Origin of the sequence: Curtobacterium sp. VKM Ac-2887, from assembly GCF_015350935.1 — a bacterium.
Lineage (GTDB): Bacteria > Actinomycetota > Actinomycetes > Actinomycetales > Microbacteriaceae > Curtobacterium.
Genome location: NZ_JADKSB010000001.1, coordinates 283627 through 338135, shown reverse-complemented (window position 1 = coordinate 338135; position 54509 = coordinate 283627). Strand labels below are relative to the sequence as shown.

At 71.3% G+C, this 54509-nt stretch carries 59 protein-coding genes (2 of these 59 only partly in view); 40 read left to right on the top strand and 19 right to left on the bottom strand.

Going from position 1 to position 54509, the window contains the following annotated elements:
* Both ITJ69_RS01675 and ITJ69_RS01670 read right to left on the bottom strand, forming a co-directional pair.
* Positions 1-356: the 5' portion of an aldehyde dehydrogenase gene (locus ITJ69_RS01675; RefSeq protein ID WP_123293560.1), read on the bottom strand. The gene continues 52 nt to the left of window position 1, outside the view; 356 of the gene's 408 nt are visible here — the first part of the coding sequence; it begins with the start codon at positions 354-356; its stop codon lies beyond the left edge, outside the window.
* Positions 357-578: 222 nt separating this feature from the next.
* The gene (locus tag ITJ69_RS01670) at positions 579-1502 is read right to left on the bottom strand and encodes an AEC family transporter (RefSeq protein WP_123937442.1); all 924 of its coding nucleotides are present in this window, start codon (positions 1500-1502) and stop codon (positions 579-581) included.
* Between the two features lie 73 nt (positions 1503-1575).
* Between ITJ69_RS01670 and ITJ69_RS01665 the strand changes: the two genes are divergently transcribed.
* The 3 genes from ITJ69_RS01665 to ITJ69_RS01655 all read left to right on the top strand — a co-directional run bounded on the left by ITJ69_RS01665 (position 1576) and on the right by ITJ69_RS01655 (position 3524).
* A complete protein-coding gene (locus tag ITJ69_RS01665) occupies positions 1576-2172 on the top strand; it encodes a nitroreductase family protein (RefSeq protein ID WP_111086179.1) in 597 nt (198 codons plus the stop codon).
* Positions 2173-2251: 79 nt separating this feature from the next.
* A complete protein-coding gene (locus ITJ69_RS01660; RefSeq protein WP_111086180.1) occupies positions 2252-2665 on the top strand; it encodes an acyl-CoA thioesterase in 414 nt (137 codons plus the stop codon).
* 100 nt (positions 2666-2765) lie between these two features.
* Entirely contained in the window at positions 2766-3524 is a 759-nt protein-coding gene (locus tag ITJ69_RS01655; RefSeq protein WP_111086181.1) for an HAD-IIB family hydrolase, read from the top strand.
* 7 nt (positions 3525-3531) lie between these two features.
* Here ITJ69_RS01655 and ITJ69_RS01650 read toward each other — a convergent pair whose 3' ends face one another.
* The gene (locus ITJ69_RS01650; protein ID WP_123293557.1) at positions 3532-4155 is read right to left on the bottom strand and encodes a phosphoribosylanthranilate isomerase; all 624 of its coding nucleotides are present in this window, start codon (positions 4153-4155) and stop codon (positions 3532-3534) included.
* Positions 4156-4204: 49 nt separating this feature from the next.
* The gene (locus ITJ69_RS01645) at positions 4205-5257 is read right to left on the bottom strand and encodes a serine/threonine-protein kinase (RefSeq protein WP_159573550.1); all 1053 of its coding nucleotides are present in this window, start codon (positions 5255-5257) and stop codon (positions 4205-4207) included.
* A gap of 201 nt (positions 5258-5458) precedes the next feature.
* Here ITJ69_RS01645 and ITJ69_RS01640 point away from each other — a divergent pair, with 201 nt between their 5' ends.
* Positions 5459-5662 (top strand): DUF2945 domain-containing protein, encoded by a 204-nt coding sequence (locus tag ITJ69_RS01640; RefSeq protein WP_123293555.1) that lies wholly within the window; start codon positions 5459-5461, stop codon positions 5660-5662.
* An 11-nt stretch (positions 5663-5673) separates the two neighbouring features.
* Here ITJ69_RS01640 and ITJ69_RS01635 read toward each other — a convergent pair whose 3' ends face one another.
* Together ITJ69_RS01635 and ITJ69_RS01630 are read right to left on the bottom strand one after the other, a co-directional pair.
* Positions 5674-6432, bottom strand: coding sequence for a DedA family protein (locus ITJ69_RS01635; RefSeq protein ID WP_228504475.1), 759 nt, complete (start codon positions 6430-6432; stop codon positions 5674-5676).
* Between the two features lie 51 nt (positions 6433-6483).
* Positions 6484-7659: an ROK family transcriptional regulator gene (locus ITJ69_RS01630; protein WP_194671788.1), complete on the bottom strand. Its 1176-nt coding sequence runs from the start codon at positions 7657-7659 to the stop codon at positions 6484-6486.
* Positions 7660-7695: 36 nt separating this feature from the next.
* Here ITJ69_RS01630 and ITJ69_RS01625 point away from each other — a divergent pair, with 36 nt between their 5' ends.
* Complete coding sequence (locus ITJ69_RS01625; RefSeq protein ID WP_194671787.1) at positions 7696-9441, top strand: beta-N-acetylhexosaminidase; 1746 nt, start codon at positions 7696-7698, stop codon at positions 9439-9441.
* Positions 9442-9696: 255 nt separating this feature from the next.
* On the opposite strand, the gene ITJ69_RS01620 is transcribed toward ITJ69_RS01625, so the two are convergent.
* Positions 9697-10149 carry a DUF3817 domain-containing protein gene (locus ITJ69_RS01620; protein WP_131877800.1) on the bottom strand — a complete coding sequence of 151 codons (453 nt, stop codon included), beginning with the start codon at positions 10147-10149 and terminating at the stop codon, positions 9697-9699.
* Between the two features lie 89 nt (positions 10150-10238).
* Here ITJ69_RS01620 and ITJ69_RS01615 point away from each other — a divergent pair, with 89 nt between their 5' ends.
* Complete coding sequence (locus tag ITJ69_RS01615; protein ID WP_228504473.1) at positions 10239-10994, top strand: ThuA domain-containing protein; 756 nt, start codon at positions 10239-10241, stop codon at positions 10992-10994.
* Positions 10995-11011: 17 nt separating this feature from the next.
* Positions 11012-12169, top strand: a complete 1158-nt coding sequence (locus tag ITJ69_RS01610; RefSeq protein ID WP_194671786.1) for a PP2C family protein-serine/threonine phosphatase — start codon at positions 11012-11014, stop codon at positions 12167-12169.
* Between the two features lie 46 nt (positions 12170-12215).
* Here the strand turns inward: ITJ69_RS01610 and ITJ69_RS01605 are convergent, their stop codons facing one another.
* Complete coding sequence (locus ITJ69_RS01605) at positions 12216-12659, bottom strand: hypothetical protein (protein WP_131920918.1); 444 nt, start codon at positions 12657-12659, stop codon at positions 12216-12218.
* Between the two features lie 74 nt (positions 12660-12733).
* Here ITJ69_RS01605 and ITJ69_RS01600 point away from each other — a divergent pair, with 74 nt between their 5' ends.
* The 8 genes from ITJ69_RS01600 to ITJ69_RS01565 all read left to right on the top strand — a co-directional run bounded on the left by ITJ69_RS01600 (position 12734) and on the right by ITJ69_RS01565 (position 19636).
* The gene (locus ITJ69_RS01600) at positions 12734-13384 is read left to right on the top strand and encodes a ScbR family autoregulator-binding transcription factor (protein WP_131920920.1); all 651 of its coding nucleotides are present in this window, start codon (positions 12734-12736) and stop codon (positions 13382-13384) included.
* A 117-nt stretch (positions 13385-13501) separates the two neighbouring features.
* The gene (locus ITJ69_RS01595) at positions 13502-14380 is read left to right on the top strand and encodes an aminoglycoside phosphotransferase family protein (RefSeq protein WP_194671785.1); all 879 of its coding nucleotides are present in this window, start codon (positions 13502-13504) and stop codon (positions 14378-14380) included.
* Positions 14381-14438: 58 nt separating this feature from the next.
* On the top strand, positions 14439-15050 hold the full coding sequence (locus ITJ69_RS01590) for a hypothetical protein (RefSeq protein WP_123339389.1): 612 nt from the start codon (positions 14439-14441) through the stop codon (positions 15048-15050).
* Positions 15047-15751 (top strand): DinB family protein, encoded by a 705-nt coding sequence (locus tag ITJ69_RS01585; RefSeq protein ID WP_123293015.1) that lies wholly within the window; start codon positions 15047-15049, stop codon positions 15749-15751. The genes ITJ69_RS01590 and ITJ69_RS01585 overlap by 4 nt, the downstream gene beginning before the upstream one ends.
* A 208-nt stretch (positions 15752-15959) precedes the next feature.
* On the top strand, positions 15960-16607 hold the full coding sequence (locus ITJ69_RS01580) for an ABC transporter permease (protein ID WP_111083581.1): 648 nt from the start codon (positions 15960-15962) through the stop codon (positions 16605-16607).
* Entirely contained in the window at positions 16594-17871 is a 1278-nt protein-coding gene (locus tag ITJ69_RS01575) for an ABC transporter ATP-binding protein (protein ID WP_194671784.1), read from the top strand. The genes ITJ69_RS01580 and ITJ69_RS01575 overlap by 14 nt, the downstream gene beginning before the upstream one ends.
* The gene (locus tag ITJ69_RS01570) at positions 17868-18629 is read left to right on the top strand and encodes an ABC transporter permease (protein WP_123937044.1); all 762 of its coding nucleotides are present in this window, start codon (positions 17868-17870) and stop codon (positions 18627-18629) included. The genes ITJ69_RS01575 and ITJ69_RS01570 overlap by 4 nt, the downstream gene beginning before the upstream one ends.
* Positions 18626-19636 (top strand): glycine betaine ABC transporter substrate-binding protein, encoded by a 1011-nt coding sequence (locus ITJ69_RS01565; RefSeq protein WP_194671783.1) that lies wholly within the window; start codon positions 18626-18628, stop codon positions 19634-19636. The genes ITJ69_RS01570 and ITJ69_RS01565 overlap by 4 nt, the downstream gene beginning before the upstream one ends.
* Positions 19637-19717: 81 nt before the next feature.
* Here ITJ69_RS01565 and ITJ69_RS01560 read toward each other — a convergent pair whose 3' ends face one another.
* Positions 19718-20347: a TetR/AcrR family transcriptional regulator gene (locus tag ITJ69_RS01560; RefSeq protein ID WP_123293018.1), complete on the bottom strand. Its 630-nt coding sequence runs from the start codon at positions 20345-20347 to the stop codon at positions 19718-19720.
* Between the two features lie 80 nt (positions 20348-20427).
* On the opposite strand from ITJ69_RS01560, the gene ITJ69_RS01555 reads away from it, so the two are divergent.
* The 3 genes from ITJ69_RS01555 to ITJ69_RS01545 are packed head-to-tail and all read left to right on the top strand — an operon-like array spanning position 20428 to position 23002.
* The gene (locus ITJ69_RS01555) at positions 20428-21174 is read left to right on the top strand and encodes an ABC transporter ATP-binding protein (protein WP_194671782.1); all 747 of its coding nucleotides are present in this window, start codon (positions 20428-20430) and stop codon (positions 21172-21174) included.
* Positions 21171-22448: an ABC transporter permease gene (locus ITJ69_RS01550; protein WP_194671781.1), complete on the top strand. Its 1278-nt coding sequence runs from the start codon at positions 21171-21173 to the stop codon at positions 22446-22448. Before ITJ69_RS01555 ends, ITJ69_RS01550 begins: the two co-directional genes overlap by 4 nt.
* 26 nt (positions 22449-22474) lie before the next feature.
* Positions 22475-23002, top strand: coding sequence for a GNAT family N-acetyltransferase (locus ITJ69_RS01545; protein WP_123293021.1), 528 nt, complete (start codon positions 22475-22477; stop codon positions 23000-23002).
* Between the two features lie 38 nt (positions 23003-23040).
* Here ITJ69_RS01545 and ITJ69_RS01540 read toward each other — a convergent pair whose 3' ends face one another.
* A complete protein-coding gene (locus ITJ69_RS01540) occupies positions 23041-23316 on the bottom strand; it encodes a hypothetical protein (protein ID WP_123339397.1) in 276 nt (91 codons plus the stop codon).
* A 102-nt stretch (positions 23317-23418) separates the two neighbouring features.
* On the opposite strand from ITJ69_RS01540, the gene ITJ69_RS01535 reads away from it, so the two are divergent.
* The 3 genes from ITJ69_RS01535 to ITJ69_RS01525 all read left to right on the top strand — a co-directional run bounded on the left by ITJ69_RS01535 (position 23419) and on the right by ITJ69_RS01525 (position 26289).
* Positions 23419-24087, top strand: a complete 669-nt coding sequence (locus tag ITJ69_RS01535) for a hypothetical protein (protein WP_111083572.1) — start codon at positions 23419-23421, stop codon at positions 24085-24087.
* Between the two features lie 307 nt (positions 24088-24394).
* Entirely contained in the window at positions 24395-25840 is a 1446-nt protein-coding gene (locus tag ITJ69_RS01530; RefSeq protein ID WP_131877782.1) for a phytoene desaturase family protein, read from the top strand.
* A 5-nt stretch (positions 25841-25845) separates the two neighbouring features.
* Positions 25846-26289 carry an SRPBCC family protein gene (locus ITJ69_RS01525; protein WP_194671780.1) on the top strand — a complete coding sequence of 148 codons (444 nt, stop codon included), beginning with the start codon at positions 25846-25848 and terminating at the stop codon, positions 26287-26289.
* A 77-nt stretch (positions 26290-26366) separates the two neighbouring features.
* On the opposite strand, the gene ITJ69_RS01520 is transcribed toward ITJ69_RS01525, so the two are convergent.
* Entirely contained in the window at positions 26367-27185 is an 819-nt protein-coding gene (locus ITJ69_RS01520) for a shikimate 5-dehydrogenase (RefSeq protein WP_159572439.1), read from the bottom strand.
* 78 nt (positions 27186-27263) lie between these two features.
* On the opposite strand from ITJ69_RS01520, the gene ITJ69_RS01515 reads away from it, so the two are divergent.
* From ITJ69_RS01515 to ITJ69_RS01505, 3 genes are all read left to right on the top strand, one after another.
* Positions 27264-28202, top strand: coding sequence for an NADP-dependent oxidoreductase (locus ITJ69_RS01515; RefSeq protein ID WP_228504471.1), 939 nt, complete (start codon positions 27264-27266; stop codon positions 28200-28202).
* Positions 28203-28302: 100 nt separating this feature from the next.
* Complete coding sequence (locus ITJ69_RS01510) at positions 28303-28497, top strand: PspC domain-containing protein (RefSeq protein WP_111083567.1); 195 nt, start codon at positions 28303-28305, stop codon at positions 28495-28497.
* Between the two features lie 166 nt (positions 28498-28663).
* Positions 28664-30061: an L-serine ammonia-lyase gene (locus tag ITJ69_RS01505; protein ID WP_194671779.1), complete on the top strand. Its 1398-nt coding sequence runs from the start codon at positions 28664-28666 to the stop codon at positions 30059-30061.
* Between the two features lie 28 nt (positions 30062-30089).
* On the opposite strand, the gene ITJ69_RS01500 is transcribed toward ITJ69_RS01505, so the two are convergent.
* From ITJ69_RS01500 to ITJ69_RS01480, 5 genes are read right to left on the bottom strand one after another with little or no spacing between them, the layout of a single operon-like run.
* Positions 30090-30926, bottom strand: coding sequence for a class II fructose-bisphosphate aldolase (locus tag ITJ69_RS01500; RefSeq protein WP_194671778.1), 837 nt, complete (start codon positions 30924-30926; stop codon positions 30090-30092).
* The gene (locus ITJ69_RS01495; RefSeq protein WP_131845885.1) at positions 30923-31882 is read right to left on the bottom strand and encodes a 1-phosphofructokinase family hexose kinase; all 960 of its coding nucleotides are present in this window, start codon (positions 31880-31882) and stop codon (positions 30923-30925) included. Before ITJ69_RS01495 ends, ITJ69_RS01500 begins: the two co-directional genes overlap by 4 nt.
* Positions 31879-33000, bottom strand: coding sequence for an N-acetylglucosamine-6-phosphate deacetylase (nagA, locus tag ITJ69_RS01490; protein WP_123293028.1), 1122 nt, complete (start codon positions 32998-33000; stop codon positions 31879-31881). The genes ITJ69_RS01495 and nagA overlap by 4 nt, the downstream gene beginning before the upstream one ends.
* Positions 32997-33902 (bottom strand): ROK family protein, encoded by a 906-nt coding sequence (locus ITJ69_RS01485; protein WP_123293029.1) that lies wholly within the window; start codon positions 33900-33902, stop codon positions 32997-32999. Before ITJ69_RS01485 ends, nagA begins: the two co-directional genes overlap by 4 nt.
* Positions 33902-34780 carry an SIS domain-containing protein gene (locus ITJ69_RS01480; protein ID WP_194671777.1) on the bottom strand — a complete coding sequence of 293 codons (879 nt, stop codon included), beginning with the start codon at positions 34778-34780 and terminating at the stop codon, positions 33902-33904. Before ITJ69_RS01480 ends, ITJ69_RS01485 begins: the two co-directional genes overlap by 1 nt.
* A 132-nt stretch (positions 34781-34912) precedes the next feature.
* Between ITJ69_RS01480 and ITJ69_RS01475 the strand changes: the two genes are divergently transcribed.
* From ITJ69_RS01475 to ITJ69_RS01435, 9 genes are all read left to right on the top strand, one after another.
* Positions 34913-35701 carry a DeoR/GlpR family DNA-binding transcription regulator gene (locus ITJ69_RS01475; protein ID WP_165901013.1) on the top strand — a complete coding sequence of 263 codons (789 nt, stop codon included), beginning with the start codon at positions 34913-34915 and terminating at the stop codon, positions 35699-35701.
* A gap of 148 nt (positions 35702-35849) precedes the next feature.
* The gene (locus ITJ69_RS01470) at positions 35850-37100 is read left to right on the top strand and encodes a Gfo/Idh/MocA family protein (protein ID WP_123293031.1); all 1251 of its coding nucleotides are present in this window, start codon (positions 35850-35852) and stop codon (positions 37098-37100) included.
* A gap of 23 nt (positions 37101-37123) precedes the next feature.
* Positions 37124-38449 (top strand): ABC transporter substrate-binding protein, encoded by a 1326-nt coding sequence (locus ITJ69_RS01465; protein ID WP_194671776.1) that lies wholly within the window; start codon positions 37124-37126, stop codon positions 38447-38449.
* A gap of 11 nt (positions 38450-38460) precedes the next feature.
* Entirely contained in the window at positions 38461-39438 is a 978-nt protein-coding gene (locus ITJ69_RS01460; protein WP_194671775.1) for a carbohydrate ABC transporter permease, read from the top strand.
* The gene (locus ITJ69_RS01455; RefSeq protein ID WP_165901014.1) at positions 39435-40295 is read left to right on the top strand and encodes a carbohydrate ABC transporter permease; all 861 of its coding nucleotides are present in this window, start codon (positions 39435-39437) and stop codon (positions 40293-40295) included. Before ITJ69_RS01460 ends, ITJ69_RS01455 begins: the two co-directional genes overlap by 4 nt.
* Positions 40292-41065: a hypothetical protein gene (locus ITJ69_RS01450; RefSeq protein ID WP_194671774.1), complete on the top strand. Its 774-nt coding sequence runs from the start codon at positions 40292-40294 to the stop codon at positions 41063-41065. The genes ITJ69_RS01455 and ITJ69_RS01450 overlap by 4 nt, the downstream gene beginning before the upstream one ends.
* 34 nt (positions 41066-41099) lie before the next feature.
* Positions 41100-41306 carry a hypothetical protein gene (locus tag ITJ69_RS01445; RefSeq protein WP_111083557.1) on the top strand — a complete coding sequence of 69 codons (207 nt, stop codon included), beginning with the start codon at positions 41100-41102 and terminating at the stop codon, positions 41304-41306.
* A gap of 48 nt (positions 41307-41354) precedes the next feature.
* Positions 41355-43040, top strand: a complete 1686-nt coding sequence (locus ITJ69_RS01440; protein WP_194671773.1) for a bifunctional 3'-5' exonuclease/DNA polymerase — start codon at positions 41355-41357, stop codon at positions 43038-43040.
* A gap of 23 nt (positions 43041-43063) precedes the next feature.
* Positions 43064-43345: a hypothetical protein gene (locus tag ITJ69_RS01435; RefSeq protein WP_194671772.1), complete on the top strand. Its 282-nt coding sequence runs from the start codon at positions 43064-43066 to the stop codon at positions 43343-43345.
* On the opposite strand, the gene ITJ69_RS01430 is transcribed toward ITJ69_RS01435, so the two are convergent.
* Positions 43324-44562, bottom strand: a complete 1239-nt coding sequence (locus ITJ69_RS01430; RefSeq protein WP_194671771.1) for an FAD-dependent oxidoreductase — start codon at positions 44560-44562, stop codon at positions 43324-43326. The two genes, ITJ69_RS01435 and ITJ69_RS01430, sit on opposite strands and share 22 nt — an antisense overlap.
* A gap of 128 nt (positions 44563-44690) precedes the next feature.
* On the opposite strand from ITJ69_RS01430, the gene ITJ69_RS01425 reads away from it, so the two are divergent.
* The 7 genes from ITJ69_RS01425 to ITJ69_RS20245 all read left to right on the top strand — a co-directional run bounded on the left by ITJ69_RS01425 (position 44691) and on the right by ITJ69_RS20245 (position 53363).
* Positions 44691-45293, top strand: a complete 603-nt coding sequence (locus ITJ69_RS01425; RefSeq protein ID WP_123937026.1) for a TetR/AcrR family transcriptional regulator — start codon at positions 44691-44693, stop codon at positions 45291-45293.
* 32 nt (positions 45294-45325) lie between these two features.
* A complete protein-coding gene (locus tag ITJ69_RS01420; protein ID WP_194671770.1) occupies positions 45326-46147 on the top strand; it encodes a phosphatase PAP2 family protein in 822 nt (273 codons plus the stop codon).
* Between the two features lie 85 nt (positions 46148-46232).
* Positions 46233-47429 carry a Fic family protein gene (locus tag ITJ69_RS01415; protein ID WP_123937024.1) on the top strand — a complete coding sequence of 399 codons (1197 nt, stop codon included), beginning with the start codon at positions 46233-46235 and terminating at the stop codon, positions 47427-47429.
* 107 nt (positions 47430-47536) lie between these two features.
* Entirely contained in the window at positions 47537-49150 is a 1614-nt protein-coding gene (locus ITJ69_RS01410) for a serine/threonine-protein kinase (protein ID WP_194671769.1), read from the top strand.
* Positions 49151-49197: 47 nt separating this feature from the next.
* Complete coding sequence (locus ITJ69_RS01405) at positions 49198-52365, top strand: GH92 family glycosyl hydrolase (protein WP_323742883.1); 3168 nt, start codon at positions 49198-49200, stop codon at positions 52363-52365.
* 67 nt (positions 52366-52432) lie between these two features.
* Positions 52433-52651: a hypothetical protein gene (locus ITJ69_RS01400; RefSeq protein ID WP_131920958.1), complete on the top strand. Its 219-nt coding sequence runs from the start codon at positions 52433-52435 to the stop codon at positions 52649-52651.
* A gap of 226 nt (positions 52652-52877) precedes the next feature.
* Entirely contained in the window at positions 52878-53363 is a 486-nt protein-coding gene (locus ITJ69_RS20245; protein ID WP_228504469.1) for a hypothetical protein, read from the top strand.
* Between the two features lie 48 nt (positions 53364-53411).
* On the opposite strand, the gene ITJ69_RS01390 is transcribed toward ITJ69_RS20245, so the two are convergent.
* Both ITJ69_RS01390 and ITJ69_RS01385 read right to left on the bottom strand, forming a co-directional pair.
* Positions 53412-53948 carry a GNAT family N-acetyltransferase gene (locus ITJ69_RS01390; RefSeq protein WP_194671768.1) on the bottom strand — a complete coding sequence of 179 codons (537 nt, stop codon included), beginning with the start codon at positions 53946-53948 and terminating at the stop codon, positions 53412-53414.
* Positions 53949-53970: 22 nt separating this feature from the next.
* On the bottom strand, positions 53971-54509 hold the 3' portion of the coding sequence (locus tag ITJ69_RS01385) for an aldo/keto reductase (protein WP_194671767.1). Its footprint extends 400 nt past the window's final position; 539 of the gene's 939 nt are visible here — the last part of the coding sequence; its start codon lies beyond the right edge, outside the window — the gene reads right to left on this strand; the stop codon is at positions 53971-53973.

Here is a 54509-nt window from a genome sequence, read left to right as displayed (position 1 = left end):
CAGGCCATGGCGCAGTAGCGGCACGACTCGTCCATGTCCATGTGCTTCCGGCACTCGGCAGCACACATCGTGCCCATCGTCATCACGGCCATGAGCATCGCCTGCATGCTCGGCAGGTCCATGCCGGCCGGACGCATCATCATCCGCATGCCGGTGTCGGCCATCATCGCCGTGTTGGAGCACATCGCGGCGCACGTGGCCATCTCGCCGCCCATGCGCATGTCGCTCGCGGAGCACATCGTGGCGGCCATCGACGCGGCGTTCATCGCCATCATCGTGTCCTGCATCACGTCCATGTCCATCTCCATGGGCATGTCCGTCATCGACATGTTCTTCATCATCGCCATCGTGTCCATCGGAGGTCTCCGTCCGTCGTGGTCCCGAGGCGGGTCCGCCCCGTGGGTGTCAGCGTACGCGCGCCCCCGATGCGCTTCGTGAGCAGCAATGGTCGGGTCGGTGACCGCGACCCGACCATTTCTGCTCACCATCCGCGGTGCACGCGACCCCACGGCGGACGGGAGGCACGGGGCGGCCCCGCCACGGGCCTCCCGTCCGCCTCGCGGTGCGCCCAGGGCGCGCTACGGGTGCAGCAGCGCGGCGATCGCGACCAGGACGGGGACCGAGCCGATCGTCGAGATGAGCACCACGTCGCGGGCGACGGGGACCGCCGCGTCGTAGCGCTGGGCGTAGTTGAACACGTTCTGCGCCGCCGGCAACGCCGCCAGGGTGGTGAGCACGAAGACGTCCTGGTCGCCGAGCCCGAACACGAACCGTGCGAACACGTACGCGACCGCCGGCATCACCACGAGCTTGATCGACGACGCCACGATCACGTCCGTCCGGATCGCCGGGTCCCGCAGCGGCGCGGCACCGTGCAGGCTCATCCCGAAGGACAGCAGGACGACGGGCACGGCAGCCGCGCCGACCAGCGAGAACGGCTCGAGCACCGGGTCGGGCAGCGTGGTGCCGGTCGCCGAGAACACCAGGCCGACCAGCGAGGCGATGATGATCGGGTTCCGGAACGGCCCGGAGATCCGGCGCCCCCAGCCGCCGGCGCCCGAGGTCGCGGCGTCGAGGATCGTCAACGCGACCGGCGCGATGACGATGAGCTGCAACAGGATCACCGGCACCACCGCGGTCGCCTGCCCGAGCACGTACACGGCGACCGGCAGGCCGATGTTGTTCGCGTTGACGTAGCTCGCTGCCAGGGCCCCGACCGTCGTGGTGGTGACCGGACGCCGCAGCACGAACCGGAAGACGGCCGCCGCTCCGAGTGCGACCACGGCGGCACTCAGCAGCGAGACCCAGAGCATCGGAGACAGCAGCGACTCGATGTCGGCCGAGGCGATGGTGTGGAAGAGGAGGCAGGGCATGAGCACGAAGAACGCGAGGCGACTCATCACGAACTGCGCGTGCGGGCCGAGCAGTCCGATGCGCCCGACGACGTACCCACCGGCGATGATCGCGCCGATGATCGCGAAGCCGGTCAACACGCCACCCATCGCGTCCATCCTTGCACCATGTGACGTCGCTCAGGTCGGAAATGCGTTCGCATCGAATACCGTTGCAGGCACCATGACCTCGACGAACGCCGACACCCTCACCCGGTCCACCGACTCCAGCCAGCCCCTCGTACCCCTGCTCGAAGAGCGCTGGAGCCCCCGTTCCTACGACGAGACCGCGACGATCTCGGACGAGCAGTTCGACGCCGTCCTCGAGGCCGCCCGCTGGGCCGCGTCGGCCATGAACTTCCAGCCCCGCCGCTTCATCGCGGGCCGTCGTGGCACCGAGACGTTCCGCAAGATCAACGAGAACCTGCTCGGCTTCAACGCCGCCTGGGCCTTCCGCGCCAGCGCCCTCGTCGTCGGCGTGCTCGAGACCGTGACCGAGGACGGCGACGAGCGCCCCTTCGCGCAGTACGACCTCGGCCAGTCGCTCGCGGCGCTCACCGTCCAGGCGCACGCCGAGGGCCTGCACGTGCACCAGATGGCGGGCATCGACGCCGCCGGCCTCCGCGCCGCGTTCGACCTGCCGGAGCGCTTCCTGCCCTTCACCGTGACGGCCATCGGCACCGTCGCGCACCCGTCGCAGCTCGACGAGAAGGCGGCCGAGCGCGAGGTCGCACCGCGCACCCGCCTGCCCCTCGACGAGGTCGTGCTCGTCAAGGAGTAGTCATCGGTACCAGCACGCGGCCGCGTCCCCGCCGGGGCGCGGCCGCTGCCGTACCCGCTGCCGCGTAGTATGTCGTGACATGCAGCCCGAGATGAACTTCTACACCCGCAAGTGGGTCCGCCCCGAGGACCTCAACGCCAACGGCACCCTGTTCGGCGGCAGCCTGCTCCGCTGGATCGACGAGGAGGCCGCGGTCTACGCGATCATCCAGCTCGGCAACGGCAAGGTCGTCACGAAGTACATGTCGGAGATCGAGTTCGTGTCCTCGGCGAAGGAGGGCGACATCGTCGAGATCGGCCTCGTCGCCACCCGCTTCGGCCGCAGCTCGCTCACGATGCGGGCCGAGGCGCGGAACCTCTTCACGCACCGCAGCATCCTCACCATCGACGAGGTCGTGTTCGTGAACCTCGACGACGACGGCAACCCGGCGCCGCACGGCTACACGGACATCACGTACGACCGCGACCGGGTCCCCGCGACGCACCGCGCCTGACCCGCGTGACCGCGCGTGACCCCGCAGACATCGCGCACGTGCCGGGCGCTGTGAGCACCGCACCCGGCACGTGATCGGTGGCCTCTGGCAGGATCGGGGCATGACCACGCCCCGCCTCGTCGCCTTCGACCTGGACGACACCCTCGCCCCGTCGAAGTCCTCCCTCGACCCCCGCATGCTCGAGACCTTCGCGTCCCTGCTCGAGGTCGTGCCGGTCGCGGTCATCTCCGGCGGCAACTTCACGCAGTTCGAGCAGCAACTCGTCACCCCGCTCCGCCACCGCGACGGCCTGACCCTCGACGACCTGCACCTGCTGCCGACGTGCGGCACGCGGTACTACCGCTGGTCCGACGACGACTGGGCCCTGCAGTACGCCGAGGACCTCACCGACGACCAGAAGGCGCGCGCCCTCGCAGCGGTCGAGTCCGTCGCGAAGGACGCCGGCTACTGGGAGTCCGAGACCTGGGGCGACATCCTCGAGGACCGTGGGTCGCAGATCACGTTCTCCGCGCTCGGCCAGGCCGCTCCGGTCGACGTCAAGAAGCAGTGGGACCCGACCGGCGCGAAGAAGGACGACCTCCGTCGCCGGGTGCAGGCGGAGCTCCCCGACCTCGAGGTGCGATCCGGCGGCTCGACCAGCGTCGACATCACCCGCAAGGGCATCGACAAGGCGTACGGCATGCAGCGTCTCGCCGAGATCACCGGCATCGCGCTCGACGACATGCTCTTCGTCGGCGACCGGCTCGACCCCGAGGGCAACGACTACCCGGTGAAGGCCCTCGGTGTGCCGTGCCACGCAGTCGAGGGCTGGGAGGACACCGACGCCTTCCTGACCGAGCTCATCCCGACCCTGCGCTGACCGCGCGTCAGCCCAGGCTGCGGACGGCCTCGACGAACGCGCGGATCTTGGCCGGGTCCTTCACGCCACGCTCGGACTCGACGCCGCTCGACACGTCGACACCGTCGGGGTCGAGCGCCTCGACCGCGGCGACGACGTTGGCGGGGGTCAGGCCGCCCGCGAGGATCCAGGCCTCGTCGATCCCGCCCTCGATCACGGCGGGGTCGATCAGCCGACCGCTACCCGGCACGGCGGCGTCGAGCAGCAGCAGGTCGTGGTCGTACGAGGCGCGCTGCTCGGCGGTCTCACGCAGGTAGTCCTCGGCCGCGAGGGCCCGGATGGTGAAGAAGCCGGCGTCGCGGGCTCGGGCGAAGTCGGTCGCGGCCTCGCCACCGTGCAGCTGCAGGGTGGTGAGCCCGACCTCGGACGCGATGCCGACGATCTCGTCGATCTTCTGGTCGCGGAAGACCCCCACGGCGTCGATGCCGTCCGGCAGCCGTTCGACGAGTTCCTTCGCCAGGTCGGCCGTCACGGTGCGGGGGCTGTTCGCGGCGAAGACGAACCCGACCGCGTCGGCGCCCGCGTCGACGGCGGCGTCCACGGTGTCGGGCGTCGACAGGCCGCAGATCTTGATCCAGCGCTGGTCGGTCATGCTGTCCATCCTGCCAGGGACCACGGACGAACGGGACGAGCTCGCGACGTCAGTGCAGCATGCCGGCGACGTAGGCGGAGCCGCACGCGACCAGCACGCCGAACGCCGCGAACGAGCCGACGAGCACGTTCCGCCGACGCCAGCGGCGGACGGCCGAGAAGGTGCCGCGCTTCGCGTGCCGGTGGGCCGCCCGGTGCATCCGGTGGTCGCGCTGGTGTTTGACCCGCTCCGGTCCGAGCGGCACGGGGCCGGTGACCTGCGTGGAGCCGCCCCGCAGGGCGTTCGCGATCGCGACCGCGGTCGGGCGACGCTCCGGGTCGCGGGCGGTCATCCGGCTGAGCAGTTCGCGCCACTCCGAGGCGACGTCGTCGGGGATCACGGGGTCGTGCCGCAGGCGGGCCAGTGCCGCCTCGATCAGGGTGCCGGAGTACTCCTGCTTGCCGGTCAGGGACTCGAGCAGCACCAGTCCGAGCGAGTACACGTCGGTGGCGAAGCTGATCGGCTCACCCGCGACCTGCTCGGGGCTCAGGTACGCCGCCGTGCCGATGATCGTGCCGTCGTTCGTCAGGCGCGAGCCGTCGACGAAGTGCGCGACACCGAAGTCGGTGAGCTTCACGGTCCGGGCGAAGCCGGACGAGCCCTCGTCGCTGATCAGGATGTTGGCGGGCTTGACGTCCCGGTGCACGATGCCGCGCGAGTGCACGTAGGCCAGGGCATCGGCGAGCTGGGCGCCGAGGTCGGCCACCTCGTAGTTGTGCAGGGCCCCCTCGGACAGTCGGCGCAGCAGCGTCGTGTCGGCGATGAGCTCCATCACGATGAACCGGTGCGGGCCGTCGGGGAAGTCGTGCGTGCCGGCGTCGTAGAGCGGGATGAGCCCGGGGTGCGACAGCATGCTGAGGAGCCGGATCTCGCGTTCCTGGCGGACGCGGTCGGCCGTCGTCATCTTGTCCGGCGTCGCGAAGAGCTTCACGGCGACGGCGCGGTAGGTGTGCTCGTCGCGGGCTTCGTAGACGGTCCCCATGCCACCCGTGCCGATGAGCTTCACCAGTCGGTACCGGCCCGACAGGACCGTCTCCGTCCGCAAGCCGTCCAGCAGGGTCATGGTGTCCGTCGTTCCGTCGGGAGCCGCAGGTTCCGCGGCTGCTGCCGGCGTGTTGGCTCACGAGAAACGGTACGCGTCCGACCCCGCTTTTGGGCGGGTGTTATGACATCGTGATCGGCGTACTTCCCTGTGTTCATGCGGATGCATCAGGGTACCGTTCGACCTCCGACCAGGGTGAGCGATCACGCAAGGAGGACAGCGATGGCACTGACGAAGGGTGACGAGGTGCACTGGAACACCTCGCAAGGGAAGACGACCGGGAAACTCGTGCGGAAGCGCACGAGCGACTTCGAGTTCGACGGTCAGACGTTCAAGCCGACCGACGACGATCCGTACTGGATCGTCGAGTCGGAGAAGAGCGGCAAGCAGGCCGCGCACAAGGAGTCGGCGCTGACCAAGGCCTGACGACGACCGGCTCAGTCGCGGGCGGGCTCGGCGCGACGACGACCTCGTGCGCCCCCGCTCGCGGCACCGTCGCCGTTGCCGCCACCGTCCGCGCGACGGTCTGCCCGCCACCGTCGCACCCGCCGGACCACGAACGTCACCACGACGACCGCGATCGCGACGTAGAGCACCCGGTCGATCCACTCGGTGTACTGCTCGACGCGGTCGTACTGGGAGCCGAAGGCAGCACCGAGCAGCACCAGGGCGCTGTTCCAGATGCCGCTCGCGATGATCGTGAACACCGAGAACGTGCCGAGGTGCATGCGGTCAGCGCCCGCGGGCAAGGAGATGAGGCTCCGCACGATCGGGACGAAGCGGCCGAAGAACACGGCGCTCTTGCCGTGCCGGTGGAACCACGCGGCGGCCTTGCGGAAGTCATCCTCGTCGACCAGGGGGAGCTTGCCGAACCACCGCGTGGTGCGCTCGAACCCGATCTTCGCGCCGAGCCAGTAGAGCACCAGCGCCCCGAGGTAGGACCCGAGCGTCGCCAGCACGAGGACGAGCACGAGGTTCATCTGCCCGGCACCCGCCAGGAACCCGGCCAGCGGCAGGATGAGCTCGGACGGGATCGGCGGGAACACCGTCTCGATGAAGAGCATGAGCGCGACGCCCCACTCCCCCAGGGCGTCGATGATCTGGAGCACGAGGCCGGAGAGTCCGCCGAGGTCCGAGGGAGCGGTGGAGTCGCCGGTGGCGACGGTCATGGCACGGGCGGTCACGGCAGTCGTCATGCCCCCAGCATCCCTGAGCGCCCTGTCAGGACCCGGCGCGGTACCTGAACGTCAGCCGAGTCCCATGTGCGAGCTCCGCACGTGCGTCAACGACCGCGCGAGGGCACCGCGGGCGACGGCGTCGCGACCGACCGTCGACGGCACGATCTCGACGGGGTGCCGGAGCTGGGGCGTGACCACCGCGGCGAGCGCCTCGGCGAACACCGGTGCCGCCGGCAGGACCTCGCCCCCGACGACCACGACCTCGGGGTCGATCGTCGTGACGAGCTGCACGACGCCCGGTGCCACGTCGTCCGCGAATGCACGGACGACGTCGACCGCCGCCGGATCCGGAACGCCATCGCCGACGTGGCCCGGCGCTGCGCCCCCGCGCCCGGCTGCGGCGAAGACCGACTCGAGGTCCGTGTCGGACGTGATCCGGGCCTCCAGGCGGGCCGGCGCACCGGGCCACCCGGTCGAGGCAAGGCCGCCCATCTCGCCAGCCGCACCGCGCGCCCCGCGCGCCAACGCCCCGTCGATGACGTAGGCCGCACCGATCTGCCGACCCATCACCAGGTACAGGCCGTCCTGGACGCCTCGGAAGCGCCCCCACATCGCCTCGGCGGTGGCGGCGAGCTTGGCGTCGTTGTCGAAGAACGTCGCGATGCCGGGGAAGAGGTCCTGGATCCGGCCGGGCACGCGGCGCTCGACCCACTCGGGCACCGCGACCGTGTAGTCGATCTCGCCGGCGCGGTCGACCACGGCGGGGACGCCGAACGTGGCGGCGAGGACCGGTGATGTCTCCGAGTCGGCCGTCAGGCGGCGGACCACGTCCTGCACGCTCGTCCAGGCCTGCTCCGCGTCGGCGAGGTCGGCGTAGCGCTCCTCGACCCGGGTGAGGGTGTTCCCGCGCAGGTCGGCGCGGATGCCGACGATGCCGTGCAGTCCGAGGTCGACGCCGAGCACGGAACCGGCGGTGGCGTCCGCGGCGAAGCGCTTGGCCCGGCGGCCGGCCTTGTTCGGGGTGGCGATCGCCTCGGCCTCGGTCACCCAGCCCTCGTCGACCAGGTCAGCGAGCGCCGCCTCGACCGTGGGGCGGGAGAGCCCGACGGTGCGGCTGAGCTCGGTCACGGTGCGCGACGCGTCGTCGCGCAGGAGCTCGTCGAGGATGGCCCGGGAGTTCATGAGTCGGAGCACACCCGGCGTCGTCCCCACGACACTCGGGATCGTTGACACGGTCTCGTCCACGGCCATAGCCTCCACATTACGAAAGATCATTGAGGAATGGTGGACTCCGACATGCTCATCCCACGACCGCGCCGCGCCGTCCCCGGTACCGGCGCCTTCGAGATCACCCCGTCGACCCGCATCGCAGCGGACGCAGCGAGCGGATCGGTCCGACTGTACCTGCAGCAGACCCTCCGGGCGTCGACCGGCCAGCCGGTCCGCGACGCAGCGGAGGACGCGGCGGTCGACGGGGCGGCCTCCGCCGACGGGTCGGTCCGGACGGGCGTCATCTCGCTGCGCGTCACCGACGATCCCTCCCTGCCCACCGGGCCGCCGTCGCCCGAGGGCGAGCGCGCCGAGTCCTTCCGCCTGACCGTCACACCCGACGGTGTGGACGTCGCGGGCGGCTCGGCCGCCGGCGTGTTCTACGGCGTCCAGGCGCTCCTCCAGCTGCTGCCCGCCGACGTGTACCGCAGCGGCCGCGTCGGCACCGGGCCGTGGTCCGTCCCGTCGACCATCGTCGAGGACGCGCCCGCCTTCGCCTGGCGCGGCGTCATGCTCGACGTCGCCCGGCACTTCCGCACCAAGCACGAGGTCATGCGCGTCGTCGACCAGCTCGCGGCGCACCGGATCAACCGGCTGCACTTCCACCTGACGGAGGACCAGGGCTGGCGCATCGAGATCCGGAAGTACCCGCGCCTGACCGAGATCGGGTCCTGGCGTCGCGAGTCCCAGGTGGGCGCGCACGTCCCCGACGCCGACGGCGTGCTGCACCCCGCGGCGTTCGACGGCCGCCCGCACGGCGGCTACTACACGCAGGACGACATCCGCGAGATCGTCGCCTACGCGGCGGACCGGTTCGTCACCGTCGTCCCCGAGATCGAGACGCCCGGGCACGTCCGTGCCGCGCTGGCCGCCTACCCGTCGCTCGGCGTGCACCCCGAGACACCGGTGGAGGTCTGGACCGAGTGGGGCATCGCCGACGACGTCCTGAACGCCGACGACAGCACCGTCGACTTCTTCAAGGACGTCCTCGACGAGGTCATCGCGCTCTTCCCCTCGCGCTACATCGGCATCGGCGGCGACGAGTGCCCGAAGGTGCAGTGGGTCGAGGACCCCCGCACGCAGGAGCGCATGCGTTCACTCGGGCTCGAGGACGAAGAGCAGCTGCAGGCCTGGATCATCGGGCAGCTCGCGGCGCACGTCGCCTCGCACGGGCGGCAGGCGTTCGGCTGGGACGAGATCCTCGAGGGCGGCACGCTCGACCCCTCGGCGACCATCGTGTCGTGGCGCGGTCTGACCGGTGCCCGGACGGCGGCGAAGCGCGGGCACGACGTGATCTCGTCGCCCGACGACCAGGCGTACCTCGACTACCGCCAGAGCGACCTGGCGACCGAGCCGATCCCGGTGTCCATCGTGCTGACGGTCGACGACGTCTTCGGGTTCGACCCGGTGCCGTCCGGCCTGACCGAGTCCGAGCGCGCCCACGTCATCGGCGGCCAGGGCAACATGTGGACCGAGCACGTCGACACCGCGCGGAAGCTCGACTACCAGCTGTTCCCGCGGGTGGCCGCCCTGGCCGAGGCGCTCTGGTCGGCGGACGTCACCGGACCGCGCGACGTCGCCGAGTTCCGCGGGCGGTTGGCCGAGCACACCGCGCGGCTCGAGGCGATGGGGATCGAGTACCGGCACGAGGCCGGGCCGTTCCCGTGGGAGCGGCGTCCGGGCGTTCCGGGGCGGCCGCACTCGCGTGAGGACCGCGCCGCCTACATCGACGCGGTGACAGCGAACATCGCCGAGTAGGGGGCGGGCTGCTCCTCGCGTGGCCACGACACCCCGTTCAGTGCCGGCGCGCGGTCATGTCTCGTCTTTTGGGCGCCACGCCAGCGACGGAACGTGACCGCCCGACGCGCGGCCGGCGGTGCGTCGCGACCGCAGGCGGACGGGAGGCCCGGTGCCAGCTGGCACCGGGCCTCCCGTCCGTCCGTGGTCGCGACCAGGGCCGCGCATCGTGAGCAGAAATGGTCGGGTCCGCATCACGAACCCGACCATTTCTGCTCACGAAGTCACGCGGGGCGGGCCCGCCGCCAGCAGCACCACGAAGACCAGAGCGACCGCCACGACCCCGATGACGACCGCGACTGCGGGGCGACGCACCACGAAGAACAGCAGACGGTCCCAGAAGCCCGAGCGAGCGTCGGGTGAGCGGCGCCACGGGCCCTCGAGCATGCCTCGGCGGGCGACCGCGACCTCGAACGGCACCGTGGCGTAGGGCACGACGGCACTCGCCCAGCCGAGCACGAGTGCCCCGAGGGTCCAGCGCTGGTTGACCGCGACGACGGTCGTCACGACGAGGTAGGCCAGGAACACGAAGCCGTGCACTCCGCCGCCGATCCGGACGCCCCAGTCGCCGGCGTCCAGGCCGTACTTGAGCACCATCCCGGCGATGAGCATGGTCCAGGTCACGAGTTCGGCGACCGCGGCGGCACGGAACAGGGAGCGGGGAGTCATGCCCACATCGTCGCGGACGTGTCCCGGGAAACCCCCGACACTCCGGTGGTCGTATCGATTCGACGCCCGGGGAGGCTAGCGTTGGAGCCATGTCAGTGCCGACCGAGAACCGTCCCCTGAACATCGTCGTCTGGAACGAGAACGTGCACGAGACCCGCGGTGACGCGACGGTCATCGGGCACTACCCCGACGGCATGCACACCGTGATCGCGGCAGCGCTCCGCGAGCACCACCCCGACGCCACCGTGAGCACCGCCACGCTGCAGGAGCCTGACCACGGCATCACCGCCGAGCGCCTGGCCACGACCGACGTCCTGTTCTGGTGGGGCCACGCCGCCCACGACGAGGTCAGCGACGCCGTGGTCGACCTGGTCGTCGACGCCGTGCACGCCGGCATGGGGCTGGTGGTGCTGCACTCCGGGCACTACTCGAAGCCGTTCAAGCGCCTGATGGGCACCACCTGCTCGCTGAAGTGGCGCAACGACGGCGAGCGCGAACTCGTCTGGACGATCGCGCCAGAGCACCCGATCGCCGCCGGGGTGCCGCACCCGATCGTGATCGACCGGCAGGAGATGTACGGCGAGTTCTTCGACATCCCGCGCCCCGACGAAGAGGTCTTCCTGTCGACCTTCGCCGGCGGCGAGGTCTTCCGGTCCGGGGTCGCCTACCGCCGCGGTCTGGGGAAGGTCTTCTACTTCTCCCCCGGCGACCAGGAGTACCCCGTCTACCACCACCCGGACATCCAGCGCGTGCTGTCGAACGCGGCGGCGTGGGCCGCTCCGGTGTCCGAGCGACGCGAGTTGACGGCCGACCAGCACCCGCGGGACTGGTTCCTGACGGACTGAGCGGGTAGACAGGGCGTGTGACCAACCATCTCGACGGTGCGGACCGACGCACCGCGGTGATCGAGGCGCTCGAGGTCTTGGGGGCAGGCCCCGAGGAGCGTTTCGACCGCATCACCCGCATGACCCACGAGGCGTTCGGCGTGCCGCTGACCTTCCTCAACCTCGTCCACAGTGACGTCGTCACGTCGCAGTCGACGTTCGGCTGGCACCAGGGCTCGAGCGTGCCCGCGAGCGAGCAGTTCTGCGCGACGACGGTGCTCAGTCCGGAGCCGATGGTGATCCCCGACACCTCGCTCGACGCCCGGTTCGCGCACACCGCGGCGGTGGTGGAGCACGGGATCCGCTTCTACGCGGGGGCGCCGCTGACGATGCAGGACGGCACCAGGGTCGGCACGCTCTGCATCATGGACGCGACCCCGCGCGAGCTGTCGGTCGAGGACCTCGAGCTGCTGCGTGACCTCGCCCGCTGGGCCGAACGGGAGCTCGGGCACGCCATCGACCGCAACCGGGTCAACCGTGTGCTCGAGGGCCTGGTGTCCGAACCGGTCGACGTCCCCGGGTACGACCTGGACACCCTCGCGATCCGGCGTGAGCCGGGCGGCGGGGACGTCGCCGACTGGCGGCTCGCCACCGACGGTGTGCTGCACGTCACCGTGGGCGGCGTCTCGGCAGCGGGACGAGCGTCGGGTCTCCTCGCCTCGGCAGTGCGCGGTGCCGTGGTGGCGCGCACCGAGACCGCCATGCAGGACGCGATCGGCGGCCTGGAGGCCCAGGTCGCCGCCGACCTGTCCGCTGCGGACGCCGTCGGCTCGCTCTTCCACCTGCGGCTCGACCCGACGTCAGGGCACGTCGTCTTCGGGGACGCCGGCCACGGCCTCGCGGTGCTCGTCCGCGCCGACGGCACCAGCCGGGCGCTGCACTCGCTCGACCTGCCGCTCGGCCTGCAGCCGGAGTCCGTGCCGCGGTCCCCCGCCACGCTCGACCTGGCGGCGGGCGACCGGCTCGTGGTGTGCACCGAGGGCGTACTGGCGCTCGAGGGGATCGGCCACCTCGACGACCTGGCCGCCCTGGTCGCTGCCGAGCCGACCGGTGCCGCGGTCGTCGAACGGGTCCGCGCCCTCGAGCCGGCCGGTGCAGCCCACGACGTGACGCTGGTCGTGCTCGGGCGGCGCTGAACACCGTCCGCTGACGACGCCGCTGCCGCGCAGTCGTGCGCCGCGGTCAGGAGCGGAAGCGGTCCTGCCGTGATCGGGGTGCGCCGGTGAGCGCGACGACGAGCAGCGTGGCCAGCAGTCCGAAGCCCGCGAGCTCGATGCCGAGGCCGGCGAGCTGCCAGTAGGCACTGCCGACCACCTGCGGTTGCGTGATCGACTCGGGCCACCACGCGTCGATCAGCGGGAACGAGCTGGGGAACGGGTCGAGGCCGAACACCACGAGCCCGCCGAGCAGCAGGACGACACCGAGCAGCGCCATCACCCCGCGGGAGCGCCCGAGCATGTGCACGACGAGCGCGGCTGCCATCCCGGCGAGCCCGACGACGGCGATCAGGAACGCGAGCACGACGATGGTCTGCGGCGCGAGGGCCACCCAGTCGAGCACCGCGATCGGCAGCAGCAGCCACCGTCCGGTCCGCGCCCACCGCGCGGGGTTCCGCCATCCGTCCATGGCGGCCAACCGTAGGGCACCCGCCCGAACGCGGGCCGTGCGCAGGCCCGGAGCGGGACTACGATCGGGAGGTGATGGCGCAGGACGGACGCACCCGGCAGCAGCGGGCGCTCGAGACCCGCGCGGCGATCATCGGGGCCGCGGCCGCCGAGTTCGACGAGCGCGGGTACCTCGGCGCGTCGATGGACGGCGTCGCCGAACGGATCGGGCTGACCAAGGGCGCGCTGTACTTCCACTTCGCGTCGAAGGCCGACCTCGCCGGTGCCGTGATCGCGCAGCAGCACGAGGTCTCGCGGCGCTACGGCGAGGCCGCGGTCGCCCGGAGCCGGACGCCGCTCGAAGCCCTCATGTGGATGTCGCAGGGACTGGCGACCCAGATGGTCACCGAGGTCGTCGTGAGCGCCGGCATCCGTCTGTCGACCGAGGTCGCGACGCACGACGTCCCCCGTCAGGACCCGTACACCGACTGGATGGCGCTCATCGCACAGACCGTCCGCCAGGCGATCGACGCCGGCGAGGTCGACCCGCGGTGGGACCCGGAGCTGGTCGGCCGCGTGGTCATCCCCGCGTACACGGGCGTGCAGACGGTGTCGGACGTGCTCGCCGACCGCACCGACCTGTACGAACGCCTGCGGGAACTCTGGACGGTGCTGCTGGCCGCGCTCGTCACCGAACGCGTCCGACCAGAGGTCCCGCGACTCGTCGCCATCATCGCGCCGGAATGACGCGGGTCCCCCCAGGGAAACACCCACGTCACCGTCCCTGCGAGCATACCCAGCGGTCGGTTTCCGCACTCGCCCCCGTTCGCGGGCATGTGTCCACCGGCCCACTAGCCTGAGCCGGTGCCCACACCACCGGCAGAGGTCGACGTCGACGTCCCGCTCGTCCGGGCCCTGCTGCGCACCCAGCACCCCGACCTGGCGGACCTGACGCTCGTGGTCGTCGCGAACGGCTGGGACAACGTCATCGTGCGGCTCGGCGACGAGTACGCCGTGCGGCTGCCGCGTCGGGAGCTCGCAGCACGCCTGGTCGAGCACGAGCAGCGGTGGCTGCCGGAGATCGCCGCCCGCGTCGCACCCGTCGTCCCGGTGCCTGCCCCGGTGCGCGTGGGCCGTCCGGCGCTCGGGTACCCCTGGTCGTGGAGCATCGTCCCGTGGCTCCCGGGAGCACCCGTCGGTGAGCGTGCTGCCGGTGTCCGGGTCGCCGAGGCCCTCGCGGGGTTCGTGCGACTGCTGCACGTGCCGGCTCCGGCGGATGCTCCGGCGAACCCGTTCCGTGCGGTGCCGTTGGCGACGCGCAGCGACGCCGTCCTGACGCGACTCGCCACGCAGGACGTGCCCCGGGCCGTGGAGCTGGCAGCGGTCTGGCGGACCGCGGCGGCGCTGCCGACGCACACCGGGCCTCCCGTCTGGGTGCACGGCGACCTGCACCCGTTCAACCTGCTCGTGGACCGCACGCCGGACGGCGACGAACGCCTGTCGGCGGTCGTCGACTTCGGCGACGTGACCTCGGGGGACCCCGCCGTCGACCTCGCCACCGCCTGGCTGACGCTCGACCGGGAGGCCCGCCACGCGTTCCGGACGCTGGTCGCCGCTCCGGACGGCACCTGGGGACGCGCGCGCGGGTGGGCGATCGCGCTCGCCTCCGCGCTCGCGACGTCCGACGAACGCGCCTTCCGGAGCGTCGCGCGGCGCAGCATCGACGCGGTGCTGGACGGCTGAGACCCCGCGGGGCTATCGTGACCGCACCATCCGTGCACAGCCGATCGGAGGGGCCCTCATGACCCTCGAGTTCCGCGTCCAGCACGACGTCGCCACCGACGCCTCTCCCGCCCCCACCCGATCCGAGCGAACCGGCCTCCGCGGGTTCCTCGACCGCCTCGCCGAGCGCCGCGCCGCTGCACGCGTCCGACGGGTCGAAGCCCGGCTGCAGGAACTCGGCGAGCTCGAGCACCTGCTGTCCGACGCGCGTGGCGTCGTCGAACGCGGCTGGATCCAGCACGCCTGGTTCGCGTACCTCGACGAGCACGGCCGGATGCGGAAGGCCACGAGTGCCGCCGCGATGGACGTGCAGGGGCGACCGCTCGTCGCAGCCTGCCTGGTCGGCGCGGTCGTCTCGGCCGCTGGCGGGCCGCACGCCGTGCACTCGCCGCGGGTCCAGCACTCCCTCGACCTGGTCTGGCACGCGCTCGCCGTGGACGAGGGCGCGCCGGTGCTCTGGTGTCCGGCGCCCGACGTCCGCATGGGCCGCGTGCGTGACCTGACGAGCTGGAACGACGCCCCTGCGCGCACCTCGGCCGAGGTGGCCGGGCTGCTGCTCACCGCGGAGCGGGTGGCCGTGCAGGAATCGGCACGCCTGCAGGACGTCGTGGTGGCACGATCGAGGGCATGAGCAGCACCGACGCCGTCCCCGAGGTCCACCCCGCGACGACGACCGGCCTCGCGTCCAGCGGGAACTCGGCCCTGTCGGACGAGGGCGCGTCGTCGGACACCGATCCCCTGGCCTCGGCCGCTGCGGTGAAGCGGACGCTGCACCGGTACCTGCAGAAGCACCGCGCCGCGCTCCTCGGCAAGCTCGACGGCCTGGCCGAACGGCAGGCCCGCTGGCCGGTGACCCCGACCGGCACGAACGTGCTCGGGCTGGTGAAGCACGTCGCCGGTGTGCAGGCCGGGTACTTCGGCGAGGTGTTCGGTCGGCCGCTTCCGGACCCGCCCGCCTGGCTCGAGTCGGAGGACGGCGAGGACATGTACGCGACGCTCGACGAGACCCTGGACGACGTCGTGGCCTTCCACCACCGCAGTGCAGCGCACGCCGACGCCACCATCGAAGCGCTCGACCTCGACGCCCGCGGCACCGTCCCCTGGTGGCCGGAGGAGCTCCGCGAGGTCACGCTCCACCGCATCCTGGTGCACATGGCGTACGAGACGGCCCGGCACGCGGGGCACGCTGACATCGTGCGCGAGATGCTCGACGGACTGGCGGGCGACGGGGACGGCAACCTGGCCGACAAGAGCCCGGAGGAGTGGGTCCTCTGGCGCGAGCAGCTCGTCGACATCGCCGAGCGGTCCGGCCTGCGGGGCCTGGCCATGTAGCCGATGGCCCCTCACGATCGTTACCGTTCTCTCAGGCTCGACAGTCGAACTGGTCGCTGACCAGGGGTTCTCGCTCGGCTATCTGCACAGGAATCGATCACTTCCGCTGCGCTGCGTCGTACGACCGGTCCGTGCCCTGCGTAGCTTTGGCGCAGCTTGTGCCCCGACCCGTGGGCAGTTCGGCCGACCGGAAGGGGAGCGCCCACCCGTGTTCCAGTACGTCGTGGAGCGATGGAGCCAGATCTGGTTCTCGTCGTGGCAACACTTCTCACTGGTGGTCCAGTGCACGGTGCTCGCCACGGTCATCGCCGTGGTGCTCGCCACACTCGTCTACCGCAGTCCCCGCCTGACCTCCGTCGCGAACGGGGTGTCCGCCATCGGCCTCACCCTGCCGTCCTTCGCGGTCATCGGCCTGCTCATCGTCCCGCTCGGCTTCGGCGTGCTGCCGTCCGTCGTGACGGTCGTCTTCTTCGCCGCCCTGCCCATCCTGCGCAACGCGGTCGTCGGCCTCGCCGAGATCCCGCCGAGCGTGGTCGAGTCCGCGCGCGGCATCGGCATGAGCCGGTTCCGGACCCTCGTGCAGGTCGAACTGCCGATGGCCTGGCCGATCATCCTGAGCGGCGTCCGCGTGTCCGCCCAGATGGTGATGGGCATCGCAGCCATCGCCGCGTACGCCCTCGGCCCTGGGCTCGGCGGCTTCATCTTCTCCGGACTCTCGCGCCTCGGCGGCGCGAACGCCCTGTACTCCGTGGTCGTCGGGGTGGTCGGCGTCGTCCTGCTCGCCCTCGTCCTCGACCTGCTCCTCCTCGGCCTCGGCCGCCTGACCATCTCGAGAGGTATCCGTGTCCAGCACTGACTCCGCCACCACCACCGCGCCCGACGGGGACGTCACCGGCCGCAGCATCCTGCTCGACGAGGTCACCAAGCGGTACCCCGGGCAGTCGAAGCCCGCCGTCGACGGCATCACCCTCGAGATCCCGGCCGGCAAGATCGTCATGCTCGTCGGCCCGTCCGGCTGCGGCAAGACGACGACCCTCAAGATGATCAACCGCCTGATCGAGCCCACCGAGGGCCGCATCGTCGTCGGTGACGACGACGTGACCGGCATCGACGCCGACGAGCTCCGCCGCCGGATGGGCTACGTGATCCAGGCCGGCGGGCTCTTCCCGCACATGACCGTCGCGGCGAACATCGCGATCGTGCCGAAGATGCTCGGCTGGTCGAAGGAGAAGATCGCGGCGCGTGTCGACGAGCTGCTCGACCTGGTCTCGCTCGACCCCGCCACCTACCGCGACCGCTACCCCCGCGAACTCTCCGGTGGCCAGCAGCAGCGCGTCGGCGTCGCCCGGGCGCTCGCCGCGGACCCGCCCGTCCTGCTGATGGACGAGCCGTTCGGTGCGGTCGACCCGATCACCCGGCAGCGCCTGCAGGACGAGCTCCTGCGGATCCAGGAAGAGCTGCACAAGACGATCGTCATCGTCAGCCACGACTTCGACGAGGCCGTGAAGCTCGGCGACTGGATCGTCATCTTCACCGAGGGCGCCCACATCGTGCAGTACGACACCCCGGAGCGGATCCTGGCGGAGCCGGCGAACGAGTTCGTCGAGAACTTCATCGGCTCGGGCGCCGGGCTGAAGCAGCTCACCCTGAACCGCGTCCGCGACGTCGAGGTCGTCTCCGCGGTGACCTGCTCCCCCGGCGAAGAGGCGAAGGCCGTCCTGCAGCGCATGCAGGAGGCCGGGGGTCACGGGCACGCCGTCGTGGTCGACCGTCGGCAGCGGCCGATCGGCTGGCCGTCGCGCCGGCAGCTCGAGCGCTTGGACCGGATCCCGGACGGCGTCGAGGCGGACCTGCCCATCGTGGGCGAGGCCTCGACGCTCAACGACGCCCTCGACACCATGCTCGTCTCGAGCGCCGGGGCCGCACTGGTCACCGGTCGTGGCGAGGCGTTCCGCGGTGTCATCACGGTCGAGGTCGTCATGGAGGCCATCACCCGGTCGCGTGCAGCGGCCGCCGACGACCGCGCGTACACGCCGGTCGGCACGAACACCAACCAGATCGAGACGCTGCCGTCCTCGCCGGCCGCGCCCATGATCGCGCCCTCCGGGGAAGACCTGTGAGTGCTGTCACCGCCGGACCCGCCACCGGCGCCAGCACGTCCTGGAAGGGCCTGCTGTTCCAGCCGATCGCGATCCTGGTCGTGCTCGCCGGGTTCGCGGTCTGGCTCGCCACGGCCGACCTCACGCCCACCGAACGCACGACGCTCAACCCGGCCGACATCCTCGACCTGACCGGGCAGCACCTCGTGCTGACCCTGCAGGCGACGGTGCTCGTGCTCGTGATCGGTATCCCGCTCGGCATCGTCCTCACGCGCGGACCGCTGCGTCGGGCGAGCCCGTACGTGCTCGCCGTCGCGAACTTCGGGCAGGCGGCCCCCGCTGTCGGCCTGATCGTGCTGCTCGCCGCGTGGCTCGGCCTGAACAGCTGGTCCGCCGTGGTCGCGCTCGTGCTCTACGCGATCCTGCCGGTCCTCCGGAACACCATGATCGGCGTGCAGAGCGTCGACTCACGCCTCGTCGAGGCCGGCCGTGGCATGGGCATGAGCGCGTTCAGCGTCCTGATGCGCGTCGAGCTGCCCCTCGCGGTGCCGGTCATGCTGTCCGGCATCCGGACGGCGCTCGTGCTGCTCGTCGGCACCGCGAGCCTGGCCACCTTCGTCGGTGCCGGCGGCCTCGGTCTCCTCATCACCACGGGCGTGACGCTGTTCCTGCCGAAGGTGCTCGTCGCCGGTGCGCTGCTCGTGGCGCTCCTCGCCCTCTCCATCGACTGGCTCGGCCGCGTGGTCGAGACCGTCGCACGTCCGAAGGGACTCCGATGAACCGCCGTACCCGCCGCCTCCGCCGCGGGGCCGCCGTCGCACTCGCCGGTGCCACCGCGCTCGTCCTGGCCGGCTGCGGCCTGCAGCCCGCGACGTCCTTCGTCCCCGAGGCCGGCCCCGGCACCATCGAGCGCATCGACGACCTGCCGGACGGTGCCCACATCACCGTGACGTCGAAGAACTTCACCGAGCAGCTCGTGCTCGGCAAGATCGCCGTGCTCGCCGCGAAGGCTGCCGGGTTCGACGTCACCGACGAGACCAACGTTCCGGGCAGCGTCGCCGTCCGCGAGTTGATGACCTCGCACGGTGCGGACTTCACGTACGAGTACACCGGCACCGCCTGGCTGACCTTCATGGGCCACGCCGAGGGGATCCCGGACAAGACCGAGCAGTGGGAAGCGGTCAAGAAGGAAGACGCCGGCAACGGGCTCACGTGGCTGAACCCGGCGCCGATGAACAACACCTACGCGTTCGCGGTCCGGGATGAAGCGGTCAAGGAACTCGACGACGTCAAGACCCTGTCCGACATCGCGAAGCTGCCCGTCGACGAGCGCACCTTCTGCGTGGAGTCGGAGTTCAACTCGCGCGCCGACGGCTTCAAGCCGATGCTCAAGAAGTACGGCTTGGAGCTCGGCGGCTCGGGGGAGAACGGGATCCCGAGCGACAACGTCAGCATCCTCGACACCGGCACGGTCTACACGGCCACCGACCGCGGCAAGTGCAACTTCGGCGAGGTCTTCACCACCGACGGCCGTATCAAGTCGCTCGGCCTGACCGTGCTCGAGGACGACAAGGGCTTCTTCCCGGCGTACAACGTCGCGCCGGTGCTCGACTCGGCCACGCTCAAGGAGTACCCGCAGCTCGCCGACGTCTACGACCAGATCTCGCCGAAGCTCACCGATGCGGTGCTGCAGGAGCTGAACCGTCAGGTCGACGTCGAGGGGCGCGAGCCGGCCGACGTCGCGTTCGACTGGATGGTGAAGGAGGGCTTCATCACGAAGCCGTGACGGCTCTCGACGCATCCACGTCACGGACGGGAGGCCCGGTGCCGGGTGGCACCGGGCCTCCCGTCCGTCTGTGGTTGCGTCTCAGGCCGCAGCGATGCGCGCAGCCGTGTCGCGGATCGACGCGACGACGCGGGCGCGGACCTCTTCCGGGTCGGAACCCTCGTGCCGCGCCGAACTCCGCAGGCCGGTCATGCACATGCCGAGCAGCATCTCGGCGGCCTGCGGGGTCGCGGCGTCCGGCCCCCACGCCGGATCGCGTTCGAGGATCGTGCGCACCGCACCGGTCATCGCCTCGGCCACGGTCGTCATCCGGCTGACCTGACGGCGCATGAGCTGCGGGAAGCGCACGATGACCTCCTTCCGGGCGAGCCGCTCGTGCTCGTCGCCGAACGACGAGCCGAACACCAGGAACGCCAGGTCGACCACGGCCTGCGCAGCCGGCTCCCCCGCGACGGTCTCGAGGTGCGCTGCCAGGGTCTCGGCGTCCAGGTCGAGCTCGGTGTGCCCGAGGACCGCGTCCTCCTTGCTCTCGAAGTAGTTGAAGAACGTGCGCGGTGACACCTCGGCGCGTGCGGCGATCTGTTCGATCGTGGTGTGGTCGATGTCCTGCTCGAGCGCGAGGGACCGAGCCGCCTCCGCGATGCGGTGGCGTGTCTCGATGCGCTTGCGGTCGCGCAGACCCATCTCGGTGGCGGGCGCGGTGTCGGGCATGGCCCGACTGTAACCGGAACGTCACATGATCTACAGCAAACGCAAACTTGCAGTCGTGCAGCGGACACTACGGTGGGGCCATGACCACTCCCGTGCTCGAGGCCCGTGACCTCGCCAGGACCTACGGCCGAGGCCCGACGCGGTTCGACGCGCTCAAGGGGGTGTCACTCCAGGTGCACCAGGGCGAGAGCCTGGCGATCGTCGGCAAGTCCGGATCGGGCAAGTCGACGCTCATGCACCTGCTCGCACTGCTCGACAAGCCGTCGACCGGGCAGGTCCTGCTCGACGGCACCGACGCGGCGACGCTCGGAGCCCGACAGGTGAACCGCACGCGCAACAGCACCTTCGGGTTCGTGTTCCAGCAGTTCTTCCTGACCCCCAAGACCTCGGTCCTCGACAACGTCGTGCTGCCGCTCAAGATCGCGGGCGTCTCCGGAGCCGAACGGAAGCGACGCGGCATGGCGGCGCTCGACTCCCTCGGTCTGGCTGACAAGGCGAAGAACGACGCCAACGACCTGTCCGGCGGGCAGAAGCAGCGCGTGGTCATCGCACGCGCGTTGGTCGGTGAGCCGAGCGTCATCTTCGCCGACGAGCCGACCGGCAACCTCGACACGAACACCGGGCAGGTGGTCGAGGACATGCTCTTCGGCCTGCAGCGCGAACGCGGGATCACGCTCGTCGTGGTCACGCACGACGAAGAACTCGCCGCTCGCTGCGACCGCAGCGTCAACGTCCGCGACGGACTCATCGTCGGTGGCTCGGACGGCACGCCCGCCGCCGGTGCCGCGGTCGACCAGCAGGCCACGCACGGAAGGCACTCCGCATGAACTTCCTCGACCTGCTCCGCACCGCGGTCTCGAACACCTTCCGGTCGAAGCTGCGCACGACCCTGACCGTCATCGCGATCTTCATCGGCGCCTTCACGATCACGCTGACCTCGGCGATCGGTACGGGTGTCAGCAACTACATCGACACCCAGGTCTCGTCGATCGGCGACACCGGTTCCCTGACCATCACGAAAGCCGTCGACACCGCGTCGACCGACAGCGGCCCGGCCAAGTACGACCCCGACGAGTCCGGCCAGAGCGTCGACCGCGGTCCGGCGTCGTTCTCGTACCTGTCGCAGTCCGACGTCGACGACATCCGCGCGATCGACGGCATCAAGAGCATCCGTCCGGCGGTCGCCCTGGCGCCGAAGTACGCCGAGCACGGCGACGACGGTAAGTACGTCGTCTCCCTGACCGCCAACGCGGGGGAGCTCGACGCCGACCTGGCGAGCGGGAAGCAGCTCGACGACGACACCGACGCGCACCAGGTGATCCTGCCGACGAACTACCTGGAGAACCTCGGACTCGGCAGCGCGAAGGCCGCCGTCGGCAAGGAACTCACCTTCGCGGTGGACGACTACCAGGGCAAGGAGCACACCCTCACCGCGACGGTGGTCGGTGTGCAGAACGAGTCGCTGTTCGGGGGCGGAGCCGGTGCGAACGCCGCGCTCACCGACGCGATGCAGGCCGCGCAGGAGATCGGCAAGCCGGACTCGATCGCGACCTCGTACGCCAGCGCCACCGCGACGCTCGACTCCGGGGCTTCCGCGACCACGGTCAAGAAGGCGCTGTCGGACGACGGATTCCTCGGGCAGACCATCCAGGACCAGCTCGGCCAGTTCCAGACCGTCATCAGCGGCATCGTCGGGGTCTTGAACGCCTTCGCCGTCATCGCCCTGGTGGCTGCGGGCTTCGGCATCATCAACACGCTGCTGATGAGCGTGCAGGAACGCACCCGCGAGATCGGCCTGATGAAGGCGATGGGCATGGGCGGCGGCAAGGTCTACACGCTGTTCTCGCTCGAGGCGGTCTTCATCGGGTTCCTCGGCAGTGCCATCGGAGCCGGTGTCGCGATCCTGGTCGGGACGGGCATCTCGAACGTGCTCGCCGGCACGGTGCTCAAGGACCTGCCGGGCCTGCAGATCATGCAGTTCGCGCCGAGTTCGGTGGCGACGATCATCCTCGTCGTGATGTTCATCGCGTTCCTCGCCGGCACCCTCCCCGCGCGCCGCGCCGCACGGCAGAACCCGATCGAGGCGCTCCGGTACGAGTAGCGCCCGGCGTGCATAGTCTCTGACGGGTGGCGGCATTCGGGCGGGACCTCGGCGACGGGTACACGCTGACGCTGCGCGACCTGACGACGGTCGACCCGGTGCTGGAACTCGTGCGCGCGAACCTCGACCGGCTCCGGGCGGCCGAACCGTGGGCGTGGGATCCGCAGGACCGCGAGACCATCGGACTGCACACCGAACGGCTGCTCGGCCAGTTCGCGATGGACCGCGCGCTCCCCTGCGTCATCCGTTCCGACGACCGCATCGTCGGGGTGGCGTCGCTGACCTTCGACCCGTACCTGGGCCAGGCGTCACTCGGCTACTGGGTGGACGCCGGACACGAGGGCCGCGGTGTCGCGGGGCGGGCCGCCGGCGTGCTGGTCGAGGTCGCGCGGGCACGCGGCACCGCACGGCTCGAGATCCGGACCGGCGTCGACAACGTCCGCAGCCGCGCGCTCGCCGAACGGCTCGGGTTCGCCCTCGAGGGCACTCTGCGGGGCGCGCTGCCGCTCGGGCCCGTCCGCGCCGACGTCGCCGTCTACGGCCTGCTGCTCTAGGCGAGACTCCCCGCCGCCCCCCTGCGCGTGCGCGTGCGTCAGGAGCCCTGCGTCGCGCCCTGCCAGACCGCGAACACACCGCCGACGACCGCCAGCACGAGCAGCAGGATCCAGACGGCGAGCGCGATGAGGTTCAGGAAGATCCCCCAGCCCGCGCGACCACGGGCGAGCGGTTCCCGGCTGCGCGACGCGACGCCCAGGCACAGCCCGACTATCGGCGCGACGAACGTCCAACCGGCGAGCAGCGAGCAGATCCCGAGGACGAGGCTCGCGGTGCCGAGACCGGTGCGGGGGGACTCCGTGTACGTGACCATGCACCCGACGCTACGGAACCACTCGTGGCGTGTCGTCCCTCCAGGGCGTGATCCGGGTCCACCTGCCGACGGATGGTCACCGGACGCCGGTATCGTCGGAGCATGGCCTTGTTCGGACGACGCAACCACGACGTGCGCGATCGACCCATCAGCCAGGTCGAACTGAAGCGGGCCGTCGACGAGGGGTTCCTCATCGCGAAGGCCGCGGTCACGATCGCGGTCGGCAACCGGATCATCACCAACGCGCTGCGCGACCAGGGGTACTTCGACCACGCACTGATCGCCGAGGCCGCGCGCGAGGAGCTCCACCGCATGGCCGAGGAGCAGCGGGGCGACGCCGCGCGCATGCGGGAGATCCGGTCGACGTCGAGCAAGTCGAAGGGCCGTTCACGGCACCAGCACGACTACCGCCGGGGTGACGACCTCAAGCTGCGCACGCGCGAGGCGACGTACGAGCAACTCGCGACGATGCTCGACAAGCGCCGCGACGACCAGCACTTCGTCGACGGCATCGTGCTCGCCGCCCGCGCCCGAGCCTGGGACGACATCGGCACCACGGTGGTCGGGCGCCTCGGCTGGGCCCAGCGTCCGGCCGACGACTACGAGATCGGCCGCGACGACCGTCTGCAGCAGATGCTCGACGAGGACTTCGCGACGTTGCTGGCCGAGCACCCCGTGGGCTCGACCCCGGTCGACGCCGACGAACCCGACGACGCCGACGGCGACGAGGACGGCTCCGACCCTGCTGACCCCGACGTCGCACGCCCCTGACCGGTACTTGAGATATCACCCGGGCGTCGCTAGGCTGATCGGGTAACGCCCCAGGACCATTCGGCACCGCCGGACTCCTGGGGCGAACCGTCTCGCGCACCACGAGCCCGTCCACGCGGCTCCGCTCGAACGGATCCGCGATGACATCGTCGCGATCGCGGGGTACGTCGACCACGATGCTGCGGCCTTCATCGCCGGAGCACAACGGATCGACGCCGTCATCGCCCGGAAGCGGATCGCTGTCTCATCCGGAGCCTCGGTCATCTGACCGGGACCACGCGCAGACACGAGTCCCTAGGCTCGGACCATGGTTGATGCGGTGGTCGTCGGGGCCGGACCGAACGGACTCGCGGCGGCGGTGACGCTCGCCCGTGCGGGCCTGTCCGTCGAGGTGGTCGAACGGAACGACACGATCGGCGGTGGTGCCCGCACCGCCGAGCTCACCCTGCCGGGGTTCCTCCACGACGTCTGCTCGGCGGTGCACCCGATGGCGCTGCAGTCCGAGTTCTTCCGGCTGTTCCGGATGGAGGAGCGCATCGAGCTCCGTCTGCCCGAGGTGCAGTACGGGCACCCGCTCGACGGGGGTCGCGCGGGCATCGCGTACCAGGACCTCGAGCGGACGGCCGCCGAGCTCGGCGTGGACGGCCCGGCCTTCCGGAACCTGATGGGCCCGCTCGCCCGCGCGGCCGACCAGGTCGCCGACTTCGCCACCGACGCCCTCCTGCACGTGCCGCGACACCCGCTCACGGTGCTGCGGTTCGGCCTGCGCGCACTCGAGCAGGGCAGCAGCGCCTGGAACGCCCGCTTCCGCCAGGACGCCGCCCCGGCGATGGTCTCCGGGGTCGCCGCGCACTCCATCCAGCACATGCCCTCGCTGTCGACGGCCGCCGCGGCGCTGTCGCTCGGCGCCTACGCGCACGCGCGCGGCTGGCCCGTGCCGATCGGCGGCAGCCAGGCGATCGTCGACGCGCTCGCCGACGACCTCGTCGCGCACGGCGGACGGATCGTCACCGGGCACGAGGTCCGGTCGCTCGGTGACCTCACCCCGGCGAAGGCGGTGCTCTTCGACACGAGTGTCCCCGGCATGCTGCGGATCGCCGGCTCGCAGATCCCCACGCCGAAGCGCGGTGCGCTCCGCCGGTTCCGGTTCGGCAACGCGGCCGCGAAGGTCGACTTCGCGCTGTCCGATCCGGTGCCGTGGACGAACGAGGCGCTGCGCCGGGCCGGCACGGTGCACATCGGCGGGACACGGGCCGAGATCGCGGCGGCGGAGGGCTCGGTCGCGCACGGCCAGCACGCCGAACGGCCGTACGTGCTCGGTTCCGAGCCGACCGTCGTCGACCCGACCCGGGCGCCGAAGGGCAAGCACGTCTTCTGGGCCTACGCGCACGTGCCGGCGGGGTCCGACGTCGACCAGACCGAAGCGATCACGCGCCAGGTCGAACGATTCGCACCGGGGTTCCGCGACACGATCCTGCACACGTCGAGCCGGACGGCCGCGCACATGGCGGACCACAACCCGAACTACGTCGGCGGCGACATCGCCGCCGGTGCCGCGAGCTTCTGGCAGCTCGTGAAGCGCCCGGTGCTGTCCAGCGACCCGTGGCGGATGGGCGGCGGCATGTACCTGTGCTCCGAGTCGTCCGCGCCCGGCCCCGGCGTGCACGGCATGGCCGGTTGGCGTGCCGCGAAGAGCGCACTCCGGCACACCTTCGGGCTGCCCGACGACGTCGACCTCACCCCGGAAGGCTGATCACCATGGCGAAGAACGTCCGCATCCTGCACTGCGCTCCCGAGGACGTCTTCGACGTGCTCGGCGACGGCTGGCTCTACACGACCTGGGTGGTCGGCGCCTCGCGCATGCGGAAGCAGGAGGCCGGTTGGCCGCAGGTCGGCACGCACCTGCACCACTCCTTCGGTGCCTGGCCGCTCGTCATCGACGACGTCACGACCTCGTTGGTGTGGGACCCGCCGCACCGCATGGTGATCCAGCCGAAGGGGTGGCCGATCGGCGAGGCCCGCGTGGAGCTGACCGTGGAGCTGCACCGCAAGGGCTGCAAGGTGACGATCGTCGAGAACGCCGTCGCCGGTCCGGGGGCCTACGTCCCCGACTTCCTCATGCAGCCGCTCATCTGGGTCCGGAACCACGAGACGCTGCGCCGACTCGGGTGGGTGGCCGTCGGGCGCGCGACGAACGCCTGAGACGTTCCCACAAAGGCGGACGGGAGGCGCGGTGCCAGCTGGCCCCGTGCCTCCCGTCCGCCCTGTGGGTGCGTCGACTACTCGGCGCGCGAGAACTCGCTGGCGCGCGCCACCTGGTCGTCCGTCAGGGCGACGCCCGTGTACCGCTCGAACTGGCGGGCCGCCTGCAGGGCGATGACCTCGGCTCCGGTGATGACGTGCTTGCCGGCGTCCCGTCCCGCACGGACCAGCGGGGTCTCCGACGGGAACGCGACCACGTCGAAGACCGTGTGGGCCGCCTCGATCCGGTCCTGTGCGAAGGCGAGCGCGTCCTGCTGGTCGCCTCGCATGCCGAGCGGCGTGACGTTGACCACCAGGTCGGACTCCCCCGCCTCGCGCTCCTCGGCGACCCACTCGTAGCCGTACTGCGACGCGAGCGCCGTACCGGTCTGCTCGTTGCGGGCGACGACCGTCAGGCGGTCGAAGCCGGCGCCGCGGAACGCCGCGGTCACGGCCTTCGCCATGCCGCCGGAGCCGCGGAGCAGCACTCGGGACGCGGTGTCGACGTCGTGCGACCCGAGCAGCGCGGCGATCGCCTCGTAGTCGGTGTTCGATGCGGTGAGCACGCCGTCGTCGTTCACGACCGTGTTCACCGACTGGATGGCGGCGGCGGACTCCTCGACGTGGTCGACGAGCGGGATGATCGCCTCCTTGAAGGGCATCGACACCGAGCAGCCACGGATGCCGAGGGCGCGGATGCCGGCCACGGCGCCGGGCAGGTCGGTCGTGGTGAACGCCTTGTACAGGAAGTTGAGCCCGAGCTCGTCGTACAGGAAGTTGTGGAACCGGGTGCCGATGTTGCTCGGCCGGGCCGCGAGCGACATGCAGACCTGCATGTCCTTGTTGAGGATGGGCATGGGGCCAGTCTCCCACCGTCGTACCGATGGAGCGGTCCACGCGGACCGTTCGTCATGCTCGGGGTACCGTCGGACGCGATGACTGAGATCCCGGAGACCATGCGCGCCGTCCGCTTCGACGAGTGGGGTGACCGCTCCGTGCTGCACGTCGCCGAGGTCCCCGTCCCCGAGGCCACCGCCGGTCGGGTGCTCGTCCGGGTCCGCGCCGCCGGCATCAACCCGGGCGAGTCGGCGATCCGCCAGGGGCTGCTCGACGGCGGGTCCTCCGACGCGCTGCCGTCCGGTCAGGGCACCGACTTCGCCGGCATCGTCGTGGCCGTCGGCGAGGGCGTCGACGGCGTCGACGAGGGCGAAGAGGTCCTCGGGTGGTCGTGGGACCGCGCGAGCCAGGCCGAGTACGTCTCGGTGCCGGCCGAACAGGTCGTGCAGAAGCCCCAGCTGCTCGACTGGACCGTCGCTGGCGGGCTCGACATCGTCGCCACGACCGCTGCCGCAGCCGTCCGTGCCGTCGACCCCCGACCCGGCGAGACCGTCGTCGTGTCCGGTGCCGCCGGTGGTGTCGGCGGGTTCGTCACGCAGCTGCTGACGAACGAGGGCATCGACGTGATCGCGATCGCGTCCGAGGCGAACCACGAGTGGCTCCGGTCGAAGCGTGCACGGCCCGTCGCGTACGGCGAGGGCCTGCAGGAGCGCATCACCGAGCTCGCCACCAGCGGCATCGACGCCGTCATCGACACGTACGGTCCTGAGTACGTGCACTTGGGGATCGCCCTGGGCGTGCCGGTCGACCGCATCGAGACGATCATCGCGTTCGAGGCTGCCGCCGAGGTCGGTGCGAAGGCCTCCGGCAGTGCGGACACCGCCGACCCGGAGATCCTCGGCGCCCTCGCGATGCAGGTGGCGAACGGCGAGGTCGAGGTGCCGATCGCGGCGACCTTCCCGCTCGACCGGGTGCAGGACGCCTACGAGCAGCTGGAGCAGCGGCACACCCGCGGGAAGATCGTGCTGATCCCCTGACGGGTGTCGGGCCTTCGGGGTCGTTCGGGGGTTTTCCCCACCGTTCTCCGGGGTACTGCCCGGATGCCCTGGCCCGTCGCTGGTGCGTAGCGTCGTCCCCATGAGCACACTCTCCCGTCCCCGCAACGGCCGCATCCTCGCCGGTGTCTGCGCCGGCCTCGCCGATCGCTTCGGCCTGTCCCGCACCCTCGTCCGCATCGGCTGGGTGATCCTGAGCCTGTTCCCCGGGCCGCTGTGGATCGCCTACGTCGTCCTCTGGTTCGTGGTGCCGGCGGAGGGCAACACCCGCCGCTGATCCCCGGTCCGTCCGTGCCCGGGGGCCGAGTCTCGCGGTGAGCGACAGTTCTCGCGCTCGTGAGTCCGTGATCTGTCGCTCAGCCCGAGACTCGGCACGGCCAGCTGAGCCCGGTCCGTCCGGACGGGGCTGAGCTCGGTCCGTCCGGACGGGTTAGTGTGGCGGCGTGCCGGTCTCCGTCTTCGATCTGTTCAGCGTGGGTGTCGGTCCCTCGAGCTCGCACACCGTCGGGCCGATGCGGGCCGGCGCCGAGTTCGCGTCCCTGGTCGCCGGGCTGCCCGTCGCCTCCGTCGCCGTCGACCTGTACGGCTCACTGGCGTCGACGGGACAGGGCCACGGCACCCTCGGCGCCGTGGTCGCCGGCCTGATGGGGTCCCACCCCGAGACCGTCGACCCGGACGCGATGTCGTCGGCGCTCGACGCCCTCGAACGCGACGGTCTGCTCCGGCTCGACGGTGGGGCGACCGTGCCGTTCCGGCTCGCCGACATCGTGCTGCACCCCCTGACCATGCTGCCCCGGCACCCGAACGCCATGCGGCTGCGAGCCCGTGACGGAGCCGGTGCCGACCTGGCCGACGAGACGTACTACTCGATCGGTGGCGGCTTCATCGCGCGCGACGGCGAGGACGGCGGTGCCGTGGACGACGGTGCCGTGGTCGCGGGGGCGGCGATCCCGGTCGACGACCGCGTGCCGTACCCGTTCTCGAGCGGCGCCGAGCTGCTGGCCGCCTGCGCTGCCTCCGGTCTGCCGATCAGCGGAGTGGCGCTCGCCAACGAGTCGGTCACCCGCACCGACGCCGACGTCCGCTCCGGGCTGCTCGACATCCACGCCGTCATGGACTCGTGCGTCGACCGCTCCGTCCGCCGTGACGGATGCCTGCCCGGCGGGCTCGACGTCCGGCGTCGTGCAGCCACGTGGCACGAGCAGCTCACCCGCGAGGACCCCCACCACGACCCGCTGTTCGCCATGGAGTGGGTGAACCTCGTCGCCATGGCGGTGAACGAGGAGAACGCCACCGGCGGCCGGGTCGTCACCGCACCCACCAACGGCGCCGCCGGCATCATCCCCGCGGTGCTGTACTACGCGCTCACCTACGTCCCCGCGATCACCGCTGCCGACCGCGACGACGCCGTCGTGCGGTTCCTGCTCACAGCCGGCGCCGTCGGGTCGATCTACAAGGAGCGTGCATCGATCTCCGGTGCCGAGGTCGGGTGCCAGGGCGAGGTCGGCTCGGCCGCGTCGATGGCTGCCGCGGGACTCGCCGAGGTCCTCGGGGGCACCCCGGAACAGGTCGAGAACGCCGCGGAGATCGCGATGGAGCACAACCTCGGGCTCACCTGCGACCCGATCGGTGGCCTGGTGCAGATCCCGTGCATCGAGCGGAACGCGATCGCGGCGAACAAGGCGATCAACGCCGCACGGATGGCCCTGCGTGGCGACGGCGTGCACCACGTGTCGCTCGACCAGGTCGTCGAGACGATGCGGCAGACCGGGGCGGACATGTCGACGAAGTACAAGGAGACCGCGATGGGCGGGCTCGCGGTGAACGTCCCGCTCTGCTGAGCACTGCGGTTGCCCGGGCCGCGACCGCTCAGCCGTGCAGGAGCGTCAGCAGCCGGGCGGTCTCGGTGGAGATCGCCTCGCGCCCCGCCGACACGTACTTCCGGGGGTCGACCAGGTCGGGCCGCTCGTCGAGCACGGTGCGCAGGGCACGCGTGAACAGGCCGTTCAGGTGCGTCGAGATGTTGATCTTCGTCATGCCGGCCTGCACCGCGCCGCGCAGTTCGTCGTCGGACAGCCCCGACGAACCGTGCAGGACCAGCGGGACCGGCACCGCGTCACGCAGGCGTTCCACCAGGTCGCGGTCGACCGAGGCTTCGCGGGTCTGCATCGCGTGCGAGGTCCCGACGGCGACGGCCAGGGCGTCCACCCCGGTGTCGGCCACGAACGCGGCGGCATCGGTGGGGTCGGTGCGGACACCCGGAGCGTGCACGCCGTCCTTGCCGCCCACTTCGCCGAGCTCGGCCTCGATGGCGACGCCGGCGGCGTGACACCGGACCGCGAGGGCACGGGTGGCGGCGACGTTCGCCGCGAAGTCCAGGTGCGAGCCGTCGTACATGACGGAGTCCACGCCCAGGTCGATGCCGGCGGCGACGAGGTCCGGGTCCTCGATGTGGTCGAGGTGCACCAGGACGTCGACGTCGGCGGCCCGGGCGATCGCCTGGGTCGCGGTCGTGATCGGCGCGAGCCCGCCGTGGTACCGGACGCAGTTCTCGCTGATCTGCAGGATGACGGGCAGTCCGGCCCGCTCGGCCCCGGTGACGATGGCCTCGGCGTGCTCGAGCAGCACGACGTTGAACGCGCCCACGCCACGGTGTGCCGTGCGGGCGGTGTCGAGCAGGCCCGTCAGGGCGAGGTCGGTGATCATGCTGGGGTCCTCGTTCGGTCGGGGTGGGTCAGGAAGCGGTGGACGTCGGCGGGGTCGACCTCGCCGGCCACCGGGCGCAGGACGGCGGCGGCGCCGTGGGCGGCGGCGGACCGGAGCGCTCGGAGCAGGGTGTCGTCGGTGAACGGGGCACCGGTGCCCTGCTGGTGACCCGAGCGGACCAGGGCACCGACCAGACCGGCGGTCGCTGCGTCGCCCGCCCCGGTCGGGTTGCCCGAGACGCCGGGCACCGCTGGGACCTCGAGCACGTGGTCCGTGGTGTGGGCGGCGATGCCGTGCGCACCGCGGGAGACCACGACGACGCCCGCACCGCGTTCCAGCAGCCGGAGGGCGGCGGTGCGTTCGTCCGCGGCGCCCGTGGCCTCGAGCAGCTCTTCGCGGTTGGGCTTGCAGACGATGGCACCGGCGCTCGCCGCCGCCAGCAGTGCGGCACCGGAGCAGTCCACGACGCTCAGGACGCCGTGCTCGTGGGCCGTGGCGACCCAGCGCGCGACGACGTCGGGTGCGGCACCGCCGGGCAGCGAACCGGACACCACGAGGCCGGTGGCGTCGGCGCGGCCGAGCAGTCCGTCGACCGCTGCGGCGACGGCGTCCCACTCGGTGCCGGTGAGCACCGGGCCGGGCTCACCGAACATCGTCGGGTGGGCGACGTCGTCGACCACGGTGACGGTCGTGCGGGTCGTGCCGGACACCACGACGTCGGTGTGACCGAGGCCGAGGTCGTCGAGCGCGTCCGACACCCAGCGGCCGGGCGTCTCCCCGAGGGGCAGGACGGCGTGCGTCGCGACACCCGTCGCCGCCAGGACCCGACCGACGTTCAGGCCCTTGCCACCCGGGTGCCGTGCGACGTCGAGGACCCGCTGGGTCTCGCCGATGCGCTGTTCGGCGACCCGGTACGTGACGTCGACGGCCGGGTTCGGGGTGACGACGACGATCACGAGACCACCGCCGTCCGCAGGGGGTTCCGCACCGCACCGGTGTCGGGGTCGAGCACGAGGAGATCGGCGGGTGCGCCGACCGTGAGCGGCGCCGGCCGACCGAGCAGCCGAGCCGCACGTGTGGCAGAGGCGGCGACGACCTCGGGCACCGCGACCCCGCTCGTCAGCAGCCCACGGACCGCGTCGGCGACGGTGATCGTGCTGCCCGCCAACGACGACCCGTCGGCGAGCATCGCGACACCGCCGCGGACCGAGACCGCGGACCCGGCGATGGTGTGGTCGCCGTCGGGGCAGCCCGTCGCCGACATCGCATCGGACACGAGCACCAGGCGGCCCGGTGCACTCCGCTGGACGAGCCCGATCGTGGTCGGGTCGAGGTGGTGTCCGTCGACGATGCACTCGAGCAGGACGCGGTCGTCGGTCAGGGCGACCCCGACCGGCCCCGGCGTGCGGTGGTGCAGCGGTGGCATGCCGTTGAACAGGTGCGTGACGAGCGTGGCACCGGCGTCGATCGCGCGGCGGGTCTGCTCGGCGGTGGCGTCGGTGTGCCCGATCGCCACGACGACCCCGGCGGCGACGAACCGCGCCACGGTGTCGAGGGCGCCGGGGAGCTCGGGGGCGAGTGTCACGACCCGCAGCGCGCCGTCGGCGGCCGCCAGGTACGCGTCGACCTCGAGCGGGTCCGGCGCGTGGAGCAGGTCCACCCGGTGGGCTCCGCGGCGGGCCGGGGACAACCACGGCCCTTCGAGGTGCAGGCCCGCCAGCGTGCCGTCCGAGGTGAGCGGTCGCAGGCGCGTGAGGGCTGCGACGGTGTCGTCGGGACGCCCGGTCGCGATCGAGGCGACGAGGGTCGTGGTCCCCCGTGACCGGTGGTGCGCGGCCGCCGCTCGGGCGTCCGCTGCGGAACACGTCGCGAAGTCGTGGCCGAGTGCGCCGTGGGCGTGCAGGTCGACGAAGCCCGGCACGACGGTGCCCTCGACGGTGACCGCGGAGTCCGCGCGCGGCGGTGTGCCGGCACCGACCGCGAGCACGGTGGCGTCGTCGCCGAGGACGAGCCACCCGTCGTGCAGGTCGTGGGCGGCGGTCACGATGCGTGGCGCGCGGACGAGCGTGGTCACAGCAGCACCCCGCTCTCGAGCAGCCGCCGTGCGAGCAGACCTGCGCCGATGGCTCCGGCGGCGTCGCCGTGGGCGGCCGGCAGGATCTCCGGGGCGCGGACCCCGACGAGCCGCTCGGCCACCGCCGTGCGGAGCGGCCCGAACAGCAGCGGGCCGGACTCGGCGAGTCCCCCGCCGACGATGACGGTGTGGCAGCCGGCGACCGCGGTCGTCCAGGCGAGGGCGTCCGCGAGCACGGCGACGCAGTCGTCCCAGACGGCGGTCGCCACGGGGTCGCCGTCGCGCACCCGGAGCATGGCTGCGTGCGCCGATGCCGACCCGGAGCGGCGTGCGACTCCCCCGGCCGATGCGATCTCCTCGACCCGGAGCCCCTCGTGCGGTCCGGACGGGATCAGCACCTGGCCGATCTCCCCCGCCCATCCGCCCCCGGACACGACCTGGCCGTCGACGACCAGCGCGCTGGCCAGGCCGGTGCCGACGGGTACGAACGCGACCGATCCGCGGGACAGCGCCGTGTCACCGGTGTGGGTCTCGGCGAGGGCACCGGCGCGGACGTCGTGGCCGAAGGCGATCGGGACGTCGACACCGCGTCGGACGAGCTCGGCCCGCACGAGGTCGCGGACCGGCACGTCCCGCCACCCGAGGTTCACCGCGAGGACGACGGTGCCGGCGGCTTCGTCGACGACACCCGGCGTGACGAGCCCGACGGCGTCGAGCCGACCGCGGTCGAGCGCCCGCACTGCCAGGTCGGCGACGGCCACCGCCAGTCGGAGCCCCGACGGATCGTCGCGGGGCGTCGGGACCCGGGTCTCGTCCAGGACGAGTCCGTCGGCGTCGGTCAGCCGGGCCTTGGTGCCCGTGCCGCCGACGTCGACCCCGAGCACCGCGCCTGCGCCCGCCATCAGGTGAGGATGACCGACCGCGTCAGCGAACGGGGGTTGTCCGGGTCCAGCCCACGACCCTCGGCCAGGGCGACGGCGAACCGGTGCACGACGACGAGGCCGGCGATCGGGTCGAGGTCGTGCTGCACGAAGCGCGCACCGGTGGCGGCGACCTCGTCAGCCAGCCCCTGCGGTGCGGCACCGAGCGACCAGACGAGCCGGCCGGGCTGCGCGATGGCGATCGGCCCGTGCCGGTAGTCCATCGCCGGGTAGGACTCGGCCCAGAACTGCGCAGCCTCCCGCGTCTTGAGTGCGGCCTCGAACGTCAGGCCGACGGCGGCACCGCGGCCCACGAAGGAGACCTGCTCGGCGTCGAGCAGGTCGTCGATCGGCAGGGTCAGCGCGATCTCGGCCTGGGCGGCGAGGGCCTCGACGTCGTCGCCGATCGACGCGCGCAGCAGGGCGAGCGCCGTGGTGGCGAACCGCGTCTGCACGACGGAGCGCTCGTCGGCGAAGGGCAGTGCGACCACGTCGTCGGCGACGGCCGCGGCGGGACTGTCCCCGACGGCCGTGATCAGGACGGTGCGCTGCGACGGCAGGGCCTGCAGGAGGTCGACGATCTCGGTCGTGGTGCCCGAGCGGCTGATGGTGAGCACGCGGTCGTACTCGCGCGATGCGGGGTACTCGGAGCCGGCGAAGGCGTCGGTGACCCCGAGGCCGGCCTGCTCGCGGGCGACGGCGTAGCTCATCGCGATGAACCAGCTCGTGCCGCAGCCGATGACGGCGACGCGTTCACCGGGCTGGGGGAGCGCGTCCGAGAAGGTCGGCAGGAGTGCTGCGGCGGCGCGCCAGGTCTCCGGCTGGGAGGCCAGTTCGGCGCTCACGAAGGTGTCGGTCATGGGAGCCTTCCGGTCCGGTTCGATCCGGGTGATCGATGATCAGGAAGCGTAGCGAGCGATCGTGCGCGATGGAAGACCAAAGCGTCAATTCCGATCACCGAGCAGTCGCGATGGCACCGTAGGATGGCCGTCATGACCCCCCAACAGCGGCTGAACGCCCTGCTCGAACTGGTGAGCGAACGCGGCAACGTGTCGATCGCCGAGATCGGCGAGCTGCTGGGGATCTCGGCCGCCACGGCCCGACGCGACCTCACGACGCTCGCCGACCAGCGGCTCGTCACGCGCACGCACGGCGGAGCAGCGGCGCTCGGGGCCGGCTACGAACTGCCCCTGCAGTACAAGATCGCGCGCCAGGCCGAGGCGAAGACCGCCATCGCCCGTGCCGCCGCGCGACTGGTGCAGCCGGGCGAGACCGTCGGGCTGAACGGCGGGACCACCACGACCGAGGTCGCGCGAGAACTCGGCAAGAGCGAGCGGTTCATCCGCGCCGACGGCGAGTTCGGGATCACCATCGTGACGAACGCGCTCAACGTCGGGTACGAGCTGTCCGTCCGCGCCAACGTCAAGATCGTGGTGACGGGCGGGGTGGCGCGGCGGCAGTCGTACGAGCTCGTCGGCCCGCTCGTCCGCGACACCCTCGACGAGTTCGCGCTCGACCTCGTGGTCCTCGGGGTGGACGGGCTCACCGGGCAGTACGGCGCCACGACCATGCACGAGGGCGAGGCCGAGGTCAGCCGGCACTTCGCCTCGGTCGGCCGACGGGTCATCGTGGTCGCCGACTCGACCAAGATCGAGCGGTCGACGTTCGCCAGGATCTGCCCGTTGGACCGCATCGACGTCCTGGTCACCGACCAGCCCGTCCCGCCGGCCTTCGCAGCCGACCTCGCCAGCGCCGGCGTGGAGCTCGTCGTCGCCGACTGAGCCGACGGACGAGCGCCCGGATCCGGGGCGCGACGTTTCGATCGTGTAAAACCCTCCCGTCGTGGACCCATGAGCGATCCGTGAGCGCCTATTGTGCATTCATGATCGATTCGGCATCATGGGCGTCACAATCACGCAAGGGAGCGAGATGAGCATGGGCGTTGACAACGGGATCCTCCGCGTCGCGGTGATCGGGATGGGCCAGCGGTCCGCCATCGCACGGCACGTCGCCGAAGCGGTCGCCGCGGACCCGGCACTGCAGGCGCAGGTCGTCGCCGTGGCGGACATCACCGCAGCGGGCCGCGAGCGCGGGCGGGTCGAGTACCCCCATGCGCTGGTGGTCGAGCACCACCGGGACCTCACCGACCAGGTCGACGCTGCGATCGTGACCACCCCGGACTGGACACACGCCGAGATCGCGATCGACCTGCTCCGCGCGGGCATCGCCGTCTACCTCGAGAAGCCCCTCGCCATCACGGTCGAGGACGCCGACGCGGTCCTCAACACCGCCGCCGAGACGGGTACCTCGCTCTACGTCGGCCACAACTTCCGCCACGCGGCCGTCGTCCGCCTGATGCGCGAGATCGTCGACCGCGGCGAGATCGGCGAGGTCAAGGCCGTCTGGTGCCGCCACTTCGTCGGCAACGGCGGGGACTACTACTTCAAGGACTGGCACGCCGACCGCGCGAACGTCAACTCCCTGCTCCTGCAGAAGGCCAGTCACGACCTGGACGTCATCCACGCACTCGGCGGCGGGGACACCAGCCGCGTCGTGGGCATGGGGTCACTGTCGGTCTACGGCGACGTCACCGACCGACGGGACCGCAGCGGCGAGCTGATGGGGGACTGGTTCTCCCACGACAACTGGCCGCCACTCGCCCAGACCGGGCTGAACCCGGTCGTCGACGTCGAGGACGTCTCGATGGTGATGATGACGCTCGACAACGGCGTGCAGGCCAGCTACGAGCAGTGCCACTTCACCCCGGACTACTGGCGGAACTACACGGTCATCGGCACCGAGGGTCGCCTCGAGAACATCGGCGACACCGGCGGTGGCGTCGTGAAGGTCTGGACGCACCGTCGTGGCTGGGACACCGCGGGGGACCGCGAGTACCCGATCGACGGCGTCGAGGACGGTCACGCCGATGCCGATCTGATCACCATGACCGAGTTCCTGCGGTCCGTCGCCCTCGGCGAACCGACGGAGCTGTCCCCGATCGCGGCGCGCGCCGCGGTCGCCGCCGGTGCCCTGGCGACCCGTTCGCTGCGCACCGGTTCCGTCCCCATCGACGTCCCGCCGCTGCCGGCCGAGACGATCGCGCACTTCAGCCGGCCCGCCACACCCTCCACACGACCCGCTCCGCACCCCACCCACCCCGCCCAGACCGTCGGTTCCTGACGGCCGTGCGAAAGGACCTCCCGATGACCGCACACATCCCCGCCCGAGGAACCGGCGTCCGCCGGATCCTCGTCGGCGCCGTCGCCGCCCTCGGCGCGGCCGCACTCCTCGCCGGGTGCTCCACGTCCTCCGGGGCGTCGAGCTCCGGCGGCGACTACACCGCCGCCGCGAAGGACACCAAGGCGAACCTGACGTACGCCGTCTGGGACGAGAACCAGGTCAAGGCGATCAAGGCCAACCTCAAGGGCTTCAACGAGGAGTACCCGGACATCAAGGTCAGCGTCGACGTCACGCCGTTCGCCAACTACTGGACGAAGCTGCAGACCCAGGGCTCGAGCAACACGCTGCCCGACCTGTTCTGGATGAACGGCCCCAACTTCCAGCTGTACGCGGCCAACGGCAAGCTCGCGCCGATCACCGGCGAGGTCAAGGCCGGCGACATCGACCCCGCGAAGTACTCGAGCGCGCTGAACGACCTGTACACGTACGACGACACCCAGTACGGCGTGCCGAAGGACTTCGACACCATCGGCGTCTGGGTCAACAAGGCCCTGTTCGAGAAGGCCGGCATGGACCTGCCGTCGAAGGACTGGACCTGGGACGACTTCCAGAAGACCGGCGCCGAGCTCAGCGAGAAGCTCAAGGCGTACGGCGCGTACGGCGCGGCCGGCGGCATGGACGGCCAGACGACCTACTACGACACGATCTTCCAGGCCGGGGGATCGGTCGTGAACGCGGACGGCACGAAGTCCGAGTACGCCTCGAAGGCCTCGGAAGCGGGTCTGCAGTTCTGGACGGACCTGATCGACTCGGGCGCTTCGCCGTCGATGAAGCAGCTCACCGACACCACCGCCGACCAGTGGTTCACGTCGGGCAAGCTCGCGATGTACCAGGGCGGCAGCTGGTTCCGCTCGGCCCTGACCGGCACCGCGATGGAGAAGGACATCGTCGTGTACCCCCTGCCGAAGGGCAAGGAGCAGGCGACCGTCATCCACGGTGTCTCGAACGTCGTGTCCGAGGCGAGCAAGAACAAGGCCGCGGCGCAGGCGCTCCAGGTCTACCTCGCCGGCAAGACCGCCCAGCAGCAGCAGGGCGACATGGGCGCCGTCATCCCCGCCTACGAGGGCACGCAGTCCGCCTTCACGAAGACGATGCCGGACGCCGACCTGCAGGTGTTCCTCGACGCCGTCGACTACGCCAAGCCCCTGCCGGTGTCGAAGAACACCGCCGCGTGGAACACCCTCGAGACCAACCTCCTGCCGAACGCCTTCGACGGTTCGACCCCGGTCGACGACGTCGCGAAGCAGCTCGCGCAGAAGATGGACGCCGCCCTCGCCAAGGAACAGTGAGTCCCGAGCCGATGACGATCAACACCGAGCGGCCGCAGGCCGCCTCCACCCCCGCCCGGACGACGCGTTCGTCCGGGCGGGGCGCCCCCGGCCCGACGGCCGGCGGCAAGAGCGCAACCCGACGGACCGACGGCTGGTGGCCGTGGCTCTTCGTCCTGCCGCTGCTCATCGGCGTCGGCACGTTCTACATCTGGCCGATCATCCAGACGTTCTGGTACTCCTTCACCAGCTGGGGCGTGTTCGGCGGTGCGACGTTCAGCGGCGTCGCGAACTACGTGCGGCTCGCCGGTGACCCGCAGCTGTACCAGTCGCTGCTCAACACGATCGTCTACACGGTCATCGTGCTGGCCGGCATCCCGATCGCGGTGTGGCTCGCCAGCCTGCTGAACACCCCGGGCCTGCGGTTCGCGCAGTTCTACCGGGTGCTCTTCTTCCTGCCCTACGTCGCCATGCCGGCTGCGATCGCCCTCGTCTGGCGCATCATGTTCAACGGCGACTACGGCATCGTGAACTGGTTCATCGGACTGTTCGGCATCGACGGTCCGTACTGGATCTCGACGCCCGGGTTCGCGCTCGTCGCGGTGAGCTTCGTCGGCCTGTGGTCGTCCCTCGGGTTCTCGATGATCATCCTCGGCGCAGGCCTCAAGGACATCCCACCAGAGCTGTACGAGGCCGCCGAGCTCGACGGCGCGAGCCGCTGGCGGCAGTTCCGCTCCGTCACGGTCCCGCTGCTCAGCCCGAGCATCTTCTTCGTGGTCATCGTCACGACGATCTCGAGCTTCCAGCTGTTCGACCTGCTCTACGCCATCCTCGGCAGCACCAACCCGGTGATCCCGAAGACGATGTCGCTCGTCTTCTACTTCTACAGCGCCGGGTTCATCGACAACGACAAGGGCTTCGCGGCCGCGATCGCCATGGTGATCTTCCTGCTCATCGGCATCGTCACGCTCGTGCAGTTCCGCGTCCAACGGAAGTGGGTGCAGGCATGACCGCAACCGTCACACCGCCACGGGCAGCACGTCGGCCCGGTCGTCGCGGCGGCAGCCACTGGTGGATCCACGTCGTCCTCGGCGTCGGCGGCTTCGCGATGGCGTTCCCGTTCGTGTGGCAGATCATCATGTCGCTGTCCACGAACGCCCAGGTGCAGTCCGTCACCCCGACGTTCTGGCCGGGGGAGCTGCAGTGGCAGAACTACGCGCAGGTGTTCGAGCGTCTGCCGTTCCTCAGCCAGCTCGGCACGTCCGTGTACGTCACGATCATCCGCACCCTCGCGCAGATCGTGCTCTGCACGCTCGCCGGCTACGCCTTCGCCCGCATGCGGTTCCGCGGCCGGGCGATCCTGCTCGCGATCGTGCTGTCGATCCTGCTCGTGCCGTCGCAGGTCTACCTGATCTCGCAGTACCAGATCGTGCAGGGGCTCGGATGGCTCGACACCCTGATGGGGATCGTCGCGCCGGGCCTGTTCAGCGCGTTCGGCACCTTCCTGATGCGGACGGCGTTCCTGAACATGCCGCCCGAGCTCGAAGAGGCTGCGCGCATGGACGGCGCGAACCCGTTCCAGACGTTCTGGCGGATCATGCTGCCGCTCGCCCGTCCCTCGATCAGCGTGCTCGCGATCACGACGGTGCTGTGGTCGTGGAACGAGCTGCTCTGGCCGCTCGTCGTCTCGACCCGTGCCGAGGACATGCCCCTCGCTGCAGGACTCGCGACGCTGTCGAGCGACCGGACGATCGACTACCCGGTGCTCATGGCCGCGAGCCTGATGGCCATGGCCCCGGTGCTCATCATGTTCATCGTCCTGCAGCGGCGGGTGATGGACGGGCTCGCCTCGTCCGGTCTGAAGTGACCGCCGACACCCCCGGCCAGGAGGCCCGTCCCGCGTCCGTCGCGGTCCTCGCCGCCGCCGTGGGGTCGCCGGACGACTCCGCCACGGTGGCGGCCGCACTGGCCGCCACCGTGGCCGACGCGGAGCCCGCCCAGCGGGACGCCCTGCTGGTCGCCGCGCTCCGCGCGGCCGTGCCCGGCAACGCCGCGGCGCTCGAGGCGCGGGGGCTCCCGCGCAGCCTCGCCGAGGCGTCCGTGGCGGACGTCGACCGCAAACTCGACCGGTACGGTCTGCGTGGCACGGGGGTGGACTGGCTCGTCGCGGTGGCGACCGGTCGCGTGGTGGCCGTGGGGCGCCTCCAGTACGAACTCGGCGACCACCTGCCCGACGGCCAGCCGGCCTGGGGCGTCCACGTCCCGGAGACCGGGCCGCTCGATCCGGACACCTGCGACCGGTCCTTCGCCCGCGCGCCGGAGGTCCTGCGCGCCCTCGCACCGGCGCTCGCCGCCGACCGGTGGCAGTGCCGCTCGTGGATCCTCGATCCCGGTCTGGCCACGGTGCTCGGTCCCGACGCGAACCTGGTGCGCTTCGCCCGACGGTTCCGGCTCGCGCCACCCGGCCCGCACGACGCCGCCGAGGGTGACGAGAGCGTGGCGAAGTTCGTGTTCGGCGTGCCGCTGGCCACCGCGCGGGCCTCGAACGCGTCCGGTCGACTGCCCGGGGCGGTGCTCGACCGGTGGGCGGCGGGCGCGCACTGGACCGAACGGACCGGCACCGCACCCGTCGTCTGATCGCGCGCAGCAGTCAGCGCGTACCGTGCAGCGCATGACGAAGCCCGACCACGACCACCTCGACGACGGCGTGGACATGACGTTCGAGGAACGACGCCAGGACACCTTCCGGCGCATGTCCGGGTCCGACGCGCACGACGCTGACCCCCGGGTCGAGGTGTCCCGCGCCGAGGACGGCGACGTCCGCATCGACGTGGCCGACACCGCAGCCGTGCGCCCCGGCGGTCCGAAGCGCGCCTGAACCGTCACCCCGTCAGCCGGTGACGGTGGGGCACGGCATGATCGTTCCGTGCACCTCGTCCTCCGCCGCGTCGACGGCGGCGTCCTCGCGACGCCCCTGACCGACTCGGGGACCGCTGACGGTGAGCCGATGCGCGTGGACGAGTCGGGCCTCCCGGCCTTCGTCGCGGCGCACGACGCGCCGAGCGTGCGCTGGGTGTGGGACGACACCGCACGCTGGTACCCGGCCGTGCTCGCCGCCGGCGGACGCGTGGGGCGCTGCGTCGACCTGCGGTTGTGCCGACGGATCCTGCGCGCAGCGCTGGCCGCGCGCGGTTCCGCACTCGCTGCAGCGCCGTCGGATGCGCTCGACGCTCCGGTGGCGGAGGCCCGGGTCGTCCGACCGACGCAGGCCCAGCTCTTCGACGACGCCCTGTTCACCGCGTCGGTGCCGGACGACGACGTCGACCCGGTCGCCGAGTTCCGGGCCCAGCTCGCGGCGGTCGCGGGGTCGACGTCGCCCGGTGCCCTCCGCCTGCTGACGACCGCCGAGTCCGCCGGAGCCCTCGTCGCGGCGGAGATGCTGCACGCGGGGCTGCCGTGGCGTGCCGACGTGCACGAGCGACTGCTCGAGGAGACGCTCGGGCCGCGCGTCCCGTACGGCGTGCGGCCGCGCCGGCTCGAGGAGATCGCCGCCGTCATCCGCGAGCGCCTCGACGACCCGACGCTCAACCCGGACTCGCCGGCCGACGTCCTGCGGTCGTTGCGCCGTGCGGGGCTCATGGTGACGAGCACCCGCAAGTGGGAGCTGCAGGAGATCGAGCACCCCGTCATCGAGCCCCTGCTCGAGTACAAGCGACTGGCGCGGCTCCTGACGGCGAACGGTTGGACGTGGCTCGACGAGTGGGTGCGCGACGGCCGGTTCCACCCGAAGTACGTGGTCGGCGGCGTCGTCACCGGGCGCTGGGCAGCCGACGGCGGGGGAGCGATGCAGCTGCCGAAGGGCATCCGCGGGGCCGTCATCGCCGACCCGGGCTGGAAGCTCGTCGTGGCCGACGCTGCGCAGCTGGAGCCGCGCGTGCTCGCCGCGATGGCCGGTGACCGAGCGATGGCCGCCGCGGGCGACGGACGCGACCTGTACGACGGCGTCGTGGCCTCGGGCGCAGTCGAGACCCGGCAGCAGGCGAAGGTGGCCATGCTGGGCGCGATGTACGGCGCCACCCAGGGCGAGGGTGGTCGGCTCGTCCCACGACTGGTGCGGGCGTTCCCGCGCGCGCTCGACCTGGTCGAACGCGCCGCACGCGCGGGGGAACGGGGCGAAGCCGTCACGACGTTGCTCGGTCGGACGTCGCCCGTTCCGGAGTCGTCGTGGTTCGAGGCCAGGAACCAGGCCTACACGGTCGAGGGGACCCCGGCGATGCAGCGTGCCGTCGAGTCCCGGGCGCGGAGCTGGGGGCGGTTCACCCGGAACTTCGTGGTGCAGGGGACCGCGGCCGAGTGGGCGCTCGCGTGGATGGGGTCGTTGCGCTCCCGCCTCACCGCGCGGTTCCCCGGGGCCGTGACGGACGGCCCGCACCTGGTGTTCTTCGTGCACGACGAGATCGTGGTGCACGCGCCGGAGGAGCACGCCGAGTGGGTGGCGACGCAGATCCGCGAGGCCGCGGTCGACGCCGGTCGGCTGTTGTTCCAGGACTTCCCGGTGACGTTCCCGCTGTCGGTCGCGGTGGTGGGGGCGTACTCCGAGGCGAAGGACTGACCGGTACCTGGTTGCATGGTGTCGTGACGACTCCGTACCGAAGGTCAGACCACCGGGGTGCCGCCGTACTGCTCACGGTGCTGGTGGTGGTCTGCTGGGTGGCCACGATCGCGTTGCCGATCGTCGCCCTGTCGTTGATGCTCCACGTCGAGGCGCCGGCGGAGCGGGCCGTCCCGATCGTCATCGGGTGGTTCATGACCCCGTTCATGACCGCGCTCGGTGTGACGATCGGGCTCGTCATCCTCCAGCGGTCTCGCCGGAGTGCCGAGCTGGAGCGCCGCGATCAGCGCCGGGCGGCGCGGTAGGCAACGGCGTCGTCCCGCCAGCGGACGGCCTCGGCGTCGAAGTCCGGGATGCTGTCGAGGTCCGGGCCGCCGACGGCGTAGTGCTCGACGATCGCGTCGTTCGCCGCGCGACCGATCGTGGCGCCACGCTCGACCATCCGCTCCTCGTACGCGCGCACGGCGTCGTCCAGGGACGTGCCGTCGCCGGCCGATGTCAGGACGGCGCGAGCGAGTTCGGCTCCGTCGAGGAGCGCGAGGTTGACGCCGTTGCCGCCGAAGGGCGACATGACGTGCGCAGCGTCACCGAGCAGTGTGATCCCGACACGGTGCTCCCACCTGGTCGGCGTCGGCAGGGCGAAGATCGGCCGGTTCGGCAACGACCCCTCGCTGTCCTCGATGGCGCGGAGGAGTTCCGGCGCGAACTCGGCGAACCGTTCACGGAGCGCCGTCCGGACGCGCTCGGTGTCGGTCGTCTGCGTTCCGTTCGCGTCCAGGACGCGGCCTCGACCGTCGGCGGTGCCGAGCCCGGCGTGGGCGAGCCAGTCGAGCTCCGCGCGCATCGAGACGTAGCCGCGGACGACGTCGCCGCTGTTTCGCTGGAGCACGATTGTCCGTCCGTCGCCGTTGGCCCACATGTGACCGTCGCCGACGAGCTCGGCGATCTCGGGGTGCTGTTCGGTGACGCGGGTGAACAGCGCCTCGACGAAGGTGACCCCGGTGTACGACGGCACCGCATCGGTGAGCGCTGCACGCACCCTCGACCACGCACCGTCCGCGCCGACGACGAGGTCGGCCGACGACGTGGAGCCGTCCGTGAACGTGATGACGCCGTCGCTGACCGCGGCGACCCGGTGCCCCCACCGGATCGTGTCCGGCGCGAGTGACTCGACGAGCATCCGGCGGAGCTGTGCACGGTCGATCTCGGGCGCGGCTGCTTCGCCGTCGGCGGGGGCCTGGTCGACCAGGACCGTTCCCGACGGGTCCAGGAGCCGGTGCGCCTGCCCCTCGGGGCGGGCGAGCGCGGTGAACTCGCGCGAGAGTTGGGCGTCCTCGATCGCGATCTGGCCGCTATCGGCATGGAGGTCGAGCGTTCCTCCCTGGTCACGCGCCGCGAGCGACTCGTCGGCGTCGTACACGGTGACGTGGAGTCCACCGAGCTGCAGGATCCGTGCGGTGAGCAGGCCGCCGGGGCCCGCCCCCACGACGGCGATGGTGGGGGCAGTGGTGGTGTTGGTCATGGCGTGCTCCGATCGGTCGGACTGACCGAACGATCGTTCGGCTGGAGGCGATACTACTTACCGAACGATCGTTCGGCTGGAGGCGATACTACTTACCGAACGATCGTTCGGCAAGTAGGATGCACGTCATGGATGCGATCACGACCCGACGACCTGGCAGCGAGACGAGGGCGCAGATCCTCCGGGTCGCCCTCGAGCAGTTCACCGAGCGTGGGTACGAGGGGACGTCCATCCGGGACATCGCCGAGGCCCTCGACATCACGAAGTCGTCGTTGTACTACCACTTCACGAACAAGGAGGCGATCGTCCGGGCGCTCCTCGACGGGCGGCGCAACGAGATCGACGAGTTGATCGCCTGGGTCGAGTCGCAGCAGGCCGGGCCCGACCTCCTGCGGCGGGCTGCGGTGCGGTGGGTCGAGTCCACCGGTCGCGACCGCGTGCAGGGCATGCGGTTCGCGCACGCCAACCGCCCGATCATGCAGAAGCTGGCCGCCGAGGGAACCGATCGCCGGTCCTGGTTCGACGCCGTCGTCGACCGGGTGCTCCCCGAGGCCGCGCCGAGGGCTGATCGACTCCGGGCGCAGATGGCGTTCGATACCGTGAGCGCCGCATTGTTCGCCGCGCAGGGGTCCGACGCCTCGGACGACGAGGTGCTCGAGGCCGCACGCACAGCCACGATCATGTTGACGGAGACCGGCGGCGACGAGCGACTCGTGGGCGGAACTTCGTGACGGGCTCCGCCGCACCTGGGCAGGGTGGACGGATGGACACCGAACGCGGGGACGCCGCCGACCGCACCGTCGGCGAGGTCGACCTCACCCGCTGGCGCACCCGCGCGGGCCGGGCGACCGCGCAGGGGTGGACCACGCTCGGTCACCGGTACGGCGCGATGCCGCTCCTGCTGCTCACGCTGGCCGTCGGGATCGGCATTGCCGTCGTCGCGACCTGGCTCGCCTCCGAGGTCTACGACGCCGTCCGCGAAGCCGACGACGTCGCCGTGCTCGACCGTCCGGTGCTCGACTGGGCACTCACCCTCCGGTCGCCCGTGGGGGATCGCCTGGTCACGTGGTGGACCGACATCGCGGGCACGATCGGCATGCCCATCGTCGCCCTCGGGTTCCTGGTCGGGTTCACCATCCAGCGTCGGGCGTGGACCCCGTTGGTGCTGCTCGTCGCGGCGAGTGGCGGCTCGATGCTCATGACGATCGCGGGCAAGGACCTCATCGGTCGAGCGCGTCCGCCGCTCTCCGACGCGGTACCGCCCTACGAGCACTCGCCGTCGTTCCCGTCCGGCCACACCCTCAACGCGACGGTGATCGTGGGGACGATCGTGTACCTGTTGCTCCTGCGACAGTCGCGGGTCGTCACGCGGGTGTGGACGATCGTCGTCGGGACCCTGTTCGTGCTGTCGGTCGGGGCCTCGCGGGTGTTCCTCGGGCACCACTGGCTGACCGACGTACTGGCGGCGTGGGCGCTGGGTCTCGCCTGGCTCGCCCTCGTGATCACGGCGCACCGGCTGTACCTGACGGCGCTCCGCCACGGTGCCGAGCCCACTCCAGACGCAGACATCGTCAAGAAGACTTGAATTGCGATCGATCCTGTTCCAGAAACATCTTCGGAACTTGAACAATCCCTCTTCGAGTTCAAGTTTTGATCCGTAAAGTGGAACGATGGACCTCACGCGCTTCCGGAGCAGCCCCGTCGGTCAACTCGTTCCGGTTCGTGGAGTCGACGGTCGGACCGGCCGCTCGTACGACCACTTCGGTTTCGTACCGGACCCGCTCGGTGAAGTCCCGACATTGTCCGGAGTGACGTGGACCAAGGTCGCCCGCGCGAACCGGGCGCTCGGGGCGCTTCGGCAAGGATCATCTCTGATCCCGAACCCCGGCATCTTGCGCGCTCCGACTCTCCGGCGAGAGGCGCAGAGCACCTCCGCGCTCGAGGGCACCTTTGCGCCGCTGGACGACGTCCTCGCCGCGGAAGCGGTCGGGAAGGCTGACCGGTCCGCGGCTCTGTCCGAGGTACTGAACTACGTGGATACCGCCGAGCTCGGGTTCACCTGGGTGCAGGAGCGCCGCGTCACGACCGGTCTCCTCGAGGAACTGCAGTCGGTACTGGTCCGTGGCACTGCCGCAGATACACCGCAAGCTGGACACATCCGGACGGTTCCAGTGGCGATCGGAACGCGCGGAGGTGGCATCGAGGATGCCCGATTCGTCCCGATGCCACCGGGGACGCCGCTGCGAAGTGCGTTGGGTGACCTCCTCGAATGGGTGGACACGGCGCCTCTGTGCGACATCGACCCAGTGGTCGCGGCAGCGCTCACGCACTACCAGTTCGAGACGCTGCACCCGTTCATCGACGGCAACGGGCGTCTCGGTCGCTTGCTCATCGTCCTGCAGTTCATGCGATCTGACGTCCTCACGGAGCCGTTGCTGAGCGTCTCGCCGTGGTTCGAGGCCCGGCGAGAGGAGTACCAGGATGCGCTGGCCGCGGTCAGTGCAGAGGGGGCCTGGGACGAGTGGGTCGCGCTCTTCGCCGACGGGATCCACAGCTCCGCGACGGACACAGGAGCCCGGATGTCGGATCTTCTGGCGGTGCAAGCGGAGTACCGCGATCGCATCCGAGCAAGCGGAGCGCGGGGAATGGTCCTCGACGTGGCTGACTACCTCATCGGGGCGCCGTTCGTCACGGTTCCGATGTTGGCCAATGCTCTGGGAAAGACCTACCAGGCCGCCAGCAACGCCGTCGCTCGGCTCGTCGATCTCGACATCTTGTCCGAGGTCGAGCGGCAGGGAATCCGTGTCTTCCGGGCCTCGAACGTCGTCCAGGTCACGATGCGGTCGGGGAGCGGAACCCCTCAGTGAGCAGAAGACGTCGAGTCAGTCGAATGGACTCGACACCTTCTGCTCAACAAGCGCCGGGACTCGACGGATGAGCGGGCCCGTCAGCCGCTACCGGTAGGTTGCCCGTCATGGAAGAACGGGTCTTCGGCGGCAGGTACCGCGTCACGGGCACGCTCGGACACGGTGGCATGGCGTCCGTGTACCGGGCGGTCGACGAGCAGCTCGGCCGCGAGGTCGCCGTCAAGGTGTTCCGCATCGGACCGGTCGACCACGGTGAACGCGCCCGCGCCGAGTCGGAGATCCAGACGCTCGCGACACTGCGCAGCCCAGCCCTGGTCACCCTGTACGACGCTGCCCTCGACGACGAGGACGGGGACTCGTACCTCGTCATGGAGCTCGTGCCCGGTAGCGACCTGGCCACCCGGCTGCGCGAGGGACCGCTCGACCCCACGACCGCCGCCCGCGTCGGCGCGCAGGTTGCCGACGGACTGAGCGCCGTGCACGCCCAGGGCATCGTCCACCGCGACGTGAAGCCCGCCAACGTGCTGCTCGAGCGCGACGGCAGCCACGTCAAGCTCGCCGACTTCGGCATCGCCCTGCTCCGAGACGCTTCGCGCGTAACGGGGACGGGCACCGTGATGGGGACGGCTGCGTACCTCGCGCCGGAGCAGGTCCTGGCGCAGGAGATCACCGGCAAGGCCGACGTCTACGCGCTCGGGCTGGTGCTGCTCGAGTGCCTGACCGGCGGGACGCCGTTCCCGGGCAGCGCGATCGAGTCCGCGACCGCGCGACTCACCCGCGGCCCGGAGATCGACCAGCACCTGCCGACGGCCTGGCGCACGCTCCTGCACGTGATGACCGCGCAGGACCCGTCCGAGCGCCCGAGCGCGGCGGAGGCAGCCGAACGACTCCGCGCCCTGGGCCGCGACGAGCCCGGGCCCGCCACGCAGCTCCTGCCCGGTGGTCCCGGCACGTTGACGGCAGCCGGTGCCGGCGCGGCAGCCGGAGCAGCCGCGGCCGGTGCCGCCGCCGCAGCCACGGCTCCGATGGCCGCGCACGCGGACGACGCGACCCGCGTGATGCCGGCGAGTGGTGCCTCCCGTCCGGGTGGACAGCCGGGCGCGGACGACGCGACCCGCGTCATGGACGCCCAGCAGCCGAACGCCGCGGACGACGTGTCGACCACCGTCCTCGGTGCTCAGCGCGGCACCGGCGGTCCGACCGGCGGTGGCGGCGTGCCACCCGCGGCCCCGCCCGTCCGTCCGGGCTCCGGTGACGACCCGGCGAAGCGCGAGAAGCGACGCAAGGGGCCGATCATCACGGCGATCGTCGTGGTCGTCCTGGTGCTCGTCGGCATCGGGGTCGCAGTGTTCGCACTGAACGGCGACGACGACGGCACACCGGCTCCGACGGACACGAACTCGACCGCGCCGACGGAGCAGCAGCCCAGCGAGGAGCAGCAGCCGAGCCAGGAGCAGCAGCAGCCGAGCGAGCCGGCTGAGCAGCAGCCCTCCGAGCCGGCCGAGCAGCCGTCCGAGCCCGCTGAACAGCCGACCGAGCCCGCCGAGCCCAGCCAGGAGCCGTCGGTCGGTCCGGAGCCGAGCGCGCCGGTCTCGAACCCGGTGCAGGAGCCGCAGGACGGCGCCGACCCGGCCGATGGCGCAGCCGACACGACGACCGACACCTCAGCGGACGCCGGTCCGGGCAACTCGGGGAACGCGCCCGGGCAGAACAAGGGCTGACACGCCGAGCGTTTTCGTCCAGACGCTGGACCAAATACGCTTGACCCGTGCGAGAACTGCAACGGAGCGGTGGGCCGACGACGGCCGTCGCGGCGCGGAACGGTGTCGGCTTCGGATCATCGGAGGGGTGGCTGGTCGAACGACCCGCGGGTGACGGCGCCGTCGTGGCGCTCGTCCCCGGGGCCGGTGGCCGGGTGGTCGCACCCGGCGACGAACTGTCGTGGGTCTGGTTCCCCGAACGCACGCTGCCGCACGGCGCCACCGAGCCCACCGAGGCGGACCTGCCGCACTTCTGGGACGCCACGGCCTTCACCGTCGACGTGGTCTTCACCGGCGGCACACGACTGAGCGCGCACGAAGCCGCGCGCGGTGGACAGGCTCGCGACCAGTACGGCGACGCGCTCACGCCCGAGGCGCAGGACGCGGCCCGCAAGCAGTGGGTCGACCAGTGGAACCGTCGCGCGGTGGACCTCACGCCGTTCGCGGGGCTGGTCGTCGACCGACTGGAGGCCCGGCTCGGCTCCGACACGCAGCCGTCGGACGCCGACGGGGAGCGTCCAGCCCTGCGCGGCTGGCTCGACGACGTCCGGATCGCCCCGGCACGCCCGGCACCGGTCAGGCCGCTCGACCACGTCCGCACGACCCGCGGCACGCAGGCGTCGTCACGGTTCTCCCGCGGCAACAACGCGCCGCTCGTCGGCATCCCGCACGGCGGGGTCTTCGGCCTGCCGATGACCGACGCGTCGAGCAACCGCTGGCCCTACGCGTACCAGGAGCACTCGCGCACCGACGCCGACGGGCGGGTCCGACCGGCGATCCAGGCGTTCGCGACGAGTCACATCCCGTCGCCGTGGATGGGGGACCGCGGCGTGTTCCAGGTCATGCCGTCGCCGCTCGACACCCCCGACGTCGACCGAGCCGCCCGCGCGCTCGGCTTCGACCACGACGACGAGATCGACGGTCCGCACCGGTACCGGGTCGCCCTCGACCAGGGTGTGACGGCCGAGATGACCGCGGGGGAGTTCGCCGTCGGCTTCCGGTTCACCGGTACCCGCAGCATCGTGCTCGACCACCACGGGTGGGTCTCCGACGTCTCCGTGACCGTGACCGACGGCACCGCCGTGGTCGAGGCCGTGCTCGACGACCGCCCCGGCACCCCGCCGCACCACGTGCACGTCCGGATCCCGCACGTGACCGCGGACCACACCAGCACCGGCGAGCACGAGCTGCGCGGCTGGCTGGCCGTGGACGGCGACGGAGCGGTCGACGTCCTGCTCGGCATCTCGACCGTCTCGATCGAGGACGCCCGCGCGAACCTCGACGCCGCCGGCTCCTTCGACGCCATGTGCACCCGCGCCGAGGCGCTCTGGACGGAGAAGCTCGCGACCCTGTCGTTCGACGGAGCCACCCCGGACCAGCTGGTGAGCCTGTACTCCGGCCTGTACCGGCTGTTCCTCTACCCGAACCGTGCCGGCGAGACCGCCCTGACCGGGTCGCCGCACCACCGCTCCCCGTACGGAGCCGTCCTCGCCGACCCGATCCGCGACGAGCCCGGGCCGGAGGTCGTCGAGGGGCCGTTCACCACCACGAACGGGTTCTGGGACACCTACCGCACCGCCTGGCCGCTCCTCGGACTCCTCACCCCGGAGACCGCCGGCGAGCTCGCGCAGGGCTTCGTCGAGCACCACCACGACGGCGGGTGGACGCCGCGCTGGAGCGCCCCCGGCGCCGAGGACTGCATGACGGGCACCACGAGCGACACCGTCTTCGCCGACCTCGCGGCGAAGGGCGTCACCGGGTTCGACCTCGCCGAGGCGTACCGGAGCGCCGTGCGGAACGCGACCGTCCCGCCGCGCGACGAGCGCGTCGGACGGAAGGGGAGCCTCCCGGGCGCCTTCCGCGGCCACGTCGACACCGCGACGTCCGAGGGGATGTCCTGGACCCTCGACGCCGCCATCAACGACTGGGGACTCGCGGTGATGGCGGGGCTGCTCGCGTCGCGGGCGGGCACGCCCGCCGATCTGTCCCGGTACGAGGCCGAGGCGGAGTGGTTCGCCCGGCGGTCGCTGCTGTACCGGCACGTGTTCGACTCCGAGCGGGGCTTCTTCATCGGCCGCGACCCCGACGGCTCGTGGCGGGTCGTCACCGAGTTCGACCCGCGTGACTGGGGCGACGACTACACCGAGACGAACGCGTGGGGGACGGCCTTCACCGCGCCCCACGACGGTGCCGGGATCGTGGACCTGCACGGCGGCCCGGCGCGGTTCGACGCCACGATCGACGCCTTCTTCGCGACGCCTGAGACCGGCGCGACCGTCCGCTCCGGCGCGTACGGCTTCCCCATCCACGAGATGACCGAGGCCCGCGACGTCCGGATGGGCATGCTCGGCCTGTCCAACCAGCCGGCGCACCACATCCCGTTCTTCCCGATGTTCACCGGTCGGCACGACGACGCGCACCGGATCGTCCGGGAGTCGCTCGAGCGGCTGTTCGTCGGTTCCGACCTCGGCCAGGGCTACCCCGGCGACGAGGACAACGGCGAGATGAGTGCCTGGTACGTCTTCGCGACGATCGGCCTGTACCCGCTGGCGCCGTCAACGGGCACCTACGTGCTCGTGCCGCCGTCGGTCCGCAGGACGGTGCTGCAGCAGCCGGGAGGAACGCCCACCGTCATCGAGATCGCCGACGGTTCCGCAGGTGCCTACGTGGCGTCGGTGACGGTCGACGGCTCGCCCTGGACGTCCGTCAGCATCCCGCACCACGTGGTGGTGTCGGCGTCGCACATCGTCTTCACGCTGTCGTCCGAACCGCAGGGCTGGGCATCGGACACCCGGCCGGTGTCGGCCTCCGAGGTCCACGGCTACCGGGACGCCCCGGTCGACCTGCTGCCCGTCGGGACGTCGTCGGAGGGCTCGTCGCCACTGGTCGACGACACCGGGCGGACCCTCACGGCGCTCGCCGCGGGGGAGTCGGTGTCGTTCGACGTGGACTGCCCCGCCGCGTCGCTGTACACCGTGACGGTGGCGACCCCGGGGTCGTACTCGTGGCAGGTGTCCCTCGGCGAGACGGTCACGGCCGTCGACGGCGCCGAGTTCACCTGGCCCGGGCAGACCCGGGTGTTCCGGATCATCGGCGGCGGCTCGTCGTTCGTGTTCACGGCGGGTACCGACGTCGGGTTGACGCAGCTCGAGCTGATCGCGGCGGATCGTTCCTGACCGCCGGCCACCGCGACTGATCGCTCGCTCTACGGCGATTCAGAGGCGTCACTCAAGGTCGCCCGGCATGCTCGTCGGCATGTCGATCGCGAACTCGTGGGACCCGTCTGGTGGCCGTGCAATCCCGGAGGACCAGGTCCGCGAGGACGGGCTGGAGCTCGACGAGGACCCGGCGATGCTCGGGATCTCCTTCGACGTCGTGGGTGGCGCCTCCGCCGACCCCGCCGCGGTGTCCCCGGTCGACGTGCGCGTCCCGTCCTCGGGGGCCCCGGCCTCCGCCGACTGAAATCCTGGGGTATCGGCCGCCGGGCCGATCGTTGTACCATCGGAGGGCGCGTTGCAGTAGCGGCGCGAAGTGAGCTCGGCAGCCTTCCGGACGGTCGGTGAGCCGAGCTTTGCGCTTTCTACGGTCTGATTGCTGCAGACACGATCATGGGTTGGGCGCGCCGGCGCCAATCGCCACCCTTGGCCTGGCTCCAAGCGATCGCGTCGGCCGCCCACAGAAGCGGCTCGTGGTGCGCGGTCTCGTGCGCGTACGTGAGCGCATCCCGCACCCCGTGTGCATGAACGGCGTCGTAGAGGACCTTCTTGTCAGCGCGCTCGATCGACACGTCTCGCTCGAGTACGATCCGCTCGTGTCCGGCGCTCGCCGCGAGCGCAACGAGCTCACGCAGGCACGCTGCACGGTCGCTCGGCTCGTGCTTCAGGTCGGACCGGACGAGGTGTGCGCGCACTCCGATCTGGTCCAGGGTCGACAGGACGTGACGCCGTCGAGAATCGCTCTCGCTGGTGAAGTGGAGTCGTCGCTGACCGGGCAGTACGAGGGCTCGTATCTTGCGGCGGAGCGTCGTCTGCTCACCTGGGGCAACGACGACGGCGACCATGAGGTAGCCCTTCGTCTTCGATTCGTCGACGAAGAGCGACGTCATCGACTCGAGTCGGTGGACCGGCCACCGAGAGAACTGGCGGGCTCCGGCATGGGACGAGTCTGCCACTGATGTTTCAGTGGATCGGACCGCCTCGCCGCCGCTGGGGAGACGCGCGGTTCACGCTTGCCGGTCTGCGCCGACGCCAGGGACGCGGTACTTGAAGCCGACATGGGACGCGGTGAAGCCGAGGCGCTCGTAGAACCGGTGCGCATCCGTCCGGGCGGCGTCCGAGGTGAGCTGCACGAGCGGGGTCCCGAGGTCCGGCGCTGCGACGTCGGTCACCCAGCGCATCAGCGCGCTGCCGATGCCTCCCGAGCGGAGCGCACTGCTCACGCGGACGGCCTCGACGAGCAGCCGCGTCGAACCCCGGCGAGCCATGCCCGGGATCCGGGTGAGCTGCAGCGTGCCGACGAGCCGACCGGACTCGTCCTCGGCGACGAGCAGCGCGTTCGCCGGGTCGTCGGTGATCGATCGAAGGGCCGCGGCGTACTGCGGGCGGTCCTCCGGGGCGGCGACATCGCCGCGGGCGGCACTGATCGGGTCGTCGGACAGCAACGCCATCAGGGCGTCGAGGTCGCCGTCGGCCGCGTTCCGCACCACCACCGAACCGGCGCGGGCGGACAGGCGGACGGGCAGGGTGAGGTCGTGGAGCACGACTCCACCCTGCCCGACGGACTCACGGAACGGTGTGCCCCGCAGCGGTGAAGATCCGGTACCACTCCTCGCGCGACAGCTCGACGTCCGAGCCGGCCGCCGAGTCGCGCACGCGCTGCGGGTTCGTCGTGCCGAGGACGACCTGGAAGTGCGCGGGGTGCCGGGTGATCCAGGCGACGGCGATGCCGGTCGGGGTGACCCCGTGCGCGGCGGCGATCTCCTCGAGGACGTCGTTGAGGTCGGCGTACTGTTCGCGGTCGCCGAGGAAGACGCCGTCGAAGAACCCCTTCTGGAACGGCGACCAGGCCTGCAGCGTGATGTCGTTGATCCGCGAGTAGTTGAGGATGTCGTTGTCGCGGGAGATCGACTGGTCGAGGCCACCCATGTTCGCCGTGAGGCCCTGCGAGATGACGTTGGCGTGCGTGATGCTCAGCTGCACCTGGTTGAAGGCGAGCGGCTGCTGGACGTGCTTCTTGAGCAGGTCGACCTGGCCAGGGGTGTGGTTCGAGACGCCGAAGTGGTGCACCTTGCCGGCGGCGTGCAGCTCGTCGAAGGCCTTCG

Bases quoted from the DNA above. Each gene is read 5' to 3' on its own strand.
- ITJ69_RS01455 (WP_165901014.1), top strand. From the start codon at position 39,435: ATGACCGCAACCGTCACACCGCCACGGGCAGCACGTCGGCCCGGTCGT.
- ITJ69_RS01410 (WP_194671769.1), top strand. From the start codon at position 47,537: ATGGAAGAACGGGTCTTCGGCGGCAGGTACCGCGTCACGGGCACGCTC.
- ITJ69_RS01650 (WP_123293557.1), bottom strand. From the start codon at position 4,155: ATGACCGACCAGCGCTGGATCAAGATCTGCGGCCTGTCGACGCCCGAC.
- ITJ69_RS01485 (WP_123293029.1), bottom strand. From the start codon at position 33,902: ATGGCGGGCGCAGGCGCGGTGCTCGGGGTCGACGTCGGCGGCACGGGC.
- ITJ69_RS01460 (WP_194671775.1), top strand. From the start codon at position 38,461: ATGACGATCAACACCGAGCGGCCGCAGGCCGCCTCCACCCCCGCCCGG.
- ITJ69_RS01425 (WP_123937026.1), top strand. From the start codon at position 44,691: ATGGATGCGATCACGACCCGACGACCTGGCAGCGAGACGAGGGCGCAG.
- ITJ69_RS01555 (WP_194671782.1), top strand. From the start codon at position 20,428: ATGACCACTCCCGTGCTCGAGGCCCGTGACCTCGCCAGGACCTACGGC.
- ITJ69_RS01520 (WP_159572439.1), bottom strand. From the start codon at position 27,185: ATGCCCATCCTCAACAAGGACATGCAGGTCTGCATGTCGCTCGCGGCC.
- ITJ69_RS01550 (WP_194671781.1), top strand. From the start codon at position 21,171: ATGAACTTCCTCGACCTGCTCCGCACCGCGGTCTCGAACACCTTCCGG.
- ITJ69_RS01635 (WP_228504475.1), bottom strand. From the start codon at position 6,432: ATGACGACTGCCGTGACCGCCCGTGCCATGACCGTCGCCACCGGCGAC.
- ITJ69_RS01465 (WP_194671776.1), top strand. From the start codon at position 37,124: ATGACCGCACACATCCCCGCCCGAGGAACCGGCGTCCGCCGGATCCTC.
- ITJ69_RS01670 (WP_123937442.1), bottom strand. From the start codon at position 1,502: ATGGGTGGCGTGTTGACCGGCTTCGCGATCATCGGCGCGATCATCGCC.
- ITJ69_RS01600 (WP_131920920.1), top strand. From the start codon at position 12,734: ATGGCGCAGGACGGACGCACCCGGCAGCAGCGGGCGCTCGAGACCCGC.
- ITJ69_RS01540 (WP_123339397.1), bottom strand. From the start codon at position 23,316: ATGGTCACGTACACGGAGTCCCCCCGCACCGGTCTCGGCACCGCGAGC.
- ITJ69_RS01590 (WP_123339389.1), top strand. From the start codon at position 14,439: ATGACCCTCGAGTTCCGCGTCCAGCACGACGTCGCCACCGACGCCTCT.
- ITJ69_RS01530 (WP_131877782.1), top strand. From the start codon at position 24,395: ATGGTTGATGCGGTGGTCGTCGGGGCCGGACCGAACGGACTCGCGGCG.
- ITJ69_RS01415 (WP_123937024.1), top strand. From the start codon at position 46,233: ATGGACCTCACGCGCTTCCGGAGCAGCCCCGTCGGTCAACTCGTTCCG.
- ITJ69_RS01420 (WP_194671770.1), top strand. From the start codon at position 45,326: ATGGACACCGAACGCGGGGACGCCGCCGACCGCACCGTCGGCGAGGTC.
- ITJ69_RS01430 (WP_194671771.1), bottom strand. From the start codon at position 44,562: ATGACCAACACCACCACTGCCCCCACCATCGCCGTCGTGGGGGCGGGC.
- ITJ69_RS01585 (WP_123293015.1), top strand. From the start codon at position 15,047: ATGAGCAGCACCGACGCCGTCCCCGAGGTCCACCCCGCGACGACGACC.
- ITJ69_RS01510 (WP_111083567.1), top strand. From the start codon at position 28,303: ATGAGCACACTCTCCCGTCCCCGCAACGGCCGCATCCTCGCCGGTGTC.
- ITJ69_RS01475 (WP_165901013.1), top strand. From the start codon at position 34,913: ATGACCCCCCAACAGCGGCTGAACGCCCTGCTCGAACTGGTGAGCGAA.
- ITJ69_RS01660 (WP_111086180.1), top strand. From the start codon at position 2,252: ATGCAGCCCGAGATGAACTTCTACACCCGCAAGTGGGTCCGCCCCGAG.
- ITJ69_RS01400 (WP_131920958.1), top strand. From the start codon at position 52,433: ATGCTCGTCGGCATGTCGATCGCGAACTCGTGGGACCCGTCTGGTGGC.
- ITJ69_RS01525 (WP_194671780.1), top strand. From the start codon at position 25,846: ATGGCGAAGAACGTCCGCATCCTGCACTGCGCTCCCGAGGACGTCTTC.
- ITJ69_RS01535 (WP_111083572.1), top strand. From the start codon at position 23,419: ATGGCCTTGTTCGGACGACGCAACCACGACGTGCGCGATCGACCCATC.
- ITJ69_RS01445 (WP_111083557.1), top strand. From the start codon at position 41,100: ATGACGAAGCCCGACCACGACCACCTCGACGACGGCGTGGACATGACG.
- ITJ69_RS01615 (WP_228504473.1), top strand. From the start codon at position 10,239: ATGTCAGTGCCGACCGAGAACCGTCCCCTGAACATCGTCGTCTGGAAC.
- ITJ69_RS01500 (WP_194671778.1), bottom strand. From the start codon at position 30,926: ATGATCACCGACCTCGCCCTGACGGGCCTGCTCGACACCGCCCGCACG.
- ITJ69_RS01655 (WP_111086181.1), top strand. From the start codon at position 2,766: ATGACCACGCCCCGCCTCGTCGCCTTCGACCTGGACGACACCCTCGCC.
- ITJ69_RS01645 (WP_159573550.1), bottom strand. From the start codon at position 5,257: ATGACCCTGCTGGACGGCTTGCGGACGGAGACGGTCCTGTCGGGCCGG.
- ITJ69_RS01665 (WP_111086179.1), top strand. From the start codon at position 1,576: ATGACCTCGACGAACGCCGACACCCTCACCCGGTCCACCGACTCCAGC.
- ITJ69_RS01625 (WP_194671787.1), top strand. From the start codon at position 7,696: ATGGTGGACTCCGACATGCTCATCCCACGACCGCGCCGCGCCGTCCCC.
- ITJ69_RS01515 (WP_228504471.1), top strand. From the start codon at position 27,264: ATGACTGAGATCCCGGAGACCATGCGCGCCGTCCGCTTCGACGAGTGG.
- ITJ69_RS01560 (WP_123293018.1), bottom strand. From the start codon at position 20,347: ATGCCCGACACCGCGCCCGCCACCGAGATGGGTCTGCGCGACCGCAAG.
- ITJ69_RS01470 (WP_123293031.1), top strand. From the start codon at position 35,850: ATGAGCATGGGCGTTGACAACGGGATCCTCCGCGTCGCGGTGATCGGG.
- ITJ69_RS01565 (WP_194671783.1), top strand. From the start codon at position 18,626: ATGAACCGCCGTACCCGCCGCCTCCGCCGCGGGGCCGCCGTCGCACTC.
- ITJ69_RS01605 (WP_131920918.1), bottom strand. From the start codon at position 12,659: ATGGACGGATGGCGGAACCCCGCGCGGTGGGCGCGGACCGGACGGTGG.
- ITJ69_RS01480 (WP_194671777.1), bottom strand. From the start codon at position 34,780: ATGACCGACACCTTCGTGAGCGCCGAACTGGCCTCCCAGCCGGAGACC.
- ITJ69_RS01620 (WP_131877800.1), bottom strand. From the start codon at position 10,149: ATGACTCCCCGCTCCCTGTTCCGTGCCGCCGCGGTCGCCGAACTCGTG.
- ITJ69_RS01640 (WP_123293555.1), top strand. From the start codon at position 5,459: ATGGCACTGACGAAGGGTGACGAGGTGCACTGGAACACCTCGCAAGGG.